Here is a 42816-nt window from a genome sequence, read left to right on the forward strand (position 1 = left end):
CCCTGCCCCGAATGGATTTTTCCCAAGGCATCCCCGCCGGGCACCGCACCATGGTGGTCGTTCCGACCTTGCTCGGTTCCCCGCAAGACATCGACAGCCTGGCCGAAGCCCTGGAGATCCGCTACCTCGGCAATCGCGACCCCAATCTGTTTTTCGCCTTGCTGACGGATTTCCCCGATGCGCCCGAGCGCGTGCTGCCAAACGACGCCGCCTCGCTCGCCCATGCCCGCGCGGCGATCGAGGCACTGAACGCCAGCTACCACGACGACCGGCCGTGCATCTTTTTCCTGTTCCACCGGCCCCGGGAGTGGAACGCCTCCGAACGGACCTGGATGGGCCACGAGCGCAAGCGCGGCAAGCTCGAACAGTTCAACGCCCTGCTGCGGGGGGAAGCCGCAGCCGCCTTTTCGGAGATCGTGGGCGATGCGTCCCTCCTCTCTTCGATCCGCTACGTCATCACCCTGGACACCGACACGCAACTGCCCCGGGACGCGGCCCGGGCGCTTGTGGGCAACATGGCCCATCCGCTCAACCGCCCGGTCTACGATCCCGCCAAGGGGCGCATCGTCTGCGGGCACGCCATCCTGCAACCCCGCGTGTCCATCAGTCTGGCCAGCGCCGGGCAGTCGCGCTTCGCGAAACTCTTCGCGGGCGAGGCCGGCATCGATCCCTATACCCGCGAGGTGTCCGACGCCTACCAGGACATTTTCGGCGAAGGATCGTTTATCGGCAAGGGCATCTACGACGTGGACGCCTTTCGTCAGGCCGTGGACGGACGCTTTCCGGAAAACCTCATCCTGAGCCACGATCTTCTGGAAGGCGGCTATGCCCGCTCCGCCCTGGTGACCGACGTGGATCTCATCGAGGAGCACCCGCGCAGCTATGCCATGGATGTCAGCCGGCGGCACCGCTGGATACGGGGGGACTGGCAACTGGCCGGCTGGCTTATGCCGCGCGTGCCCGGGCCCGTCGGAGCGGGCGGGGAAAAGGCGCGGCGGCAACCGAATCCGCTGACGGCCCTGTCGGTATGGAAGCTGTGCGACAACCTGCGCCGCAGCCTCGTCGCGCCGTCACTGTGCGCCTTGCTGGTCCTGGGCTGGCTCTTTGGGCCCGGGCCGGCCTGGTTCTGGACGCTGCTGGTCGTGGGGGTGGTCTTTCTGCCCGTGTTGCCGGGAGCCTTGCTCGAACTCGTGCGCAAGCCCGGGGAACGCGGTTGGCTGACGCAACTGCGCCAGACCGGCAAATCGGCCGGCCGGCCGCTGCTGCTTACGCTGTTGACCCTGGCCTTTTTGCCCTACGAGGCGCTTGTCTGCCTGGATGCTGTCGCCGGCTCGGGCCTGCGCATGCTGTTCACGCGGCGCGGCCTCCTGCTCTGGCACGGTCCCGCCTACGCGCGGCGCAACGCGCGCCGCAGTCTGGCCGATTTTGCCCTGGAGATGTGGTTCGCGCCGGCCCTGGCCGTGGCTCTGGCCGTGGCCCTGACGCCTGGGCAACCGGCGGCCTTGCTCTCGTGCGCGCCCGTCCTGCTCCTCTGGCTGGTCTCGCCGGTCGTGGCCTGGTGGATCAGCCGGCCGCTTTCGGCCCCGGTGCAGGAGCTGGACGCCGATCAGCGGCTGTTTTTGCGGGGAGCGGCCCGGCGCACCTGGCACTTCTTCGCGCACTTCGTCGGCCCGCAGGACAACTGGCTGCCCCCCGACAACTTTCAGGAATATCCCACGGAGATACTCGCCTCGCGCACCTCGCCGACGAATATCGGCCTGGCCTTGCTCGCCAATCTGGCCGCCTGGGATTTCGGCTACATCGGCGCCGGGGAATTACTGCGCCGCACCGAGGCCACCCTGGCGGCCATGGAAACGCTCACGCGCTACCGGGGCCATTTTTACAACTGGTACGACACGCGAACGCTCACCCCCCTTCGTCCCCAATACGTTTCCACCGTCGACAGCGGCAACCTGGCCGGCTGCCTGCTGACCTTGCAGGCGGGACTGGCCGAGCTCAAGGACCAGCCGGTGCTGTCCCCCCGCGCCTTGACGGGACTTGGGGATACCGTGCGGGTGCTGGCCGAACACGTCTCCGCCTCCCGCGCCCCGGCTCTCGCCAGGCAGGTGGCGAAACTTCGGGAGACGCTGCGCGACGCCGGGCGGCAAGATTCGCCGCGCGACCCGGCGGCCATTGACGCCGTACTGGCCGCGCTTCAGGACATGGGGGAGAACCTGCTGGCCGAATTGTCCCGGGATGACGCCGTCGACACCTTGCCGCATGACTGGGCGCAAGCCTTCAACCGGCAGGTCCGCGCCCTGCGGGAAGAGCTTCGTTTGTTCGCACCGGGGCCAGCGCACCCGACCCTGGCGACCTTGGCCGGAGAGGGCGCGCTGACCGCCGAAACACCTCCCCAGGCCCGGGAAGCCCGGCGACGCCTTGGCGTCATCGACGATTTGCTGGAGCGTTGCCACGAATTGGCGACCATGGATTTTGCCTTTCTTTACGATACGTCGCGCGACCTGCTGGCCATAGGCTACGACGTGGGCGAACGGCGGCGGGACCCGTCCTGCTACGACCTGCTCGCCTCGGAAGCCCGACTCACCAGCTTCCTGCTCATTGCCGAGGGGCAAATCCCGCAAAAACACTGGTTTTCCCTCGGGCGTCTCCTGACGAGCCACGGCGGCGACCCGAGCCTCATTTCCTGGAGCGGCTCGATGTTCGAGTACCTCATGCCGCAACTCGTCATGCCCCATTACGAACACACCCTGCTCGACCAGACCTGCAAGGCCGCCGTGTCGCGCCAGATCGAATACGGCCGGCAACGCGCCGTGCCCTGGGGCATTTCCGAATCCTGCTACAACGCCGTGGACGTCAATCAAGCCTACCAGTACAGGGCGTTTGGCGTGCCCGGACTGGGGTTCAAGCGGGGGCTCGGCGAGGATCTGGTCATCGCGCCCTATGCCAGCGCCCTGGCCCTGCTCGTGGCGCCGCGGGAAGCCTGCCGCAACCTGGAACGCCTTGCCGCCGAGGGCTTCCAGGGCGTCTACGGCTTCTACGAGGCGATCGATTACACCCCCGCCCGCGTGCCCCGGGGAAACAATCACGCCGTGGTGCGGGCGTTTATGGCCCACCACCAGGGCATGAGCCTGCTGGCGTTCGCCCAGGCCTTGCTGGGCGAGCCGATGCAACGTCGCTTCCTGGCCGCGCCCTCCATCCGGGCGACGCAGTCGCTTCTGCAGGAGCGGGTGCCGAAAAACGCGGCCACGCTCCACCCGCATGCCGCCGAAGTAAGCGCCGCAGCCCGTCCCCCGGCCACGGAAGCGGGCGCGATCATGCGCGTTTTCACCGATCCGAATACGCCCCTGCCCGAGGTCCATCTGCTTTCCAACGGCCGGTACCACGTCATGGCCACCCATGCCGGCGGCGGCTACAGCCGCTGGCACGATCTGGCCGTCACCCGCTGGCGCGAGGACGCCACATCGGACGGCTGGGGCACGTTCATCTATCTGCGCGACAGCGACTCCGGGCGGTATTGGTCCAGCGCCCATCAGCCGACGCTGCATCCGGCCGAGCACTATGAGGCGGCCTTCGTGCAGGCGCGGGCCGAATACCGGCGACGCGACCAGGGTATCGAAACCCACACCGAGATCAGCGTCTCGCCCGAGGACGACGTCGAGATCCGCCGGGTCACGCTGACCAACCTGTCCTCGCATCCCCGGCATATCGAGGTGACGAGCTATGCCGAGGTCGTGCTGGCGCCGCAAAATGCCGACCTGTCCCACCCCGCTTTCAGCAACCTCTTTGTGCAAACAGAGATTCTGCCCGACCGGCAGGCGATCCTGTGCACGCGCCGACGCCGCACGCCGGACGAGCGGACGCCGTGGATGTTTCACCTTTTTGCCGCCCCTGGCGTGGCTGCCGGCGAAGCCTCCTACGAGACCGACCGTGCCGCCTTCATCGGGCGCGGCCGAACGGCGGCCAATCCCCTGGCCCTCTCCGGCCGCGCAGGCCCGGCGGCGCTCTCCAATACCGCCGGCGCGGTGCTCGACCCCATCGTCTCCATCCGTCGCACCGTGACCGTATCCCCCGACGTATCGGTGGCCGTGCAGATCATCTCCGGCGTCGCGGACACGCGCGAGGCCGCCCTGGCCGTGATCGAGAAATACGGCGACCGGCATTTTGTCGAGCGGGCCTTTGAAATGGCCTGGTTTCAAAGCCAGGAAGTGCTGCGCCACCTGGGCGCGGCCGAAGCCGACGCCCAGATATACGGCCGCCTGGCCTCCTGCGTCGTTTTCGGCAACGCCCTGCACCGCGCCGCGCCAAGCGTCATTGCCCGAAACCAGCTCGGCCAGTCCGGACTGTGGCGTTTCGCCATTTCGGGCGACCTGCCGATTGTCCTGGTGCGCATCGGCGACATGGACCGCATCGACCTGGTCGGACAGATGCTCGCGGCCCATGCCTATTGGCGGATGAAGGGACTGGCCTCGGACCTGGTGATCATAAACGAGGATTTCTCGGGCTACCGGGCGGTGCTTCACGACCGGATCATGAGTCTTGTCCACGCCGGTCCCGAAGCGACGGTCATCGACCGGCCGGGCGGGGTTTTCGTGCGCCGGGCCGAGGAGCTCTCCGAAGAGGACCGGGTGCTCTTCCAGACGGTCGCCCGGGTCGTACTGACCGATTCCGCCGAGACCCTGGCCGAGCAGGTGGAGCGCCGCCCGCCGGCCAGGCGTTTGCCGACCCGGCTGGCCGCCTTGCCGCGACCGATCAGCGAACCGGTCCGGGCGCTCCCGGCGCGCGAACGTATTTTGGAAAACGGCCTGGGAGGATTTACGCCCGACGGGCGCGAATACGTCATCACCCTGGAGCCCGGCCGGACGACGCCCGCGCCCTGGGTCAACGTCATCGCCAGCCCCCACATCGGCACGGTCGTGAGCGAATGCGGCAGCGCCTACACCTGGGCGGAAAACGCCCACGAATTCCGGCTGACCACCTGGCAAAACGACCCCATCGGCGACGTCGGCGGCGAGGCGCTCTACCTGCGCGACGAGCGGACGGGAGCGTTCTGGTCGCCGACGGGACTGCCCGCCCGTGGCCGGTCCGGCTATGTCTGCCGGCACGGGTTCGGCTACAGCGTATTCGAGCATGATGCGGGAGGCATCTTCTCGGAACTCTCCACCTATGTCGCCATGGACGCGCCGGTCAAATTCCTGGTGGCGAAGCTGCGCAACCACTCGGGGCGCTCGCGCCATCTGTCGCTGACCGGATACTTCGAGCTGGTGCTCGGCGAGTGGCGCCATACCAATCTCCTGCACATCGTGACCGAAAAGGATCCGCTGACCGGGGCGGTTTTCGCCCGCAACGCCTACGGCCGGGAATGCGGCGGCCGGATCGTCTTTGCCCAGGTCAGCGAGCGGGAGCGCACGGTGACCGGAGACCGGACCGAATTCCTCGGCCGAAACGGCACCCTGGAAAATCCCGCCGCCCTTGGCCGCAAGTCTCTGTCGGGCAAGACCGGGGCCGGCCTTGATCCGTGCGCCGCCATCCAGACCCGGATCGAACTGGCCGAAGGAGAGGAGCGGGAGATCGTCTTTCTCCTCGGCGCGGCCCGGGATGCCGACGAGGCGCGCTCTTTCATCGAACGCTTCGGCGGCCCGGCCGGCGCGCGCCAGGCCCTGGAAACGGTGTGGGAACACTGGAACCGCACGCTTGGCGCGGTCAATGTGGAGACGCCCGATCCGGCGCTCGATGTGCTGGCCAACGGCTGGCTTCTCTACCAGACGCTGTCGTGCCGCCTCTGGGGGCGCAGCGGCCTGTACCAGTCCGGCGGGGCCTACGGGTTCCGCGACCAGTTGCAGGACACCATGGCCCTGGTCCATGCCGCGCCCTGGCTTGCCCGCGAACAGTTGCTGCGCTGCGCCGGGCGGCAGTTTCTCCAGGGCGACGTGCAGCATTGGTGGCATCCGCCCGACGGCCAGGGCGTGCGCACCCATTTCTCGGACGATTATCTGTGGCTGCCCTACGCAACCGCCCGGTATGTGCTGACGACCGGAGACACGGGCGTCCTCGACGAGGTCGTGCCGTTTTTGGAAGGCCGCGAACTCGATCCAAACGAGGAGTCGTATTACGATCAGCCGCAACGCTCGTCGGAAACGGCCAGCCTCTATGAGCATTGTGCCCGGGCCATCCGGCACGGGCTGCGTTTCGGCGCGCACGGCCTGCCGCTTATGGGCTGCGGCGACTGGAACGACGGCATGAACCGCGTCGGCCGGGGCGGCCGGGGCGAAAGCGTCTGGCTGGCCTGGTTTCTTTACGAGAACCTCCAGCTGTTCACCGGTCTGGCGCGCGGCCGGGGCGACGGAGCCCTGGCGGAAACATGCGCCGTGCAGGCCGCCCGGTTGCGCGAGGACATCGAGGCCCAGGCCTGGGACGGCGACTGGTACCGCCGGGCCTACTTCGACGACGGCACGCCGCTTGGCTCGTCGGAAAACGTGGACTGCCAGATAGACTCCATCAGCCAGAGCTGGGCGGTCCTGTCCGGCGGCGGCGCTCCCGAACGGGCCAGGCAGGCCATGGCGGCGGTGGACGCGCGTCTCGTGGACCGCGACGCGCGGTGCATCAAACTGCTCGCCCCGCCGTTTGACGCCTCGGACCTCGAACCCGGCTACATCAAGGGCTACGTGCCCGGGGTGCGGGAAAACGGCGGCCAGTACACCCATGCCGCGATCTGGGCCGCCATGGCCCTGGCCCGGCTGGGCGAGGGGGAACGCGCCTGGGAGTACTTCGCCATGCTCACCCCGGTCAGTCACGGGAATTCTCCGGAAGCCATCGCCTGCTACAAGGTCGAGCCCTATGTCATGAGCGCGGATCTGTACGCCGCGCCGCCCCACACGGGTCGGGGCGGCTGGACCTGGTACACCGGGGCGGCCGGCTGGATGTACCGACTGACCGTGGAAACGCTGCTGGGCCTTACCCTGGAGGTGGACCGGCTGCGCATCGCGCCGTGCATGCCGGCGCATTGGGATTCCTACAAAATCCACTACCGCCATCGCGAAACCGTGTATCATATCACGGTCAGGCGTCTTGGCGCAAAAGCCACCCGGGAAATACAGGTGACGCTGGACGGCGTCATGGTCAACGAAACGATCGAGACGGGTGCGGGACGGGCGCAGGGCCTGATCCCCCTGGCGGATGACCGCCGGGAGCACCATGTCGCGGTGGATGTACGCTGACGGCCGCGCCGTTTGAGGCGCCTGTGCCTGTCTCTCCGGGGAATACCCCGGGAAAGGGGCTCTTCCCCGGGCTTCTTGCAAAGCCCTGGGAGGAGCCGTCCCTGGCGAGGCAGCGGAAGAATGCAGCAAAGATCTCCCGGCAGGATGGACAAAGCATTATAAATGTAATATATAATAAGAATAGCCAAGAATCCTGAGAACCATGATCTAGAGAAGCCCTCGGAAAATGGTTTTTGAAAAATATTTAAAAAAAAGGCCGTTATGTACCACTTCTTCAAACTCTGTTCCCAGCTGGCTGCTGCTTTCGCAGTTCTTTTTCTTGTTTTAATATTCCCTGCACATGCAATGACGCTTCCTATCCATGGCGCGGTGCTCAACAGCACCGAGACGTTCACCGGGAAGGCGACTGTGCATTTTTGGGGCGATGGAGATTTGACCCTCACGACGAACAAAGGCGTGATCTGCAAGGGTGATTTTGTGCATGCGTCCCAACAGAAAGGCAATGGCACGGTCGCCTGCGAAGATGGCCGCCTTGGCTCCTTCGAGTTCGTCACCGCCGGATTTTCGGGCACTGGCGCCGGCATAATCGGCGCCGAGCACTTTGACTTCCGTATCGGGAAGTAGTCGCGCAGGCGGTCCTCCCGTTTCACGGACTCCCCAGCCTGACCATGCCCGTCAGCGCGTCCACTTCGATCCCGCACAGACAGGCTCTGGCGGCATTGCCTTGCCCCATGTCCGGCACGGAATTGTAAATGCGAAACGTCCCCTGGCGCGTCAGCTCCAGCTTGGCGGCGGCGTGGTCGGGCAGGCCCGGCCATAGCCCATGACGTTTCCTGTCCAACTTCGCCAAACCCGTGGTCAATGACGACGAAGCCGTCATCCTTGCCTGGAATCTGATCAACAACTTTTCCATCCCCGTGGGCGTCTCCGGCGGACAGGATGCTGCCGGCAAAACAGCTTACGACTATACGCAATGGCAAGCCGTGTATGACCTGACACGACATCGCATCTATTTCCGCACCTATGACAACCAAAATATCCGCACGGTCTCCCTGGACAAGTTCCTCGACGGCAAAAAGTCCCTGTTTATTCCCATGGCAGGGGTGAAGGCCATCTATCAGGATGTCAGCGGCGAGGCCAAATAAACCCCAACGGCCCGGCATCTTTTCGAGAAGACGTCGGGCCGTAGACAACCGCCGCCCCCTCGGGTTTGTCTGTTTTACAGAGATTCTCGTTGCCCAGACGTAGTCACCGGCAGGTCAGAAAGACCGGGCCGCTTGAATAGTAGCCCACAAAATCCATCCCGGACCCAACCAGCGCACCACCAGCAAAAATTCCTAAAGAATTTACACAGAAACAGAAAAACTAACCCAAATAGACACTTGGGGAACTTTCCAGAAGTACTGGGATACTTACTCGTACAAATCGAAGGGAAAATTGAGATGGGGATACTGGGGCGGGGTCCAACACCGTAGCCAACGGGTAGTGTTGGCGCTGGTGCTTTTTCCAAAAGAAAAAGGGGTCACCGATCTTTGCCAGAGTCATTTTGAGGGAAAAACATCAAATGAGTCTGGAATATACCCAAAACAATTCGATTTCACAACTTTTATTCCATGGTCTTGAAACCAGTTCCTCATAAAGTCTTCTTTATGCGCAGGGCAGCGAGGATCAATGGCTATATTTTCAATAAAATCATTGGGACAATTTACGAATTCTTTTTCTTGGAGATTGCAATTCTTAACACTACCGAACAGCGCAAGGTCAGATTTTATCAGACTATGATATGGGTGTTCCGTTTCTATAAAACCCTGAAGTGCTAGCAGTTCCTCGTCGCAGGGCTCTTCGCCTAGCCTAACTACAATTCTAACTTCTTTTTCATGTTCAAAACTATTATCTTTTAATGAAAACATTTTTAATGATTTAATAATTTGTCTTTGCTTTTTTCTTTCAAAATATTTTGGAGGAATGCTGCCTGGTTTGGGGAGCTCCTTTCCTTCTCGAAGATAGCGATCCTTAATTCTTCTAAATGCTTTAAGTCTGCGTTGTACTCTTGATGATAAGACATCCAATGATTTGTAATCAACAGGAGCTATACGAGCTTCGACACAAACAACTACAGATTTATTTAAATCTTCTTCTCGGAGTCGTAGGAAACTATATTCATCTATAATATTTCCAGTTAGGGCTTTGAGTTTTGTAATTTTGGTAGATATTCTAACAGAAGCAAAGTCTTGAGAATATAGTGACCACATTGCGACAGAATTGCATGCGCGGCTCCAGCAACTGATATAATGGCTTTTCTGAGTAAGTCTGTGACTTTTCTTTGCTGTTTCTCTGTCAGTCCACCCCATTCCACCACAGCTCCCAGCACCAGAAACTTCCAGTTGCGTAAGTAATCGATCGATTCCTTCATTTTTGTCTGGGAAAGTATCTGCCCTCGAAAACATAAATTTATTATTCAAGACTATTTGAGCAGCAGAAAAAAAGTCAACAATCCTATAAACGGTGCTGTCCTCTGAAAGGGTGGGGTCTACTTCAAGCTGAAAGTTCATTGACATTTATTTGGTGGAATTGTTAGCGAAAATTTCGGGCCGCTATGACTTTCAACATTCATATTACTCCAAGCAACATTGATCGGGGCCGTAAGAAAAACAAGATGGTGGAATAGTTTCTTGGCCTAATAGCTTGGGCTTTCTGGCATCGTCCCATATCCATCCGCCAACATCCAGTGTTGGCGCTTAGGCAAAAAAAAAGGGGTCACCGATTTCTCGGTAACCCCTTGGCATGCTTCGTGGTGGAGCTGGAGGGAATCGAACCCACGACCTCTTGAATGCCATTCCACCTATATAGTTAAAATAATAGGACTTTCTAGTTAAATCGTTGGCTGCCAAAGCTTCTTTTTGGCTGTAACCAACTAATATGTGGTCGGTTTTTGGCGGGAGTGCCAACGGTACAGCCACTGGCGTACTTAATCGAAGATTTTTCCTGGTTTCTCGGATCGTTGTTAAAAACTACTGGGAATATCCCCGAGTCGTCATCGGTCAGCGGAGAACTTCCATATTCCCAGTTTAAGCCGGTTTTGCTAGTACTCGCTGAGTTGACCGGGGATTACTGGTCTGGCCATCAGAACGGTTTAATTTTCATGACGCCGACCAGGCCTGACCTAGAAGGTTATCATGATCGATTTGTTGAACATACCGCTTTCAGATGAAGAGATAGATGATCTTGCTTCTTATCTAGTAGAATCACCTGGTTCCATGAGTATTGAGACACTAGATGGGTTTCTAACGGCACTAGTATGTTCTCCTGAATTAATCATGCCAAGTGTTTATTTTCCATACATATGGGGTGATTTACATGAATTTAATGGAGTCAGTGAAGCTGAGCGCTACACAACATTAATATTAAGATATTTCAATAGTATAGCTAAAGTATTGATTGAAAAAGATACTTTTGATCCATTACTTATTGAATCAGATGGTTCTAATTCTTCAGTTGGCAACAGATGGTCTATAGGTTTTATGACTGGAATGAAAATTGGTGGATATAATTGGAAAAAACTACTTTATGACGAAAACGAATCTGGATTATTGGTGCCAATCATGGCCTTGGCCCATGAACATGATGAGAATGAAGAGCTTAGAACAAAAACTATCGATGATACTAAACGAGAATTATTACTCGCAAGTATTGCCGTTTATACACCAAGGATATATAAATATTTCGAGCAAGACAGGGCAATGTCTGCGACAAGTACTAGTACTATTCTTCCCTATAAAAACATTAATAGGCACATTGGAAGAAACGATCCTTGCACATGTGGTAGCCATCGCAAATTTAAACATTGCTGTGGTAAAAATTAATGAAGCATAAGGAGAGGCTTTCGACTCTCCTTATACAAACTAAGCAATGTCAGGCAACATGCTAACAGCTCGTTCTTTTTCTCCTTCAAGATAGTGATAATATGTGTCAGCTGTCATTTTAACTGTAGCGTGTCCCATTAACTTTGATACAGCTGCTAAGTCAGCACTGTTACTCAACAAAGTGGTAGCGAATAAGTGTCTTAAATCATACAAACGAACAGGATAGTTAATGCCAGCATGTTCACTAGCTGTTCTGAATGAACCTTTTAAAGACTTAATCTGACGTCCATTGTATTCAACAATGTAATCTGAGACTGAATACTCGCGCATAGATTTAAGCTTTTCAAGGAATGAAACTTTTATCGGTACGGTTCTAAATGTTTTAGTTTTTGTTGCATAAATACGGACAGTTGCCTTAGTAAAATCAACGTTACTCCATTTGAGTGAAAGAAGTTCGGATTCTCCTGGTCGAGTACCCAGGTTAAAACAAACTTCCATTGCCCATTTTAAATGAGGTTCAGCTTTCTCCATAATTTTTTTCATGTCTTCGATGTTAAGCTGAACATCACGTGGTCTTTCCTTTGAACGTTTTCGTTTTGACATCGGATTGATCTTTGACAATTCATTTTCAATGCCAAAGTTGAAAATTGCATCAACATAATCGCAATAGCGGTTAACGGTTATCTGTGATCTTGGTCTGCCAGTTATACTACTCACTCCTTGAAAGTGTTTAATAAACGGCAAAATGTCATCAACATATGTCATGGTATCAACACACTTTGTCTTGCTAAGCAAAGTGAAAAAGCATGTCTTCAAAAGATTTGCAATAGTTAAAATGTGCTTCTCGGTCTTACCTGAAGCACTTAAGTGTTCTAAGTATTTTTGCGCAAGTTTCCCAAATGTAATTGAACCAGTTTCAACAGTTGCCACTGGCTGAACAGGTTCATAACTAATTGGACTTACGTTAACTACTGGGGCTTGATAAGTTTGAACAAAGCTCGGATCAGGTACGGTTTGATTGTTAGATTTAGCATTTTTCACAGCTGCATCAAACATCTCGGCTTGATATTTACCATTATCTCCACTCCCAAATGATTTATCACGACGTTTGCCGTTTTCATTCCAATAAACCAACCATCGACCATCGCGTTGATAAACGCCCATAATAACCTCCAAATTCAAGATTACATCTTAAATAATTGATTTTATGCAACCATGTGTAAGAATTAAGCATCAAAACATTCTAAATAAAGGAGCTTTTGGCTCCTTTGGTTGAAGTTCAAATAGTATTGAGTAAAATGTCCTCTACTTCTTCCTCCTGAATTCCAAGATATCTCCTTGTTATTGACGGCGAACTATGTTGCATCCTAGATGCGAGCAAAGCCCAACTAACCTTAAAATATGTTCGTTGTTGATAACACCATGTTTTGCGGAGTGTATGAGCACCCGCATTGATCTTCAAACCGATCTCATCACACCACCTTTGTACCATCTTAGTGACGGCATATGTTGTTAATGGACTGTTCTGACCCTTCCTACTTTTGAATAGGTAGTCATTATCCTTGGTTTCAACAGATGCAAAATATTCATCGAGAGCTAATTTTATCTCCTTATTCACGATGAACACATTTTCTTTGCCAGTTTTCTTTTCCTTGAGACAAATTCGATCACCAGTACTACTGGTCTTAACACTTAATACTCTTAAAGCTAAAACATCTTGTACCCGGAGGCCAGTATTGATTGCCATTATAAATAGCAATCTGTCTCTTTGGTTAGTGATTAAGAGCTTTTTTATGCGTTTAATGTGCTTCATGTCTATTATCGGTTCAACCTTCATAACTGCCTCCAATCCTTGTTTCTGGTTTAAAACATGGTAAAATCAAGCATTGGAAACTGCCTGTCCTGGGGCAAGCCCCAGTGGGTCTAGGTTATCTCCTTGTTTTTCTTTGATTTCTCCACCATTAAAATCCCAATGTCCGTTTCTATGTAGAATCGTACTTTGGATATAGTAATTATATTTGTATTTTATTGTTCATAATGAAACGTACTGAATTATAATTATACATAGCTCTGAATGATAAAAATATGATGCAAAAGCAAACAAATTTGCACAGTATATATCTAAACTTAATATATTCTTAGCACATGCGAATAATAAGAAATGTCATGCAGACGAATCTACATGACATTTCAGTTAGAGTGTTATGGGTGAATCTTGGTCAGGATGATCTGATTTCCATTGACTTCGACTGAGTACTCATCTCCTTCGTTGACTTCAATGTCACCGAGGTCGTGAGCGTTCAGGTTAATTCGTAAAAATCCAGTTTGATTTACTCTCGGACGTTTCGAGTCCTTGGTATACAAGTCCTTAACTTCATACAGCACTCTGTCAGTACTGATTAATTTAAGGATGTATTGTTTCAAGGTCTGCTTGTGTCTGATAGACATCTTCTGCATAATTTGTGTTGCATCAAGACCATCCTTGACCAGTTGCCTTAAAAGCTTTGCGTCATATTTTGATTCAAGTTTCTTTTTCGACTGTTGATTAGGAACGTCACCATTGGTTTCATTCTTGGCACCCATAACAACTCCTTTGCATAGAAATGTTGTTGTTAATAGGTATATCTGTCTAAATAGGTTTAAATCACTGAATTAACGGCAAAATATCTGTGTTTTGCGCAAATTAACCTTAAAATTTTGCAAAAATACCCAGCCGGCACTAGCGGGTTGCCCTTATCTGGCCCTAGGAACCCCATACGTTGGTTTTTGCCCTTGACTGATACCCGGGCATGGGAAAAGCCCAGAAAACCCAGGAGAATGGATTTTACAGGGGGTGTCACAGGTACAGTCCATGTACGGGATCGTGGGAAGAGCGACAGCAGACCGAAAAGACGGATGAATTTTGCCGTTAAAGTAAATAAAAGAAAAAGGTCCTCATAGGATGAAGACCTTTATGCAAAATATTCTTTGCAGTTCACAGAAACATGCTCCTATCTAAATTAATCAGATAGAAACATGAATCCTAAGAGTAGAAAGGATCAATTACTTGTCCTAGCCCTCTGTTGCAGCTAATTCGTACAAGCGGTTTTCCCGCATACGGCTACGTCAATTGGTATTCGATGTATCACAAATGTCTAATGTTTTTAAGTAGCTTTTAATTACGCTGTACTACTAATGAACAGCAGGGTTATATTTTTATAGGGGCAACTTTTCATATGCTTAAATTTAATGACATTTCATGCTACACCGAATACCAATCGATAGTTTCTTACAAACTTCAGACACCCTCATGAAAATCAAGCTTTTCATCTCCAGAAAATCTTTTCACAAGGGCTTCCTTTGGTCTATTTCATTCCAATAAATCCATCCCGAGTCTAATCGCATCCATATATCCAAATATTATTATACTTGACCTATAATATTTTCAGATGATTACTAAAAATCAACGGATTTCAGTTTACCATGAACCTCATCCAACATATGGGCCACCTTGACTTCTGTATTGTCATACATACGGGCTGGTTTTCGTCTCAACTTCTCCCTCGTCTGGATTGCTCCATAACGAGTAAGTCATTCTTAGTTAGACATAATTCGAGGAGAGTACGACTAGTCTAGTATTTCTTAAGTAATGTTTATTTTTTGACTCGATATCTTTTCAAGACAAGATATCTCCTGGCTAGGCCAGGAAAGGAATTGTAATATACAAAGCACCCATGGTGTTTGCAAACTGCAAATTTTTCTAAATATATCTTTCGGAAATATTCTAAAAAAACTAATACGCCTTTTAATAACTGACAATGTTAGAAAAATATAATTAATGAGAATTATAAATGAGACATACAATAGAACATTTTCCCAAATGGGTTATTAGATAATGGCAGATAATGTTCTCTTTAATAGATTTATATAATAGAAATATTTTATTATAAAATATTAAAATTATATAATTATATTTTGATATCTAAACTATCTATTAAATCTTGATATCTATATACTGTTGATACACTTAGTCCAGTTATTTTACATATTTCTTTCAAATCTACTTGAATATTACTGCTAGTTAAATAATTCACTGCTTCAGTGATCTTTGTAATAGTTTTATTTTTTCGTATACAATGAGTATAAGTAGCTCCTTTTTGTTCGCAGTCATGAATCTCCTGCAAATGTCCTGGTGAACCTTTGTCTTGAAATGTCCTTGTTAAGCCCATGATACCACGATTCTTACTAAAATTTGAAAAACTTGGATCATTTCTATGTTGCCATGTCCAATTTGATATAGAACGTGCAGCTGATGCAGCTTCTTTTAAAGTGTAGGGATGATCTTTAATAATATTTCTTAAGTATTTTTCATTAAACTGGTTGCAAATAATTAGCACAGCTTGATAAAAAGCATTTTCATTAGTATATTGCTTTACAATTTTATAGGCATGTTTTCTGCATGAATGAAAGAGAGATTGATTTCTACTTGTGGGATTTATCTCGAGCTTAACGGCACTATCCTTTATAGTAAGTCCATATTCGTTTAACTCGTCTAGATCGTAAGTATGATCAGCCCAATGAACTTTCCATTTGCTATCGAACGGCAAATTTAATTGTTCTGCTTGTTTCTTCTCGATATATTGGTAAAATGGATTTTTGATATTGGACCCGTTAAAGCCCATGTCGCCGTTCATTCTCGCACATAATCCTAGAACTACACTGTCATAATATCTTTTTGCTTTCAAGCTATACGTAGCATTTCGATTGCGTATAGGCAAAAGTAACGGCACGGTCAATTCATAATGTAAATGTGCATGAGAATTTTCATTATTTATTACAATCAAGGTCGGTTCTGGCAATCCCTCATCTATCCAAACATTTGCTGCACATTCATAATCCAAATCAAAGCTTAAGTACTGTTTTCTATGGTTTGGCATTTGTATGTATGCAGCAATATTTATTATATCTTCTTTCCTTCCAATGTTAAACATTTCTTTGCCGTTACCCCATCGTGGTCTTGGCGATAAGTAGTTGTAAAATCTTAATTCTGGCGGTTGCAGTGAATCTACATTCATTTGAACACCTTGCTTGATAATTGTTAGTAATGATCGTATACACACCCTCTTGCTGTTTGTTCTTCGGTCAGCTTCTGCTCAAGTTCGTAGAAGTAGTAACTATTAACGGCAAGTTTCATATCACCATGATGAATAACATCTTCTAGGCTTAAATCTAGTTTTTCTTGCAACCAGTCTTCGTAATCTTGGCACAAAGGGTGAATCCTAATATAATCTTTGTTTAACGATCCATTTTTACCATATTCTCTTGTAGCAAACGAAATTTCTTTGCCGTTAACTTCATCATAAAATACTAATCTTCCATTTTTAATCCACTTTGCAAAAGAAGAGCAATCAGACGACCAAACTGGAGCCTTGTTTAATTTATTAAAACTACCGATCCCAAACCAATGAACTTTTATGTTGGCGGCATGTAAAATATTTGTTGCTTTCACTAGATCATCAATTTTCTTTTTTCTTGTTGATCCTATTGCAACAAGTGGATACTTACTTGCTAGTGAAGCGTAATAGTCTACTTCAAGTTTTAAATTTTGGATAACTGGAATTGGTTGAAATCCCTTAGATTCAAGTATCCTTTGATTTTCAATACTTGACTCTGTTCCTTCATCTCCATGCTCAGGATCAAATCCAAAATAAAATGTATAAAAATCGGAACAGTCTTCTAGGAAATCTGCATAATTCAAAACATCTATGTGGTGTTTATGGGTATTTTGAGTAAGACTAAATGTCCCAGAATCAAGTGCTAATGATTTTACATTTCCAGGATTATTACTTAATATTTCAAATGTACCCGGACCATCAACCAAATACGACCTAAGGACGTGTATTTTAATATCCGGCTGTAACTTTTTTAAAAGTCTAAGAGATGCTGCCGTTATTGATGATTGATAAATTCTCATGCTATGTCCTACTATTTGAACGGCAATGACATTTCATATAAAATAGAATTATAATGCGCTAAATCTTCATACATAAATCCCGGAATGTGCTTCGGGACTGTATCTGTTTTTAATGCTTTTCCCATTAACGTAATTAACTTTTCCATTGTTTCTTCTATTTCAGACGAAAGAGCCAGCGGTGATTTATTTTGAATTGCTATAGGTTTTGTTAGGTCATAATGCATTCGTGCTTTTAAAACTAGATCAGGCCGTGACTTACTAGATAGTTGATTCAAAAGTTTATCTTCAAATACTACGCCTTTTCTAAGTGCTTTTAAAACAAGATCTGTTGAAATATTAATATTATTTTTCTTCAATAATTTCATCACAACTTTTGCATCAATAGCTATAGAGAAGTCACTATAATTAAGACTACTAGCCGTTGTATTGTCGAACCCTAGATCGGCCATGAACCCGTCTACATCATCTCCCTTAATTAGTTCTGATATTTTAACAAGCTTGCTCCATCCTAGAAATAAGTATTTTTCTATGTGTTTAAGTGATGCAACCTTCATTCTTTCAGCCCTAGTTGTTTTCTTAATTACGGGAGTTCCATCTTGTTTTTTGGGTATTATTTTTGATACTTCTATTTCCCACTTCAAGCCTTGTTGTTTTATAAAGATTTTTGCTTGGTTTAAGTATTTTCCACTTTCTAACCTTAAACGGGCCTGGACCACATCTTCTGAGTCACTTTGTTTGTTTATTTTAAATTCTAAAGTTTCTAGGGCGGCAATAATGGATTCAATATTAATAGGAATTATTGACGTTCCTTCCTTATTATCCATTTCATAATCCTTATAAATAATTATGTGAGTTAAAAACTAAATTAAATTTATCTAAACTTATAAAATTATTAATAAAATTAAATTATATAATAATTTCATATATTTAGAGAAAATATTCACCTCCGCGAATTTTTTTAATAACTTATTAATATAATTGGAATTTTTTAATTTATACCCTAGGTTTGGGTAGGGTTTACTCCTCCTCTTTGCCGGGCTTATATGCATATTTCCCCGATGAAAAATCTAGATGGTCATTTGACCGATCCCGATACCAGATATCACGCGCGGCCAGCCTAGGGGATAAACACTGAGGACACGGGGTATCCGGGCTTTTTGTTACCGAACGGAGCGGGGCGTGGTCAATTGCTGACTGAGTAAAATTTCTTAGACCGAGGGTGTCTCATCGAAAGAGTTGCCTTGGTAGCTGGTACTCTTGGAGAAACCGATCTTTACCGGTGCTGGCATGGGGAGATGTAGCGAAAGCCCCAGTAAATAAACGGACCTGGTCGACGGGTGACAATTTACGACCCAAGTTTAATGACTCCAGGGGTAAAAGGTCCAGGAGGGCAGTTTACCTAGTTAAAAAGCTGGATCATCATGAGTATTTTTCTCAGTCGTAGCGGAAGTTATTGCAAATCACGGCTCGTTTTTTATTGATCAAAAATTTGTATCCGGGCATTTTTGATCAGTTATAGTTATATTAAAATAACACTACTAATTGCATTAAGCATTTTACTTAGTATTAATTAGATATGAATGTCAGCTATTTCATCTGAAATTTGTATAGAATTCGTGCGATTCAAAACAAACTTAACCATTTCATCTAAATTGCATCAGTAAGATTGCAACATTGGCGTTACGAACATTCAGGTCTCACACACAAATGGTCATACAAAGCAATTTCACTTGTCAATATCTCTAGAGACATTTTTAAAGAGGACAGATTCAAGTTCATTGCGGAAATTTTTACAAAGAATATTACCGATTTCCGAGTACAACTGCGTTAACTCGCCATACACTTCTGGTGCAGACGTATCCATTATTTTAAATATATTTTCAATAGGTCTAAAAGCATTCAAAATCTTATCCTTACTTTCTATCGCATCCATATTCTTGTTGTCCATGATAGCTCCTTTTTTAATTCTTTAAAAGAAGATACCCTGGTCACATGGACTTGTCACGGTGCGCCAGCTTAAACCGAGCGAATCCCTATGGAAAACGGGCTTTGGGGATATACGGGCGTTTCCTGGGGTTTTAGCTCTGGGGGAGCCCAATGGGAAGGACCATCTGGGAAAGCTCCAGGAAGACCCCCTAGGACGCGAATTCAGGGGGTGTCCTATGGGCCAGACCAAGTGCCGTTCCCCCAATGGACCTCCGGAAAATTTACTTGGTCTATTTTCTGGTGAACGTTGACAAATTATTCTCGGGAGAGCTATATGGACACCATCATTCTAAAAGGAGATGGTTATGTTTAATAGAAAATTGTGGTCTGAAGCAGTTGATATAGCTAAAGATCAAGCCCGTCATGGGAAAGTTCACTACTCTGATCTGCAAAAAGTAACTGAAACAATTTATAAGGACTTGTTAGAATTAGACCACGGTCCTGCTTATGAAGCAAACACCATCCTTGCGTCGTCAAATCAAATGGCTCTTCCTGCCGTTCCTGTTGGTAAATTTAAACACGAATATGTTGATGGAAAAGTAAGATGTGCAGTATGCGGCAAAACGTTCAAATCAATTACTATCGTTCACCTTAAATCGCATGGTATTAATTCCCGTGAAGAGTACATGCAAAAATATGGAGTTGCTAACGAAGACATGACTGGTGATATCAAACGAACAGTACTTAAGGGTGACAATAACCCATTGAAAATTTCTGATTACATCATGAAAGAATATAAAGTTGCTAGATCTGAAGTTAGTAACTTCATTGCTGAAAACGGGTTTAAAGATCTTAAAGATCTTATGAAGCAGGCAAAAGATGCAGGTGTGATGCCGTTTGAATTTTTTAAAGACAAGAAAGATAAATCATTGCTTTAGCAAGAAACAAGCTAAAGTAGTCGAAGAGTAGTGTTTGGTTTAGTTTAGTAAAAGCCCACGTCAGTTACGCAACAATACTTACGTGGGCTATTTTTTTATCGTACATATCTAAATTTTTTATTAATTTTTACAAAATGCAAAGAGATTAATTAAATTACCTGCAAGACTGTTACTGTGCCTTCTACTAAATATTCATATTTTGGCTTATCAGAAGATTGACCAGCCCAATATTTAAGGGCTGAATCTTGCCAGTAACCAAGACCTTCCTTGAAACCTGCATCAATTAGGTTGCTATCTACCTTAAATATTTTTCCTTGCGTAAGACATCTGACAACTTGCGTTGGAACATCTTTCCCCAAAACATTTATCCAGCGTTCTATTCCGTCAAGCTCAGTCATAAAAAGAGATTTCATTCGCGATGGTAGGCTTGGATTCATACTAACTCTGACCATATCGAATAACAATTCTCTCGATAACATTCGATAGTGTCGCACACATACTTCAGCGTATGTAAAGATATCGTTTGGTATCTTGACTTGACCTGAAGCAATATCTTTTTGAAGTTTTTCAAACAAACTTTGACAATCTTCTCCTTCTTGAGCCATGGGATGACGGGGTTCACTTGAATAAAATCTTGAAAAAAATGGATTATACCTGTCTCCTATCGAATAACTCTTCCCAACTTCAAATAGATCGCCACCCCACGGGAGCTTCCTGTTTACATGATATAATTCTAAATTTGTTTTCACAAAAGTCCTTTTTTTGATATTTTTTGTGTGCTTAGAATTCGCACAGGAAAACAAGCCAGAACAAGTATAATTAAAGTTCTCCTAGGCTCCTTGGAGGTCGGATAAGGATCTCTTCTTACGATAGGTTCACATTGTTAAAAAGCAAATTTTCGCTCCAATGACAGTTTATTTAGAATTAAGCTTTATTATTTCTTTACTCAGCTCAATAATACTTATCGGGCAATCTTTCCAGTCATTAACCCAGCAAACTATAAAATCACATTCATTTACATCATGGCCATGTTCTTTAAAATTTGACGACAAATATTCGAATTCTATTCTAGCCCTGGCCCATAAGTTTTTCTTTTGATCAAATAAATATTTTCCTTCACAATCTGGAAATCCTTGTTGAATGGATTCAATAAAAAACCCCAGTTCTTTGCTTACCATTCCAAATAAATAAACAAATCCTTGCTCATTAATTGGAGCATGTCTTAAGCCTCTAAAATTAATCGGTTCACCATAAAATTTGAAGACATCATTTGTATTACCTTTTGCACGCCTTTCCTGGCACATGCTTCGACTGGGCAAGGAATCACTAAGTGCTATTTGATTTTTACCGTCTGTCGTATTCTTTGTGTTGTTTACAATTTCATTTTCAATCCTCCATTTTTCATAATAAACTAAAGCATTACCCCATGTGGAAAATCTTTTTCTAAATGGACGAGTAGAAAACTTGCCAGAAGAAGAATATTCATTGTAACTAGGGGTATGCCCAAGGTCGCATTCTAGTTCAAATAATGATTGAAACAAAGCACCGTCGTCAATAGCGTTGCTTTTTGCAATACTAGCAAGGTTTGCTCCTTTTTCTGCACATCCAATTCCTGCTGCATCACAAGCCTTGCTCAATGATCCGAAATAATAGTTGACCGTTGATGCCGGTATGTGATTACAAATATCTTTTTTTGTTAAGCTAGTAATACCCTGATTAGTGGAAATATTTTGCAGTAATTTAAGTATTGATTCTTTAGAGTACTTTTTTTTAGGCATTGTCAATTTCCCAGTCTTTGGTCGAATTTAAATCAAATTATCTGGACTTATTATCCGCCTACTCAATATTCCACCCCAATGACAAGGTGGGAAAACCGAGCGCTTGAAAATCCACCAAGTGTCATCAAGTAATTCCCAGGTAAACCAGCCCTGAATAAAAATCCAAAAAATTCTGATCCAGTAAAAAACCAGGGCAGGGCAACCACTTGAAATTTTATCAAGAGGGGCCGGAAAAGTTTCTGGTAGAAATAATTGGGAAATCTACTTGTGCTGGCTCATACACACCCGCCAATAAAACTTGTTGGCACATGTTGGCTGAGCCAAAAGATTAAGGGGTTAATCCTTTCGAATTAACCCCTTGAAATCTGTGGTGGAGCTGGAGGGAATCGAACCCACGACCTCTTGAATGCCATTCAAGCGCTCTCCCAACTGAGCTACAGCCCCGCAGCGAGAGGTGAAATTATCCTCACACAAAAAAAAGTCAAGCGCTTTTTCCCCCGCCCGCCCATTTTTCCCAGCGCCCTTTTCTTCCATACCCGTTTCCCGTACAACCCGACCGTACGATGGCGCTTGCCATAGCCACAAGGAGTCCCCTTAACGTGCTCGTCCTGGCCAAACGCCTCCTGCGCAAAACCCTCTGGGTCGCCGGCATCTTCTTCGGCATCACCCTCATCAGCTTCGCCGTCATCCACCTGGCCCCGGGCTCTCCCACGGACATGCAGACCACGCTCAATCCCCTGGCCACCGCCGAGACCCACGCCAGGCTCCAGAAACTCTACGGCCTCGACCGCCCCCTCTATATCCAATACGCCGACTGGCTCGGCAAGCTCGTCCGCTTCGATTTCGGCCAGTCCCTCTCCGGCGACCACAGACCCGTCTGGGACAAGATCAAGGAACGCCTGCCACTGACCTTTTCCATGAACATCCTCTCCCTTATCCTCACCCTGCTGATCGCCGTGCCCATCGGCGTGGCCTCGGCCGTGCGCCAGGGAGGCCTTTTCGACCGCGCGGCCACGGTCTTCGTCTTCATCGGCTTCGCCATGCCCGGATTCTGGCTGGCCCTGCTCCTCATGCTGCTTTTCGGCATCCACTGGGCCGTGCTCCCCATCTCCGGGCTCACCTCCATGGACTTCGCCAGCCTGTCGCCGCTGGGCAAAACCCTGGACCTCGCCCGCCATCTGGCCCTGCCGATCTTCATCTATACCTTCGGCAGCCTCGCCGGCATGTCCCGCTTCCTGCGCTCCTCCATGCTCGAGGTGCTGCGCCAGGATTACGTGCTGACCGCCAGGGCCAAGGGCCTGCCCGGCCATGTCGTCATCTACAAGCATGCGCTTCGAAACGCCCTGCTGCCGGTCATCACCATCCTGGGGCTTTCCGTGCCCGGGCTCATCGGCGGCTCGGTCATCATCGAATCCATCTTCGCCCTGCCGGGCCTGGGCCAGCTCTTCTACCAGTCGGTCATGGCCCGCGATTATCCGCTCATCATGGGCAATCTGGTGCTTGGCGCCGTGCTGACCCTGGCCGGCAACCTGCTGGCCGACACCGGCTATGCCCTGGCCGATCCGCGCATACGCCTTGGAGAGCGCGGCCGCTAAGGATATAAGCGAAGAAACGTATGGTGTTGGGAAAAAACAGGAGCATGGTTTTGGGGTGGATACGCCTCGGAGGTCGCGACGGTGCGTAAGGCGTTCGGCCGCTTTTTGCGGCGCCATCTGCCTCGGCACGGCATGCTGTGGGCCGGGCTCGTCCTTGTCGGCGGCATTTCGCTGGCCTCCCTCGCTGCGCCGTACGTAACGCCCTACGACCCGCTGGCCTTAAACGTCGACGCCATCCTCTCGCCCCCGGGGCCAACCCATCCGCTCGGCACCGACGCCCTGGGCCGCGATGTGCTGTCGCGCCTGCTCTACGGCGGCCGGGTGTCGCTTTGGGTCGGATTCGTCGCCGTCGGACTCTCCGTGTCCATCGGGCTTGTGCTCGGGCTTTGCGCCGGCTATTTCGGCGGCCTTGCCGACGAGATCCTCATGCGCGGGGTGGACGTGATGTTGTGCTTCCCCTCGTTTTTCCTGATCCTGGCCGTCATCGCCTTTCTCACCCCATCGCTGACCAATATCATGGTCGTGATCGGGCTGACGTCCTGGATGGGCGTGGCGCGGCTGGTGCGGGCCGAGACGCTGACCCTGCGGGGCCGTGAATTCGTACTGGCCGCCAGGGTGTCGGGCATGCGGGCTCCGGGCATCCTCTTTTACCATATCCTGCCCAACGCCGCCGCGCCGGTGCTCGTCTCGGCGACCCTCGGCGTGGCCGGGGCCATCCTGATCGAATCCTCGCTCAGCTTCCTAGGCCTTGGCGTACAGCCCCCCATGCCGAGCTGGGGCAACATGCTCATGGAAGGCAAGGAAGTGCTGGAAGTCGCTCCGTGGCTGTCCATCTTCCCGGGGCTGGCCATTTTGCTGACCGTGCTCGGTTACAATCTCATCGGCGAAAGCCTGCGCGACATCCTGGACCCCAGGCTGCGCCAGTAGGCAAGGCGGCGCGTAATGATCGAAGTGCTGCGAATCAAAAATCTGGCGCTCATCGACGACCTGGAGCTGGAGCTTGGGCCCGGGCTCAATGTGCTGACCGGCGAGACCGGCGCGGGCAAAAGCTTCATCGTCTCGGCCGTCAACTTCCTCACCGGCGAGAAGATGCGGCCCGAGCTGGTGCGGGCCGGCTGCGAAAAAGCCGTGGTCGAGGCGCTTTTCGTCCAGGACGGCGAGGATCTCATCCTGCGCCGGGAACTGACCGCCGGCACCGGGCGCAGCCGCATCTACGTGGGGGACTCCCTCGCCTCGCGTGAGACCCTGGCCGCGCTACGCCCCAAACTCCTGCTCCACGCCTCCCAGCACGGCCAGCAGCGCCTGCTCCAGCCGAGCTTCCAGGCGGCGCTCCTCGACGCCTTCCTGCCCGATCCGGCACCGCTTGCCGCCCGCAACCGGCTGGTCAAGGAGCTGACCGACATTGCCGGCCGCATCCGCGCCCTCGACGCCAAGGCCTCGTCCCTTGAGGAAAAACGCCAGTTTCTGGAATTCCAGCAGGCCGAGATCAAAAAGGTCAATCCCCTCCCCGGCGAGGAGGAAGAGCTGACCGCCAGGCGGGCGGCCCTGGCCGAGGCGCGCAAGGCTTCCGAAGCGCTTTCCAAGGCCCTCGAGTGCATCGAAAGCGAGCCCAAGGTCCTCGACAGCCTGGCCGACCTGCACCGCGAGCTGCTCCACGCCGGCACGGTCGCGCCGGAATTCACCGAGGATGCCGAGGCCGTGGCCGCCTTCCGCCATCAGCTCAAGGACATGGCCGTGCGCTTGCGCCGCGCCCCGGCCGCCGGGGCGGCCGTCTCGGCCAGCGACGCCGAGGCCATCGAAAAACGGCTTTTTACCTTGGCCCAGCTGCGGCGCAAGCTGCATAAATCCCTGGCCGAGATCGTGGACCTCGGGGGGCAGGTCACGGCCAACCTCGATTTCCTGGACGCCTGCGCCCTGGACCGCAAACAGCTGGCCCGGGAGGAGGCCGCCGGCATGGAGGCCCTGGCCAAGGTGCTCGGCACGCTGGCGACCGCCCGACGCGCGGCGGCCAAGCGTCTGGCCGACGCCCTGGAGGACATCCTGCGGGGGCTCGGGTTTTCCAAGGACGTGCGGGTCATCTTTGAATTTTCCCCGGCCACGGTCCATACCCCGGTAGCCGTGGACGCGCCGGCGCTTGTCGAGGACCGCGCCCGCATCCTGTGGCGGCCCAATCCCGGCCAGCCGCCCCAGCCCCTGGACAAGATCGCCTCGGGCGGCGAACTTTCCCGCTTTTTGCTGGCGCTCATGTCCCTTTCCGCCGAACCCGGCGGGCCCACGCTCATTTTCGACGAGATCGACGCCGGCATCGGCGGCCTGACGCTCGGCAGCGTGGGCGAGTACGTCAAAAAGCTCTCCCAGACCTCCCAGATCGTGCTCATCACCCACTGGCCCCAGCTGGCCCGGCTGGCCGACAGGCATTTTTCCGTGCGCAAGTCCGTGGAAAACGACCAGACCAGCACCCGCTGCGCGCGGCTTTCCGGCCCGGCCGTGGCGGCGGAACTGGCCCGCATGGCCGGCGGCGGCGAGGCCGGGACGGAAATGGCCCGGCGGCTGCTCACCGATCTGTAGCGCCTTTTCCTTCCAGGCCTTCGTGGACCACCGGGGCGGCCACGCCCCCTTGCCGGGCGCGGGTGTCGGGGATAGGTTATCCTTGCGGCGGATAACCCACGGAGGGTCCCCCCATGTCGCCCCAGGTCGAAACCATCCTGCTGGCCGTCGATTTCTCGGAGGCCGCGCAGTACCTGGCCGAATACGCAACCATCTTTGCCAAAGGACTCGACGCCCGGCTGCTCGTGCTCTACGTCTCGCCGAGCATGAACCGCTACGCGAGCCTGTACGTGCCGCCCCAGAGCATCCGGACCCTGGTCGACCAGATTCTGGAAGGCGCCAACCGGGTCATGCGCGAGTTCATGGACGCGCGCTTCGTGGACGTGTCCGCCGAGGGCCGGGTGGAATACGGCTACGCCCCCGAAAAGATTCTGGAAGTCGCCCGAAAATCCGGTGTGGACATGATCATCATGGGCACCCACGGCCGACGCGGCGTGGACCGCATTCCCTTTGGCTCAGTGGCCGAAAAGGTGGTCAAGACCGCCACCATTCCGGTGTTGACCGTGCGTCCGGTCTGACGCCGGGAGACATTTTTCCGCAAGCGGCGGCCGGGCGTTGCCCAAAGCGTTCACATGGCGTATGCCTGGGTGGTATATCCCCTGCAACGCGGATGGTGCCATGGCCGACGACATTCCGAAACAATACCTGACGTTTCGCCTCGGCAACGAGTGCTTCGCCCTGGAATCCCTGGTGGTTTCCGAGGTGCTTGACGTGTTGCCGATCACCTGGGTGCCCCTGGCCCCGGGCCATTTGCGCGGCGTCGTCAACCTGCGCGGCAACGCGGCCACGGTGGTGGACCTGCGCAGCAAGCTGGAACTGACCGACGCGGACGCGGGCGAGGCCTCCTGCCTGGTCATCGTGGAACGCGACTTCGACGGCGAGACGATTGCCGTGGCCGCCCTGGCCGATGACGTGTACGAGGTGGTGGAGATTGCCCCGGCGGACATCGCCCCGCCCCCGGACATGGGCCTGGCCGTGCCGCCACGCTTCGTCAAGGGGCTGGCCAAGGTGGGGGGCGGCTTCGTCATGGTCCTCGACCCGGACCGCCTTTTTTCCCTGGAAGAGCTGGCCGCGCATCAGCGGCCGTAAAGGCGTCGGTACATCATGGCGTTGGCCGTGATGCGCCGCACGTAGTCGCGGGTTTCGGTGTAGGGAATGAGCTCGGTGAAGAGCTCCTGCCCGAGCCCGCCCAGGTGGCGCGTCCACAGCCGGGCCCGGGTCTGTCCGGCATTGTAGCCGGCCAGCGCCGCGGCCAGACTCCCCGCCTTCTCCACCCGCTCCCGGAAAAACGCCACGCCGAGCCTGATATTGACCGCCGGATCGAACAGGTCCCGGCGCTTCACCTTGAGGCCGAGCTTCCTGCCCACGGATCTGGCCGTGTCCGGCATCAGCTGCATGAGCCCCACCGCCCCGGCCCCGGAGACCACCCTCGGGTCGAAAAAACTCTCCTGCCGGATCAGCGAATAGACCATGTCCGGGTCGATGCCCGATCCCTTGAGCGCCGCGACCACCAGCCGGTCGTAGGCCCGGGGATAGAGCGCCTGCCGCAACGGGGCCAGATCCGCCGCCGTGCCGCGCAAAAGACATCCGCCAAAGGTGCGCCAGGCCGTGCGCATGACCGTCCCGCGCCGGCCCATCGCCTCGGCCGCCGCAATATCGGCCATGGCCAGATCGGCCCGCTCGGGCATGGCCCGGCTGGCGAAATCCAGCTCCATCCCGGCCAGGGAGGGGAGGCCCGAATCGGCAAGCAGCCGGGCCTTGTCCAGGGCGTCGGCCGCCGCCTGCAAAGGGGCATCGGCATGCCCGGGACAGCTGGGCGTGCGGCGCACCGGCGAGGCGACCACGTCCGGGACCGCCTTGCCGAGGGCGGCAAGCGCTACGGCGGCCAGGCCCCCGTAATAGGTGTTGGGACGCCGGGAAGACGCGTCGAGATAGGCGGCCGCCGCTTCCTCGGGCCGGCCCAGGGCGGCCAGCGCCCTGCCCCGCCAGTAGCGCGCCCCGTCGGCCCAGCCGTCGTCCGGAAAACGGGCCGCGAAAGCCTCCAGGTCCGCAACCGCCCCGGCCATGTCGCCGGTCACGTAGCGCAAAATCGCGGTCAGCGACGCGCCCTGGGCGGCCAGATCGGGCGAAACGGCCAGGCCCTTGAGCTGTTGCGCCGCGCCCAGCGCATCCGCAAAGCGCCCGTTTTCGGCTAGAACCAGGGCCAGATGCCGCGCCGCCACCTCGCGCAGGGGATCGTCGCGCAAGGAAACGGCCAGCACCCGGCGCAAGAGCGCCTCCATGCGGGCGGTGTCCTCGGCATCGAGGGAACGCCACAGACAGCGCGCCTCGTGGTAGCGGGACCAGCCGGCCAGGGACGCGTCCGGGTCGGCCGCCGCCGCCTTGGCGAACATCCCGGCCGCCGTCCGGAACTTGCGCTGGCGGTACAGCGCCTTGCCGCGCACATACTCGGCCCGGGCGGCCTGGCCGGCATCGAAGCCATGGTTGCCATGCAAAAGCTCCAGCGCCGCCTCGGGCGACCGTTTCTCCACCATGGCCTCGGCCCGCAGCAGCACATTGGCCGGCGTATCCGGATCATAGGCGGCAACCGTGCCCTTGCCTCCCGCGCTAAGCGTCCGGGCCAGGGCGTTGCCGGCCGCCGCCGCCTTGGAGGCCGGCCAGGTAAGCGACAGGTGACGCAGGAAATCCGCCGCCTTGCGGTCCTGGCCAAGCCCGGCGGCGGCCACGGCGGCCCGCAGCCAGACTTCCGGGGCAAGCGACGGATCGGCCTCGGTGAGCCAGGCCTCGGCCAGGGCCAGCGTTTTCTCGTGGTCGCCCTGGCGGGCGGCGCTTTGAAGGGCCAGATACTGGGCGTCGCGGCCGAGAAAGGAGGCACCGGGCGCGGCGACGAGCGGCGACAGGGCGTTTTGCGCGCCGGCGGCATCCCCGGCCAGGTAGAAGCCCAGTCCCGCGTAATAGGCGGCCACGTCGGCCAGGGGGCCGGCCTTCGAAACCACGGCGGCCAGCCGCGCCGCGCCGGCGGCGGGGCGGCCGGCCAGCACCTCGTTTATGCCCAAGGCCGTTGCATAGCCCGCGGCGGCGTTTTCCCCGGGCACGGGACGGGGCGTCTTGTCCAGGCTGCCCCCGAGTCTGGCCGAACGCGGCAGCGGGATGTCGGCCGGCGCGGCGGGTGGTGACCAGGACTCCCGCCCCCCGGCCCGGGCAGTAGCGGAAAGCGCCGCGAACAGGACCAGAACCAGGACAATCCATACCAAACCAAACCGATCGGAGAAGCATTTTATTTCCGGCATGCGCATGCGCAATATCCTACCTTGGTGAGTCGTATATGGCCATTTTCCTTGATGTCTCGAACGAGCACACCCCTTGACTAAACGTGAAATTCGTGACTAACAAGCCGGAGTTTTCAGGGGTCTGCTTTGAGTCTCCGGGTTTCGCGCGCCTGGCGTAGCGAAGCCTGTGCCTTTTCCACCCGTCAAGGAGGTCGGTATGTCCTTCACGCAGTCCTGGGATTTCACGCCGGGCACCCGCGTCGTTGTAGACGATCTGCGAAAGTGCTCTCGTGAATACGAGTGGCTGGAGGAACCTTACGTCTCGCCCGACGGCGAGACCGTGGCAATGGTCGCCGCTTTGCCGGACGCCGAGTTTTCCCTGGCGGTCAATGGCGAAGTCTGGGATGAAACCTTCGACAAGATCTGGTATCCGCGCTTTTCCCCGAATGGCAGGCTGACCGCACTGGTGCAGTCGGCCGGCGAATGGACCATGGCCGTGGACGGCGCCGCCTGGGAAGAGCAGTACGCCTACATCTGGAACACCCTTTTCTCCGAGGCCGGCGATGTCATCGCCGCGCCCGTCCAGATCGACGGCCGGTATGGCATGGTGGTCAACGAGGCGGTCTGGGAAACCCTCTACGAGAACGCCAACATGGTGACCTTGGCCCGCGACGGTTCCGCCACGGCGGCGGTCGTCCAGGTGAAGTCCCTGGCCCAGGCCGACATCGAGACGTTCCAGAACGGCATCTTCAGCGTGGCGATAAACGGCACGGCCTGGGATGCCACCTTCGTCAACTGCTGGAACCCGGTCTTCGACGCCACGGGCAAGCATGTGGCCGCCACCGTGCGCCGCACGCTCTACGACTACACCATCGCCGTGGACGGCAAGGCCTGGGAAGGGGCGTACGCCTGCGCCTGGGGCCCGATCTTCAACCCGGCCACGGGCCAGGTCGCCGCGCCGGTACGCAAGGCCGGGGCCTGGGGCATGGCCGTCGACGACAAGATGGTCTGGGACCCCCGCTTCATCCAGGTGTGGCATCCGGCCTACTCCCTGGACGGCGGCAAGCTGGCGGCCATCGTGGCCCCGAGCTTCGGCGTCTTCACCGTTGCCGTCGACGGCACGCCCTGGGACGCGACCTTCCCGGTGATCACGGATCTGGTCATGAGTCCGGCCGGCGGTCGCGCGGCGGCGCTTGGCAACGATCACAACACCAATTTCGCGGTCATCTGCGACGGCAAGGTCTGGAACGGTCGCTACGACATGGCCTGGACGCCGGTATGGAGCGCCGACGGTGCCCATCTGGCCGTGACCGTGGAACGCGCCGGCCGGTTCACGGTCGTGTGCGACGGCAAGGCCTATCCCCAGAGCTTCGACAAGTGCTTCGCCCCGACGTTCTCCCCGGACGGAACCATGGTCCTCATCCGGGCCATCGCCGACGGCAAGCTTCATCGAATCGTGGCCCCGCTTACGGCCTTTACCGGCTAGGAGGAAGTCATGCACGCCTTGTACGATCTCGCTGTCGGACCGCTGGCCTGGCTGGCCTTCGGCATCTTTATCCTCGGTTCGGCTTATCGCCTGCTGGCCATGCGCGCCCTGGCCCTCAAAAAGGACGGGGCCTTCGTGGCCTACATCAGCTGGCCCCACGCCATCAAATCCCTCACCCACTGGCTGACCCCCTTCGGGTCGCTCGGCTGGAAGGAAAACCCCGGCGTCACCGTGGCCACCTTCATCTTCCATATCTGCCTCTTTCTGGTGCCGATCTTCCTCATGGGGCACATCGTGCTCCTCGACACCTTCCACGGCTGGTCCTGGCCGGCGCTGCCCGGACAGCTGGCCGACATCCTGTCCATCGTCGTGGTCATCATCTGCGCCTACTTCCTGTGGCGGCGCATAAGCGTCCCCGAAGTGCGCTTCGTCACCAGCGCCCAGGACATCGTCGTGGTCTCTCTCGTGGGCCTGACCTTCCTGACGGGCGTTTTGGCCTATCATCGCATCGGCGACAACCTGGTTATGACCACCCTGCACATCCTGTGCGGCGAGGCCATGCTGATCGCCATCCCGTTCACCAGGCTTTCCCACATGCTGTTCGGCTTTTTCAGCCGCGGCTACATCGCCTCGGAGTTCGGGTCCGTCAGACACGCCAAGGACTGGTAGAGACCGGAGGATTTCATGAACACCATTGCCGACCGCCTCATCGAGGACGAAGGGCTCAGGCGCGGGGTTTCGCGTCTGACCCCGGAGAAAATACAGAAAGTTTTCAAGGAGCTGATCGCCGGCGAATGCGGCGCGCGCCTGAAAACCTACATGGAGACCTGCGTGCACTGCGGCATGTGCGCCAAGGGCTGCCACTACTATATGTCGCACAAGGACCCGAGCTACACCCCGGTGGCCAAGGTCAGCCAGACCATCGTGCGTCTGTTCGCCGCCGACGGCAAGGTCGACCCGCAGGTCATCTACGAGTGCGCCCAGGTTTCTTACACCGAATGCAACCTGTGCCGCCGCTGCATCTACTACTGTCCGCTGGGCATCGACACCGGCTACATCATGAGCGTGGTCCGGCGCCTGTGCCACAAGCTCGGCATGACCCCGCAGTATCTTCAGGATACGGCCCATAGCCATTCGGCCACCATGAACCAGATGTGGGTCAAGGACGACGAGTGGCCCGACACCCTCCAGTGGCAGGAAGAAGAGGCCCGCGACGAATTCCCGGGCCTGCGCATTCCGCTCGACGTCGAGGGCGCGGACTTCATGTACTCGGTCATCGCCCCGGAACCCAAGTTCCGCACCCAGCTCATCTACCAGGCCGCGGCCATCTTCCACGCCGCCGGCCTGTCCTGGACCATGCCGTCCACGCCCGGCTGGGACAACTCCAACATGGCCATGTATTCCGGCGACGCGGAGATCATGTCCCGGGTCGAGCGCGCCCACTACGAAACGGCCCAGCGCCTGCGCGTCAAGCGCATCGTCATGGGCGAGTGCGGCCACGCCTTCCGCGCCGTCTACGACACCGCCAACCGCTGGCTCGGCTGGAAATGGCATCCGGTGCCCATCGTCCACTCGGTGGAGTTCTTCTGGGAGCTCATCCAGCAGGGCCGCATCAAGATCACCCACAAATACGCCGACCCGGTCACCATCCACGACCCGTGCAACATCATCCGGGGCCGCGGCCTTATGGACAAACTGCGCGACGTGGTCCACTTCCTGTGCGAGGAAGTGGTGGAGATGCATCCCAACCGGGAACACAACTACTGCTGCTGCGCCGGCGGCGGCGTCATCAACTGCGGGCCCCCCTTCAAGAACACCCGCGTCGCCGGCAACTCCATCAAGGCCGAACAGCTCAAGGCCACGGGAGTGAAGACCCTGATCGCCCCCTGCCACAACTGTCACGGCGGGTTGGAAGACATTGTCAGCAAATACGAACTCGGCATGCACCTCAAGTTCCTGGGCGACATCATCTATGAACTGATGGAAAAGCCCGAGGCGGAGTAACCCCGGCGAGCAGGAGAACCCGATATGAAACGACGCACCATACCGCTTGCGCTTGTGGCTCTCGTCGCCGCCTGCTTCCTGGCGCTTCCGGCCCTAAGCCAGGAGGACATGACGACCATTCCGGACCAGGGCTTTGCCGCCCATACCCGTTTGCCGGCGGTCTTCAACCACGACGCCCACAACGAAAAGGCGGGGATTTCGGACTGCACGACCTGCCACCACGGCGAAAAGGACGGCAAACGCGACCCGTCCCAGGACACCTCCGGCATCCCCTGTTCCGACTGCCACACCGCCGCCGGCAAGCCCGGCCGCACCCCGCTGATGCGGGCCTTCCACGAGCAGTGCATGGGCTGCCACATGGCCAAGAAAAAGGGCCCCGTGACCTGTGGCGACTGCCACCGGCCCGTGAAATAAGAGCATTCCTACGCGAGCACAAGGCGCGACCGGGAAACCGGCCGCGCCTTTTTGTTTGCTCTCTGGGGGAAACCCTTTCTTCAGAAAGGGTTTCCCCCAGCCCCCCATCCCAAAGATTTTAATGGTTACGAAGTATTATTAAAGACCAACTGAGATCGTTAAAAATCTAGATCAATTCTTGCATATGACCAGCCAAAGGAGACGCCCATGCGCCGTGTTTCCCTCGCCCTCTTGGGCCTTGTCGTCAGCGGGCTGCTGCTTGCCGCGCCGGCTGTTGCCGCCGATTCCGGGGCACTGCCCGAACCGTTGCCCGCTCCCGCGCCGCAGCCGGAGGCTGCCCAGGCAGGGCCGCAGGCGACGCCGCAGGCTCAGGTTCCCGGCGACGTGCGACGTCATGTTTCCGACGCCCGGGTCTTTTCCGCCACCTCCACCTGCTTCTACGGGCCGACCATCGAACGGGGCCAGGCCAGGTATCTGTGCGCCAGCCAGACCCGGGGCAAGCTCATCGACGCGGCCGCATCGAATCTGGCCGCCGATCCGGCCGTGACCCGGCTGCGGCTTTCCCGCCGCGACCTGCGCGCTTTTGCCGACAGTCTCATGCGGGTGTCCGTGGCCGACGAGGAAATACGCCCCGTGCCGGACGGCACCGCCGTGCGCCTGACGCTTCGGGCCGAGACCCCGGCCGAGGCCCTGGAGACGCGTCTGGCCGCCTTTGCCGCCGATGGCAACCTTCGCGCCGCCGCCCTGGCCGAAACCGCCAAACGCGACCGTCTGGCGGCCGAGGCCCGCATGGCCGCCGTGCCCTTTGGCGCGGACCGGGAATTTAAGGCCAAGGGCATGGAAAACAAGATGCGCGAGGATGCTTCCTTCGCCGCCCGGCGCGTCGTGCCCGGCATGTCCATGCCCCAGGTCAAGGAACTCATGGGCGACCCGGCCGCCCTCAAACAGGCGATCATCGGCCTGGAAACCTACGTCTGCGCCGGCTACGGCCGCATCTGGGTCGTCTTCCGCGACGGGCTGGTCTCGTGCCTGCGCACCCGGCTCGATTATGTGGACCGGTATGCCACGGACTGCCACTGCGCCGGTAATTACACGACAATACTGAAAAACGACTAGGAGTTGCCTCGCTTGACAGAGCCCCCGGCCACTGGCTAGTGATGACTTTTGGTATCGCTTCCCTCGCCGTCTCCCGACCCATAGCCGCCGGAGGTTCCATGAGGGCGCTTATTGTTGATGACGATTTTTACAGTCGTAGCTTTCTTGAATATATTCTGCACCCCTACGCCAGGTGCGACGCGGCCGTGAACGGCGAGGACGCCATCATGGCCTTCAAAAAGGCCCTGGAAGCCGGGGAGCCCTATACCCTGATTTTCATGGACCTGCTCATGCCCGTCATCGACGGCCCGCGCGCGCTCAAGGAAATTCGCGAGATCGAAAGCGATTTCGGCATCGCGGACGGGGTGGGCTGCAAGATCGTCATCACCTCGGTCCTCGAAGACGGCGAGGACACCCACAACGCCATGTACCTGGGCGGCGCCACGTCATTTCTGCAAAAACCCGTGGACGAAAACTCCATCCTGGCCGAGTTGACGCGCCTTGGCTGCATCACACCGGGCAGTGGAGAAAAAGAGGGCGCCAGAGGGAAAACCCTGTAAAAAGGGCGATCGCCCCTTTCCACGCACGCTCTTTCCTCATTTTCTCCTTTTACGGGTGATTAAAGCCCATTCCCTCCCTTCATAAACGTCTTTGGAAAGAGGGTCTGGGGGAAAACTTTTCTTCAGAAAAATTTTCCCCCGGTGTATGCTGCGCGGCATGCGCAAAAGACTTGTCCTGGCCGGCGGCGGCCACGCCCATCTCTTCACCCTGTCCCGGCTCGGCGTTTTCGGCGATGCCGGTATTGCCGTCGCCTGCGTCGCGCCAGGCCCCTTTCTCGCCTATTCCGGCATGGGTCCGGGCATGCTTTCCGGCCGCTACGCCCCGGAGGACCTGCGTTTCGATATCGCGGCGATGCTGGATGCCGGCAACCGCCAGGCGCGAAGCGCCTCCCGGTTCCCCTCTGACCGGGCCAATGGGGCGCGAAGACACGTCTTCGTCCAGGGCCGCGTGGCCGGGATCGATCCGGAGGGGAAACGGCTCCTTTTGGAGGACGGCCGGGAGCTTGCCTATGACGCGGTGAGCTTCGGCCTCGGCAGCGTGGTCGACGCGCCGTTTCCCGTCGAGGGCGAAGGGGTCTACACGGTCAAGCCCATCGAAAACCTGCTTGCGGCCAGGCGGGCCATCGAATCCCGGGTGGGGTCCGGAGAGGCGGTGCGGGTGGTGGTGGCCGGAGGCGGGGCCTCGGCCTTCGAGGTGGCGGGCAACGCGCTCGGGCTCCTTGCCGGCCTGGGCGTCGCCAAACCGCTTGTGACCGTGGTGGCCGGGCGCGGGCTGCTGCCGGGCTGGCCGGTACGGGCGAAAAGACTGGCCCAGGCCTCACTTGCCCGCCGGGGGGGCAGGGTTCTTTGCAACCGCGTGGAGCGGTTCGATGGGGACCGGGTGATGCTCGTTGGCGGCGGGACGCTTCCCTGCGACGTGCTGCTCGTGGCCACGGGTACGCGCCCACCCGGGATTTTCACCCGAAGCGGCCTGGCGCTGGCCCCGGACGGGGGGCTCTCTGTCAACGCCTTTTTGCAAAGCGTGCTGTATCCCGACATCTTCGGCGGCGGCGACTGCATCCGTTTCGCGCCAACACCGCTTCCCCGGGCCGGGGTCTACGCCGTGCGCCAGGGACCGGTCCTGTGCGCCAATCTGCTGGCTCGCCTCGCCGGCCGGGAACTGACGCCTTTTCGCAAGACCGACACGAACTTCCTGGCCCTGCTCAATTGCGGCGACGGCCGGGCGATCTTGCGCAAGGCGCCGCTGATCCTCGAAGGCCGCTGGTGCATGGCGCTCAAGGACTGGATCGACCGGCGGTTCATAGGCTCGTTTGCGCCTGCGCGTCCGCCTCGGGGATCTGGCAGGCCGGCATGACATGCCCCGGCGTGCCGACCACCTTCTCCAGGTCGGCCAGAATCTTTTTCTTGTAGCTTTGCACCAGCGGCTCGTTGTGCATGATCATGTCGAGCTGGCGGGTGTGCATGAGCATGTAGCCGACAACCTTCAGCGCCGCCAGCATCTCCGGCACGGCCCCGCCGCCGAGCCTGGCGAACGACGCGTCCTCGTTGACCTCCACGGCAAAGCCCCGCACTTCCAGAATCTCGGCCACGAACTCGGCCCGACGCCGGCGGCGCGAGTATTCCGCCGCCCCGCCCTTGAACTGGAAGCTGGCGTAGTTCTCCTGGGGCCGCTCGCCCACAAGCGCCTCCACCGTGCAGAAGTGGAAACCGAAGCGCGAGCTGAGGCACATGTAATTGCTCGAAATCATGAAATAGTTTCGCTCGGCGAAGGACGAATGCGTGGCGGCCTCCAGCTGCGGATTGGTCGAGGCCTGGGCGACGATGGACAGAAACCCCCGCCCGTCCACCGGCGGCGGCCCTTCCCACGGCACGGCCACGATGCCGTCCCACAGCGCGCCCACCGGGATGCAGCAGATCTCCTCGAGCTTGACGTACTTGCCCGGTACGTCATGGGTGAACCCGTCGTCGAGGTTGAGGAACCACCACTTCATGGCCGTGCCCCGGTACTTGAGCTGCTTGGCCGCCCGCTTGGAGAACCGGAACTCCTGGCCGAAGGCGAACATCTCGGTCACGGACTTCTCATGGCAAAACCGGGTCACGTCGTGGAGCGTGCGGCAGTTTTCCGGGGCAAACTCCGGCACGTTGGGATCGAGCAGGTAAAGCGGCGTGATGGAGTCCATCACCCGACGCAGGATGGCGTGCATGGGGGTGACCCGCTCCGGGGCCGGGGCCCGCGAGGCGGCCGCCGACGCGACAAGCTCCCGCACAAGCCCCGGATAAACGGCCCGGCCATCGGCGTCCACCGTGACCACGGCCTCCGGGACCAGAAGCCGCGTCGCGCCGGCAAGGCCCATCAGCGCCGGCACGTGAAATTCCCGGGCCACATTGGCCAGATGCCCGGCCGCGCCGCCCTTTTCCGTAACAATGGCCGCGACCCGGTCGATGATGGAGGCATAGCGCGGCGGCGCCTCGATGCTGACCAGCACCCCGCCGCGCGGAAAACGCAGCAGATCGGCCTCACGGCGCACCACGAAGACCGGCCCCGACCCCACGCCCGGGCTGGCCGTCGCCCCGCCGGCGGCCAGCGTCTCCCCGTACACCCGGCGCGGCGTCCCGTCGTCCCCGCCGCCCGGCAGCTGCACCAGCTCCCGGCACTGGAGAAACTGGATCTTGCCGGCCGTGTCCACGGCCCATTCCACATCCACCGGCGAGCCGTACATGGTTTCCAGCCGCACCGCCGCCCGGGCCAGCTCCAGGGCCTGGGCATCGGTGAGACTCGGCTCCCCGGCCCGTTCGCCGGCGGTTTCGGTGCGGCACACGCCCTCGCCGGGCAGACACACGAACACCTGATCCTTGTCCCGTATATGGCGCTCGACAAGACGCGGCGGATCGTCCCGGGAGACCACGAACTCGTCGGTCGCCACCGACCCGTCCACCACGGACTTGGGCAGGCCGAACGCACTGTGGATATGTATGGCGTCGTCGCGGATATCGAGCGGATTGCGGGAATAGATCACCCCGCCGGAAGCGGCGTCGACCATGACCATCACGCCCACGCACATGGCCACGTCCTCGTCCGGGATGCCGCGGCTTACGCGGTAGGTCATGGCCTGCGGGCTGTACTTACTGGCCAGGACCTCCTTGTAGGAGGTGAGGATGTCGTCGCTGGAAACGTTGAGTTTGGAGGAAAACTGGCCGGCGAAGGTCTGCCCGGCCTCGTCCTCGCCCAGGGCGGAGCTGCGCAGCGAAACCGGCACGTCCCGGCCGAAGGGCGCGCACAGTTCCTTGTAGGCGCCCTCGATGGCCCGGGCCACGTCGTCCGGTACCCTGGCCTCGGTGATGGCGTTGCGGATGCGGGAGCTTAGGATCAGCAGGTTGGCCTGGTCGTCGGGACCGGCGGTCTGGAGCAAGCGGTTGACCTCGTCGACAAGGTCGTTTTCCTCCATCAGCCGATGGTAGGCCCGGGCCGTGACCGCGAACCCCGGCGGCACGGGCAGCCCGGTGCGGCGCACGATCTCGCCGAGCCCGGCCACCTTGCCGCCGACCGCATCGGCCATGTGGCGACCGGCCTTGGCAAAAGGCACCACCAGCACCTCCGAGCCCTCGGGCGCGTTTTGCTGGAGGCATTCGCCGATGCCGCGCTGGATTTCCTTGAGTTGCGGATACAGAGCCGCGTACCTGTCCGGGGCGATGGCGTTTAAATGCTCGACCATCTTGTAGACGTTGACCGAGGCGGCCGTGGAATGGGCCCGGATAAAGGACATGCCGAAGGTGCGCCGGCCATGCAGCGCCTCCTCCATTTCGGACATGATCTCCAGGGCCTTCTTGTTGGCCGTTAAAAGCAGCTTGAAGTGGTGGTAACGCCTCTTGAATTCGGCCTGGATCGCTTCCCCGGACGCACCCGAAGCGTCCTCCGGCTCCCCGTCGGAAAAAAGCCCTGCCAACGCGCGTTTTATCGTGCCGAACACGTCGCCCCCGCATGGCCGGATACCCGGCCGGATTGGCATTTTTCGCTCCACAAAACATGTACCGTTTTGGAACAAGGTTGGCAACGCGCCCCTGGCAAGGGGCAGGGAAGAGGCGATGCCTCCGGCGTCCAGGGGGAAACTTTTTGAAAAAAGTTTCCCCCTGGACCCCCTTCAAAAACTTTCCCTTCGAAATATAATTTACATCTAGATGTAAATTACAGTAAGATGTAAAAAACGGTATGGAGGCCACCATGACTACGGAAAAAACCAAGGGCTACCGCCATCTGCCCGCCTTCTTGCTCCTGGCCCTGGCCCACGGACCGGGCCACGGCGCGGCCCTGCACAGCCGCATGCAGGGCCTGCTGCCGGTGCGCGACACGGATTCCGGGGCCATCTACCGCACCCTGGCCACCCTCGAGGCCGACGGCGAGGTCGTCGGGGCGTGGGACGTCAGCAAACGGGGGCCGGCCAAAAAGACCTACCAGCTGACCGAACGCGGCTGGGACCGCCTGGAATTCTGGCGCGGGGACATCGCCTACCGGGCGCGGCTTCTGGCCGCCTTTCTCGAGGACGCGGACGCCGTTCTGGCCGGAAAGCGCGGGGAAGGAGACGAGCCATGTCAAAAGCCGTGACCACGCCGCAAGGAAAAGGGCCGGACAGCCCCGGGGCCTTGTTGTCGCTGCGACCGCGCCAGGCGGTGTCCCTGGCCGCCATCGTCGTGGCCGGGGGTTTTCTGCTGACCGAAACCGCGGCGGGCGGTTCCTCCCTGGGCAAGGCCGCCATCGTCGTCGTGCTGGCCATCGGCCTGTGGACCACGGGCTGGCTGCCGGAATGGCTGACCGCCCTGGTCTTCTTCTCCCTTTGCATGATGGGCAAGGTGGCCCCGGCCGCCGACGTCTTTGCCGGGTTTTCCTCCTCCGCCACCTGGCTGGTCCTGGCCGGCGCGGTCATCGGCCTGGCCATACAACATACCGGCCTGGGCAACCGGCTGGCCTCCCGGCTGACCCCGTTCATCGGGCGGTCCTTCCCCAAGGCCGTGGTCGCCGTGTCCCTGTTCGGCCTGGCGCTTACCTTCGCCATGCCCTCGGCCATGGGCCGGGTCATGCTGGTGCTGCCGATCCTGACCGCCCTGGCCGATCAGCTCGGCTACCCCTTCGGCAGCAAGGGCCGTCGGGGCGTCATCCTGGCCGGCGTCTTCGGGACCTACCTGCCGGCCTTTGCCGTGTTGCCGGCCAATATCCCCAACACCGTCTTCATCGGCACCGTGGAGGCGGCCCTTGGCACACCGCCCAGTTACGGCCAGTACTTCCTGCTCCACTTCCCGGTGCTGGGGCTGTGCAAGGCACTTATCCTGCTTCCCCTGCTCATGCGCCTCTACCGCGACACCCCGCGCCTGCCCGAGGGCGACGCCCCGCGCCCCGCGACCAAGGCCTCGCCCCGGGAAATCCATCTGGGCATTGTGCTCGCCATTGCGGTGGGACTTTGGGCCACGGACGGCTGGCACGGCATCCCGGCCGCCTGGGTCGGCATGCTGGTGGCTGTCTGGTGCCTTTTTCCGGGAAGCGGACTGATGGGGGAAAAACCGTTTTCCGCCTTGAAATTCGAGCCGATCGTCTATGTCGCCGGCATCGTCAGCATGGGGGTCATCGCGGACCGCAGCGGCCTGGGCCGGCAGGTCGCCGCCTGGGCCCTGTCCTTCCTGCCCCTTGCGCCAAACGCCCCGGGCCAGACCTTCGGCATCCTCTCGGGCCTGTCCACGCTGGTCGGGCTGGTTGTGACCCTGCCCGGCGTGCCGCCGGTCATGACGTCCCTGCTGCCGCCCCTGGCCGGGGCCACCCACTGGCCGCCCCTGGCCGTGGCCATGACCCAGGTGCTCGGATTCTCCACGGTCATCCTGCCCTACCAAGCCCCGCCGCTGGTCGTGGCCATCCAATCCGGCGGACTCGAGGCCAGGGACGTCGTGCGGCTGTGCCTGATCACGGCGGCCATCACCGTAGTCGCCCTATGGCCCCTCGACTTCCTGTGGTGGCGCCTGCTCGGCTGGATCGGCTGAAGGCCCGGGAACCGTATCTTGAGCCATACGCCAGGCATTGCGCCCGGCGTTTTTCGCGGCATACATGGCGGCGTCGGCCCGGCGCACCAGCTCCCCGGCACGCAGGCCGTCCTCGGGGAAAAGCGCCACGCCGACGCTGCCCCCAAGCTGGCAGTCATGGCCCGACACCGAAAACGGCTTGCGAAGGACCGCCACCATCTTGGCGGCTATGACCCCGGCATGGGCGGCGTCCCCCACTGCCGGCGTCAGGGCCACGAACTCGTCCCCGCCAAGCCGCGCCACCGTGTCGCTGCGCCGCACGCACCCGGCCAGCCGCCGGGCCGTCTCCTGCAACACCTTGTCCCCGGTCTCGTGGCCGTAGGCGTCGTTGACGCCTTTGAAACGGTCCAGATCGATAAAATAGACCGCCGCCCGTTCGTGGGACCGCTCGGCCAGGCGCAGGGTCTGGCGCAGCCGGTCCATGAAAAGCACCCGGTTGGGCAGGTTGGTCAGGCCGTCGTGCAGCGACATGCGGGTGATGAGTTCCTCGGCCCGCCGCCGTTCGGTGATGTCGTTGATGATGCCGTCATAGGCGACAAGCATGCCCGAGGCGTCGTAGTGCACGACCGGCGTGTTGCGCACATAGCGGATCGTGCCGTTTTTGTGGATGATGCGGTGCTCGATGGGGGCGGGATCGCCCTCCAGCACCCGGCGGGCATGCTCCAATACCGCCGGCCGGTCCTCGTCCGGGACCATGGCCAGCCACAACAGCGGATTGTCCTGGTATTCCTCGGCGGTGTAGCCGGTGACGGCCACGCAGTTGGGGCCATGCGCGGTGGCGACAGCCCGCCCGTCCGCAACCTGGACCGTGTAGACGTAATCCGTCACGCTCTCGAGCAGTCGGCGACAGCGTTCCTGACCCTGGCGCAAGGCCTGCTCCGTAAGCAGACACTCCTCATGCAACCGCTCAAGATCCTCGATGCGGCGGCGTAACACCGCGTTTTCCGCGGCAAGCGCGTCGGCACTGCGGGAGTCGGTGGCCATGGAGCACACTCCTTATGCCCACGCTAGCCCAAAGCCACCGGTTTGTCATGGCCCACCGGCCCTTGCCAAGGCAATTGGCAAAGGGTACGAGCAAAATGACCCTAAAAGCATGGAGTACGCCATGACGGTTGGAACCGACTACGCCGACGACCTCAAGCGCGAATTGCTCACGGAAATGGCGGACAATTTCTTCTCCCGCCGCTGCCGCCTGGACGAACGCCTGGAAGCCTTCGTCGGGTTGCGGGAAAAAGTCGCCCGACAGGGCCGACTCGCCCTGTCCCGCTGGCGCGCCTTTCGCACCCTGCTGTGCGACAGCCCCGAGGCCGACCGATTCCTGGAAGAACTGGGATTCGCCCCCCAAAAACTCCTGGCCATCCCGGATAAGGACAGCGTCGAGGTGCACCCGCGCCACCCCCTGGCCCTGACCGCCGCCGGCCGCTACCGCAAGGCCGTGCTCGCCGCCTACGACGACCTGCGCCGGGAGCTCGAACACTACAACGAAGGCGGTTACGCCCCGGACCTCCGCGATCCCAGACGCATGCGGCGCATCCCCGGCTATAACCACCTGATCGATACCGCCCGCGAAATCAACGCCGAGGTCGAGGCCGTCAATACCAGCCAATGCCCCTCGGACATGCTCCAATTCACCAAATCCCTCGACCCCGCGCGCCAGGAACAGGAATCCACCTGCGGCTTCCCCGGCGACGCCTGCAGCCTCAATGCGTCGCTCTCCTACACGCCGCTGGACCTCGACGCACTGGAAGCCCCGGCATTGCCCACCCCGCCGCCCCTGGAAGAAGTCAAGGACAACCTGGCCAACCTGGCCGACAGCCTCTACCGCCAAGACCCCACCGCCGCCGAAGCTGCGCTGCAGGCGTAGACGTAGGCGTAGGGCATACTGGGGCGCAGCCCCAGGCCCCGGCAGGGGCTCCGCCCCTGCACCCCGCCGGAGGGCTTATGCCCTCCGGACCTCCCGTTACCGGGTTGGGATGACGGGTGGAGGTGTTGGGGCTGGTGGGAACGGGTTGGTTGTTGCCGCAATCGGCCCGGCGACACGAGGCGCGAAGCGC

General features: G+C 56.9%; 34 protein-coding genes and 1 tRNA gene (1 of these 35 cut by a window edge). 20 read left to right on the forward strand and 15 right to left on the reverse strand.

Translation table 11 applies throughout. From position 1 onward, the window contains the following. Both ACMZ6R_RS01255 and ACMZ6R_RS01260 read left to right on the forward strand, forming a co-directional pair. Positions 1–7214, forward strand: partial view of a GH36-type glycosyl hydrolase domain-containing protein gene (locus ACMZ6R_RS01255; protein ID WP_416108887.1) — the 3' portion only. Its footprint begins 1429 nt before the window's first position; the window shows 7214 of its 8643 coding nt (coding positions 1430–8643); its start codon lies beyond the left edge, outside the window; it ends in the stop codon at positions 7212–7214. A gap of 261 nt (positions 7215–7475) precedes the next feature. After that, positions 7476–7838 (forward strand): hypothetical protein, encoded by a 363-nt coding sequence (locus ACMZ6R_RS01260; protein ID WP_416108888.1) that lies wholly within the window; start codon positions 7476–7478, stop codon positions 7836–7838. A 22-nt stretch (positions 7839–7860) separates the two neighbouring features. Here the strand turns inward: ACMZ6R_RS01260 and ACMZ6R_RS01265 are convergent, their stop codons facing one another. Further along, the gene (locus ACMZ6R_RS01265) at positions 7861–8055 is read right to left on the reverse strand and encodes a hypothetical protein (protein WP_416108889.1); all 195 of its coding nucleotides are present in this window, start codon (positions 8053–8055) and stop codon (positions 7861–7863) included. 13 nt (positions 8056–8068) lie between these two features. On the opposite strand from ACMZ6R_RS01265, the gene ACMZ6R_RS01270 reads away from it, so the two are divergent. Then, the gene (locus ACMZ6R_RS01270; RefSeq protein ID WP_416108890.1) at positions 8069–8359 is read left to right on the forward strand and encodes a linear amide C-N hydrolase; all 291 of its coding nucleotides are present in this window, start codon (positions 8069–8071) and stop codon (positions 8357–8359) included. Positions 8360–8755: 396 nt separating this feature from the next. Here the strand turns inward: ACMZ6R_RS01270 and ACMZ6R_RS01275 are convergent, their stop codons facing one another. Then, positions 8756–9766 carry a DUF2971 domain-containing protein gene (locus ACMZ6R_RS01275; protein ID WP_416108891.1) on the reverse strand — a complete coding sequence of 337 codons (1011 nt, stop codon included), beginning with the start codon at positions 9764–9766 and terminating at the stop codon, positions 8756–8758. Between the two features lie 624 nt (positions 9767–10390). On the opposite strand from ACMZ6R_RS01275, the gene ACMZ6R_RS01280 reads away from it, so the two are divergent. Further along, a complete protein-coding gene (locus ACMZ6R_RS01280) occupies positions 10391–11077 on the forward strand; it encodes a UPF0149 family protein (protein ID WP_416108893.1) in 687 nt (228 codons plus the stop codon). A gap of 39 nt (positions 11078–11116) precedes the next feature. On the opposite strand, the gene ACMZ6R_RS01285 is transcribed toward ACMZ6R_RS01280, so the two are convergent. The 7 genes from ACMZ6R_RS01285 to ACMZ6R_RS01315 form a co-directional block, all read right to left on the reverse strand. Continuing rightward, positions 11117–12241 carry a tyrosine-type recombinase/integrase gene (locus ACMZ6R_RS01285; protein ID WP_416108894.1) on the reverse strand — a complete coding sequence of 375 codons (1125 nt, stop codon included), beginning with the start codon at positions 12239–12241 and terminating at the stop codon, positions 11117–11119. Between the two features lie 115 nt (positions 12242–12356). After that, positions 12357–12914, reverse strand: coding sequence for a tyrosine-type recombinase/integrase (locus ACMZ6R_RS01290; protein ID WP_416108895.1), 558 nt, complete (start codon positions 12912–12914; stop codon positions 12357–12359). Between the two features lie 365 nt (positions 12915–13279). After that, positions 13280–13660, reverse strand: coding sequence for a hypothetical protein (locus ACMZ6R_RS01295; RefSeq protein WP_416108897.1), 381 nt, complete (start codon positions 13658–13660; stop codon positions 13280–13282). 1364 nt (positions 13661–15024) lie between these two features. Beyond that, positions 15025–16131: a replication initiation protein gene (locus tag ACMZ6R_RS01300; RefSeq protein WP_416108899.1), complete on the reverse strand. Its 1107-nt coding sequence runs from the start codon at positions 16129–16131 to the stop codon at positions 15025–15027. 23 nt (positions 16132–16154) lie between these two features. Continuing rightward, a complete protein-coding gene (locus tag ACMZ6R_RS01305) occupies positions 16155–17030 on the reverse strand; it encodes a hypothetical protein (RefSeq protein ID WP_416108901.1) in 876 nt (291 codons plus the stop codon). A gap of 11 nt (positions 17031–17041) precedes the next feature. After that, positions 17042–17854 carry a hypothetical protein gene (locus tag ACMZ6R_RS01310; protein ID WP_416108903.1) on the reverse strand — a complete coding sequence of 271 codons (813 nt, stop codon included), beginning with the start codon at positions 17852–17854 and terminating at the stop codon, positions 17042–17044. 902 nt (positions 17855–18756) lie between these two features. Next, positions 18757–18978 (reverse strand): hypothetical protein, encoded by a 222-nt coding sequence (locus ACMZ6R_RS01315; protein WP_416108905.1) that lies wholly within the window; start codon positions 18976–18978, stop codon positions 18757–18759. Between the two features lie 343 nt (positions 18979–19321). Between ACMZ6R_RS01315 and ACMZ6R_RS01320 the strand changes: the two genes are divergently transcribed. Beyond that, positions 19322–19894, forward strand: a complete 573-nt coding sequence (locus ACMZ6R_RS01320) for a MucR family transcriptional regulator (protein WP_416108907.1) — start codon at positions 19322–19324, stop codon at positions 19892–19894. Positions 19895–20043: 149 nt separating this feature from the next. Here the strand turns inward: ACMZ6R_RS01320 and ACMZ6R_RS01325 are convergent, their stop codons facing one another. From ACMZ6R_RS01325 to ACMZ6R_RS01335, 3 genes are all read right to left on the reverse strand, one after another. Then, positions 20044–20643, reverse strand: coding sequence for a DUF2441 domain-containing protein (locus ACMZ6R_RS01325; RefSeq protein WP_416108908.1), 600 nt, complete (start codon positions 20641–20643; stop codon positions 20044–20046). A gap of 165 nt (positions 20644–20808) precedes the next feature. Further along, positions 20809–21672 carry a homing endonuclease associated repeat-containing protein gene (locus tag ACMZ6R_RS01330; RefSeq protein WP_416108909.1) on the reverse strand — a complete coding sequence of 288 codons (864 nt, stop codon included), beginning with the start codon at positions 21670–21672 and terminating at the stop codon, positions 20809–20811. Positions 21673–22040: 368 nt separating this feature from the next. Continuing rightward, positions 22041–22116, reverse strand: a tRNA-Ala gene (locus ACMZ6R_RS01335). A 155-nt stretch (positions 22117–22271) separates the two neighbouring features. On the opposite strand from ACMZ6R_RS01335, the gene ACMZ6R_RS01340 reads away from it, so the two are divergent. The 5 genes from ACMZ6R_RS01340 to ACMZ6R_RS01360 all read left to right on the forward strand — a co-directional run bounded on the left by ACMZ6R_RS01340 (position 22272) and on the right by ACMZ6R_RS01360 (position 26963). After that, positions 22272–23267, forward strand: a complete 996-nt coding sequence (locus ACMZ6R_RS01340; RefSeq protein WP_416108940.1) for an ABC transporter permease — start codon at positions 22272–22274, stop codon at positions 23265–23267. A gap of 81 nt (positions 23268–23348) precedes the next feature. After that, a complete protein-coding gene (locus ACMZ6R_RS01345) occupies positions 23349–24194 on the forward strand; it encodes an ABC transporter permease (protein ID WP_416108911.1) in 846 nt (281 codons plus the stop codon). Positions 24195–24209: 15 nt separating this feature from the next. Further along, positions 24210–25835 (forward strand): DNA repair protein RecN, encoded by a 1626-nt coding sequence (locus tag ACMZ6R_RS01350; RefSeq protein WP_416108913.1) that lies wholly within the window; start codon positions 24210–24212, stop codon positions 25833–25835. Positions 25836–25948: 113 nt separating this feature from the next. Then, a complete protein-coding gene (locus ACMZ6R_RS01355) occupies positions 25949–26392 on the forward strand; it encodes a universal stress protein (protein ID WP_416108915.1) in 444 nt (147 codons plus the stop codon). A 100-nt stretch (positions 26393–26492) separates the two neighbouring features. After that, positions 26493–26963: a chemotaxis protein CheW gene (locus ACMZ6R_RS01360; RefSeq protein ID WP_416108917.1), complete on the forward strand. Its 471-nt coding sequence runs from the start codon at positions 26493–26495 to the stop codon at positions 26961–26963. Here the strand turns inward: ACMZ6R_RS01360 and ACMZ6R_RS01365 are convergent. After that, positions 26951–29170, reverse strand: coding sequence for a transglycosylase SLT domain-containing protein (locus tag ACMZ6R_RS01365; protein WP_416108919.1), 2220 nt, complete (start codon positions 29168–29170; stop codon positions 26951–26953). The genes ACMZ6R_RS01360 and ACMZ6R_RS01365 overlap by 13 nt on opposite strands. Positions 29171–29360: 190 nt before the next feature. Between ACMZ6R_RS01365 and tmcD the strand changes: the two genes are divergently transcribed. The 7 genes from tmcD (at position 29361) to ACMZ6R_RS01400 (ending at position 36056) form a co-directional block, all read left to right on the forward strand. Further along, complete coding sequence (gene tmcD, locus ACMZ6R_RS01370; RefSeq protein ID WP_416108921.1) at positions 29361–30629, forward strand: electron transfer complex subunit TmcD; 1269 nt, start codon at positions 29361–29363, stop codon at positions 30627–30629. 9 nt (positions 30630–30638) lie between these two features. Then, complete coding sequence (gene tmcC, locus ACMZ6R_RS01375) at positions 30639–31298, forward strand: TmcC family electron transfer complex membrane anchor subunit (protein ID WP_416108922.1); 660 nt, start codon at positions 30639–30641, stop codon at positions 31296–31298. 15 nt (positions 31299–31313) lie between these two features. Then, complete coding sequence (gene tmcB, locus ACMZ6R_RS01380; RefSeq protein ID WP_416108923.1) at positions 31314–32633, forward strand: electron transfer complex ferredoxin TmcB; 1320 nt, start codon at positions 31314–31316, stop codon at positions 32631–32633. A 24-nt stretch (positions 32634–32657) separates the two neighbouring features. Next, positions 32658–33047 (forward strand): acidic tetraheme cytochrome c3 TmcA, encoded by a 390-nt coding sequence (tmcA, locus tag ACMZ6R_RS01385; protein WP_416108924.1) that lies wholly within the window; start codon positions 32658–32660, stop codon positions 33045–33047. A 207-nt stretch (positions 33048–33254) separates the two neighbouring features. Next, positions 33255–34163 carry a hypothetical protein gene (locus tag ACMZ6R_RS01390; protein ID WP_416108925.1) on the forward strand — a complete coding sequence of 303 codons (909 nt, stop codon included), beginning with the start codon at positions 33255–33257 and terminating at the stop codon, positions 34161–34163. 98 nt (positions 34164–34261) lie between these two features. After that, entirely contained in the window at positions 34262–34702 is a 441-nt protein-coding gene (locus ACMZ6R_RS01395) for a response regulator (RefSeq protein ID WP_416108927.1), read from the forward strand. Positions 34703–34859: 157 nt separating this feature from the next. Beyond that, entirely contained in the window at positions 34860–36056 is a 1197-nt protein-coding gene (locus tag ACMZ6R_RS01400) for an NAD(P)/FAD-dependent oxidoreductase (protein WP_416108928.1), read from the forward strand. On the opposite strand, the gene ACMZ6R_RS01405 is transcribed toward ACMZ6R_RS01400, so the two are convergent. After that, positions 36001–38670, reverse strand: coding sequence for a PEP/pyruvate-binding domain-containing protein (locus tag ACMZ6R_RS01405; RefSeq protein ID WP_416108929.1), 2670 nt, complete (start codon positions 38668–38670; stop codon positions 36001–36003). The two genes, ACMZ6R_RS01400 and ACMZ6R_RS01405, sit on opposite strands and share 56 nt — an antisense overlap. Positions 38671–38921: 251 nt before the next feature. On the opposite strand from ACMZ6R_RS01405, the gene ACMZ6R_RS01410 reads away from it, so the two are divergent. Next, positions 38922–39302: a PadR family transcriptional regulator gene (locus ACMZ6R_RS01410; protein WP_416108931.1), complete on the forward strand. Its 381-nt coding sequence runs from the start codon at positions 38922–38924 to the stop codon at positions 39300–39302. Then, on the forward strand, positions 39287–40723 hold the full coding sequence (locus tag ACMZ6R_RS01415; RefSeq protein WP_416108932.1) for an SLC13 family permease: 1437 nt from the start codon (positions 39287–39289) through the stop codon (positions 40721–40723). The genes ACMZ6R_RS01410 and ACMZ6R_RS01415 overlap by 16 nt, the downstream gene beginning before the upstream one ends. Here ACMZ6R_RS01415 and ACMZ6R_RS01420 read toward each other — a convergent pair. Continuing rightward, positions 40673–41746, reverse strand: coding sequence for a diguanylate cyclase domain-containing protein (locus ACMZ6R_RS01420; RefSeq protein WP_416108934.1), 1074 nt, complete (start codon positions 41744–41746; stop codon positions 40673–40675). The genes ACMZ6R_RS01415 and ACMZ6R_RS01420 overlap by 51 nt on opposite strands. Before the next feature lie 121 nt (positions 41747–41867). Between ACMZ6R_RS01420 and ACMZ6R_RS01425 the strand changes: the two genes are divergently transcribed. Continuing rightward, on the forward strand, positions 41868–42626 hold the full coding sequence (locus tag ACMZ6R_RS01425; RefSeq protein WP_416108935.1) for a hypothetical protein: 759 nt from the start codon (positions 41868–41870) through the stop codon (positions 42624–42626). Positions 42627–42816: the final 190 nt, after the last annotated feature.

The organism is Solidesulfovibrio sp. C21 (assembly GCF_047785625.1).
Taxonomy (GTDB): Bacteria; Desulfobacterota; Desulfovibrionia; order Desulfovibrionales; family Desulfovibrionaceae; genus Solidesulfovibrio.

Excerpts from the sequence above, each read along its gene's own strand:
- ACMZ6R_RS01410 (WP_416108931.1), top strand. The coding sequence starts at position 38,922 with ATGACTACGGAAAAAACCAAGGGCTACCGCCATCTGCCCGCCTTCTTG.
- ACMZ6R_RS01290 (WP_416108895.1), bottom strand. The coding sequence starts at position 12,914 with ATGAAGGTTGAACCGATAATAGACATGAAGCACATTAAACGCATAAAA.
- tmcD (WP_416108921.1), top strand. The coding sequence starts at position 29,361 with ATGTCCTTCACGCAGTCCTGGGATTTCACGCCGGGCACCCGCGTCGTT.
- ACMZ6R_RS01420 (WP_416108934.1), bottom strand. The coding sequence starts at position 41,746 with ATGGCCACCGACTCCCGCAGTGCCGACGCGCTTGCCGCGGAAAACGCG.
- ACMZ6R_RS01300 (WP_416108899.1), bottom strand. The coding sequence starts at position 16,131 with ATGAATGTAGATTCACTGCAACCGCCAGAATTAAGATTTTACAACTAC.
- ACMZ6R_RS01350 (WP_416108913.1), top strand. The coding sequence starts at position 24,210 with ATGATCGAAGTGCTGCGAATCAAAAATCTGGCGCTCATCGACGACCTG.
- ACMZ6R_RS01305 (WP_416108901.1), bottom strand. The coding sequence starts at position 17,030 with ATGAGAATTTATCAATCATCAATAACGGCAGCATCTCTTAGACTTTTA.
- ACMZ6R_RS01395 (WP_416108927.1), top strand. The coding sequence starts at position 34,262 with ATGAGGGCGCTTATTGTTGATGACGATTTTTACAGTCGTAGCTTTCTT.
- tmcC (WP_416108922.1), top strand. The coding sequence starts at position 30,639 with ATGCACGCCTTGTACGATCTCGCTGTCGGACCGCTGGCCTGGCTGGCC.
- ACMZ6R_RS01355 (WP_416108915.1), top strand. The coding sequence starts at position 25,949 with ATGTCGCCCCAGGTCGAAACCATCCTGCTGGCCGTCGATTTCTCGGAG.
- ACMZ6R_RS01425 (WP_416108935.1), top strand. The coding sequence starts at position 41,868 with ATGACGGTTGGAACCGACTACGCCGACGACCTCAAGCGCGAATTGCTC.
- ACMZ6R_RS01285 (WP_416108894.1), bottom strand. The coding sequence starts at position 12,241 with ATGGGCGTTTATCAACGCGATGGTCGATGGTTGGTTTATTGGAATGAA.
- ACMZ6R_RS01400 (WP_416108928.1), top strand. The coding sequence starts at position 34,860 with ATGCGCAAAAGACTTGTCCTGGCCGGCGGCGGCCACGCCCATCTCTTC.
- ACMZ6R_RS01260 (WP_416108888.1), top strand. The coding sequence starts at position 7,476 with ATGTACCACTTCTTCAAACTCTGTTCCCAGCTGGCTGCTGCTTTCGCA.
- ACMZ6R_RS01280 (WP_416108893.1), top strand. The coding sequence starts at position 10,391 with ATGATCGATTTGTTGAACATACCGCTTTCAGATGAAGAGATAGATGAT.
- ACMZ6R_RS01330 (WP_416108909.1), bottom strand. The coding sequence starts at position 21,672 with ATGCCTAAAAAAAAGTACTCTAAAGAATCAATACTTAAATTACTGCAA.
- ACMZ6R_RS01365 (WP_416108919.1), bottom strand. The coding sequence starts at position 29,170 with ATGCGCATGCCGGAAATAAAATGCTTCTCCGATCGGTTTGGTTTGGTA.
- ACMZ6R_RS01360 (WP_416108917.1), top strand. The coding sequence starts at position 26,493 with ATGGCCGACGACATTCCGAAACAATACCTGACGTTTCGCCTCGGCAAC.
- ACMZ6R_RS01390 (WP_416108925.1), top strand. The coding sequence starts at position 33,255 with ATGCGCCGTGTTTCCCTCGCCCTCTTGGGCCTTGTCGTCAGCGGGCTG.
- tmcB (WP_416108923.1), top strand. The coding sequence starts at position 31,314 with ATGAACACCATTGCCGACCGCCTCATCGAGGACGAAGGGCTCAGGCGC.
- ACMZ6R_RS01295 (WP_416108897.1), bottom strand. The coding sequence starts at position 13,660 with ATGGGTGCCAAGAATGAAACCAATGGTGACGTTCCTAATCAACAGTCG.
- ACMZ6R_RS01320 (WP_416108907.1), top strand. The coding sequence starts at position 19,322 with ATGTTTAATAGAAAATTGTGGTCTGAAGCAGTTGATATAGCTAAAGAT.
- ACMZ6R_RS01315 (WP_416108905.1), bottom strand. The coding sequence starts at position 18,978 with ATGGACAACAAGAATATGGATGCGATAGAAAGTAAGGATAAGATTTTG.
- tmcA (WP_416108924.1), top strand. The coding sequence starts at position 32,658 with ATGAAACGACGCACCATACCGCTTGCGCTTGTGGCTCTCGTCGCCGCC.
- ACMZ6R_RS01310 (WP_416108903.1), bottom strand. The coding sequence starts at position 17,854 with ATGGATAATAAGGAAGGAACGTCAATAATTCCTATTAATATTGAATCC.
- ACMZ6R_RS01275 (WP_416108891.1), bottom strand. The coding sequence starts at position 9,766 with ATGAACTTTCAGCTTGAAGTAGACCCCACCCTTTCAGAGGACAGCACC.
- ACMZ6R_RS01415 (WP_416108932.1), top strand. The coding sequence starts at position 39,287 with ATGTCAAAAGCCGTGACCACGCCGCAAGGAAAAGGGCCGGACAGCCCC.